The sequence below is a fragment of the Comamonas sp. 14P8.1.4 genome, assembly GCF_057799285.1.
The window spans coordinates 1-56704 of the sequence record NZ_JBYOKN010000014.1; the positions used below are offsets into that span (position 1 = coordinate 1).

49 protein-coding genes and 2 tRNA genes (1 of these 51 cut by a window edge) are annotated in these 56704 nt (G+C 61.2%); 25 read left to right on the forward strand and 26 right to left on the reverse strand.

Annotated features, from left to right (window positions below; translation table 11 throughout):
• Positions 1 to 174: 174 nt before the first annotated feature.
• Both AC27VO_RS14935 and AC27VO_RS14940 read right to left on the reverse strand, forming a co-directional pair.
• Complete coding sequence (locus AC27VO_RS14935) at positions 175 to 933, reverse strand: 3-hydroxyacyl-CoA dehydrogenase (protein ID WP_488667509.1); 759 nt, start codon at positions 931 to 933, stop codon at positions 175 to 177.
• A gap of 250 nt (positions 934 to 1183) precedes the next feature.
• A complete protein-coding gene (locus AC27VO_RS14940) occupies positions 1184 to 1735 on the reverse strand; it encodes a phasin family protein (protein ID WP_488667510.1) in 552 nt (183 codons plus the stop codon).
• A gap of 265 nt (positions 1736 to 2000) precedes the next feature.
• Here AC27VO_RS14940 and AC27VO_RS14945 point away from each other — a divergent pair, with 265 nt between their 5' ends.
• The 6 genes from AC27VO_RS14945 (at position 2001) to AC27VO_RS14970 (ending at position 8951) form a co-directional block, all read left to right on the forward strand.
• Positions 2001 to 2462 (forward strand): acyl-CoA thioesterase, encoded by a 462-nt coding sequence (locus AC27VO_RS14945; protein ID WP_488667511.1) that lies wholly within the window; start codon positions 2001 to 2003, stop codon positions 2460 to 2462.
• A 130-nt stretch (positions 2463 to 2592) separates the two neighbouring features.
• Entirely contained in the window at positions 2593 to 3807 is a 1215-nt protein-coding gene (gene pncB / locus AC27VO_RS14950) for a nicotinate phosphoribosyltransferase (protein WP_488667512.1), read from the forward strand.
• Complete coding sequence (locus AC27VO_RS14955) at positions 3804 to 5213, forward strand: sodium:proton antiporter (protein ID WP_488667513.1); 1410 nt, start codon at positions 3804 to 3806, stop codon at positions 5211 to 5213. Before pncB ends, AC27VO_RS14955 begins: the two co-directional genes overlap by 4 nt.
• Before the next feature lie 4 nt (positions 5214 to 5217).
• Complete coding sequence (locus AC27VO_RS14960) at positions 5218 to 6222, forward strand: 2-hydroxyacid dehydrogenase (protein WP_488667514.1); 1005 nt, start codon at positions 5218 to 5220, stop codon at positions 6220 to 6222.
• A 111-nt stretch (positions 6223 to 6333) separates the two neighbouring features.
• Entirely contained in the window at positions 6334 to 7734 is a 1401-nt protein-coding gene (locus AC27VO_RS14965; protein ID WP_488667569.1) for a DNA recombination protein RmuC, read from the forward strand.
• A 5-nt stretch (positions 7735 to 7739) separates the two neighbouring features.
• The gene (locus AC27VO_RS14970; protein ID WP_488667515.1) at positions 7740 to 8951 is read left to right on the forward strand and encodes an MFS transporter; all 1212 of its coding nucleotides are present in this window, start codon (positions 7740 to 7742) and stop codon (positions 8949 to 8951) included.
• 77 nt (positions 8952 to 9028) lie between these two features.
• On the opposite strand, the gene AC27VO_RS14975 is transcribed toward AC27VO_RS14970, so the two are convergent.
• The 10 genes from AC27VO_RS14975 to AC27VO_RS15020 all read right to left on the reverse strand — a co-directional run bounded on the left by AC27VO_RS14975 (position 9029) and on the right by AC27VO_RS15020 (position 18260).
• Positions 9029 to 9913 (reverse strand): LOG family protein, encoded by an 885-nt coding sequence (locus AC27VO_RS14975; protein WP_488667516.1) that lies wholly within the window; start codon positions 9911 to 9913, stop codon positions 9029 to 9031.
• A 91-nt stretch (positions 9914 to 10004) separates the two neighbouring features.
• A complete protein-coding gene (gene crcB, locus AC27VO_RS14980; protein WP_488667517.1) occupies positions 10005 to 10376 on the reverse strand; it encodes a fluoride efflux transporter CrcB in 372 nt (123 codons plus the stop codon).
• 52 nt (positions 10377 to 10428) lie between these two features.
• Complete coding sequence (locus AC27VO_RS14985) at positions 10429 to 10839, reverse strand: monovalent cation/H(+) antiporter subunit G (protein WP_488667518.1); 411 nt, start codon at positions 10837 to 10839, stop codon at positions 10429 to 10431.
• Positions 10836 to 11114: a K+/H+ antiporter subunit F gene (locus AC27VO_RS14990; RefSeq protein WP_488667519.1), complete on the reverse strand. Its 279-nt coding sequence runs from the start codon at positions 11112 to 11114 to the stop codon at positions 10836 to 10838. Before AC27VO_RS14990 ends, AC27VO_RS14985 begins: the two co-directional genes overlap by 4 nt.
• Positions 11111 to 11602: a Na+/H+ antiporter subunit E gene (locus AC27VO_RS14995; RefSeq protein ID WP_488667520.1), complete on the reverse strand. Its 492-nt coding sequence runs from the start codon at positions 11600 to 11602 to the stop codon at positions 11111 to 11113. The genes AC27VO_RS14990 and AC27VO_RS14995 overlap by 4 nt, the downstream gene beginning before the upstream one ends.
• On the reverse strand, positions 11599 to 13314 hold the full coding sequence (locus AC27VO_RS15000; RefSeq protein WP_488667521.1) for a monovalent cation/H+ antiporter subunit D: 1716 nt from the start codon (positions 13312 to 13314) through the stop codon (positions 11599 to 11601). The genes AC27VO_RS14995 and AC27VO_RS15000 overlap by 4 nt, the downstream gene beginning before the upstream one ends.
• A complete protein-coding gene (locus AC27VO_RS15005; protein ID WP_488667522.1) occupies positions 13311 to 13676 on the reverse strand; it encodes a Na+/H+ antiporter subunit C in 366 nt (121 codons plus the stop codon). The genes AC27VO_RS15000 and AC27VO_RS15005 overlap by 4 nt, the downstream gene beginning before the upstream one ends.
• Positions 13676 to 16633 (reverse strand): monovalent cation/H+ antiporter subunit A, encoded by a 2958-nt coding sequence (locus AC27VO_RS15010; RefSeq protein ID WP_488667523.1) that lies wholly within the window; start codon positions 16631 to 16633, stop codon positions 13676 to 13678. Before AC27VO_RS15010 ends, AC27VO_RS15005 begins: the two co-directional genes overlap by 1 nt.
• Before the next feature lie 130 nt (positions 16634 to 16763).
• A complete protein-coding gene (locus tag AC27VO_RS15015; protein WP_488667524.1) occupies positions 16764 to 17120 on the reverse strand; it encodes a ComEA family DNA-binding protein in 357 nt (118 codons plus the stop codon).
• A gap of 159 nt (positions 17121 to 17279) precedes the next feature.
• Positions 17280 to 18260: a bile acid:sodium symporter family protein gene (locus AC27VO_RS15020; RefSeq protein ID WP_488667525.1), complete on the reverse strand. Its 981-nt coding sequence runs from the start codon at positions 18258 to 18260 to the stop codon at positions 17280 to 17282.
• 175 nt (positions 18261 to 18435) lie between these two features.
• On the opposite strand from AC27VO_RS15020, the gene AC27VO_RS15025 reads away from it, so the two are divergent.
• Complete coding sequence (locus AC27VO_RS15025; protein ID WP_488667526.1) at positions 18436 to 18642, forward strand: hypothetical protein; 207 nt, start codon at positions 18436 to 18438, stop codon at positions 18640 to 18642.
• A gap of 34 nt (positions 18643 to 18676) precedes the next feature.
• Here the strand turns inward: AC27VO_RS15025 and asd are convergent, their stop codons facing one another.
• On the reverse strand, positions 18677 to 19528 hold the full coding sequence (gene asd / locus AC27VO_RS15030) for an archaetidylserine decarboxylase (RefSeq protein WP_488667527.1): 852 nt from the start codon (positions 19526 to 19528) through the stop codon (positions 18677 to 18679).
• A gap of 160 nt (positions 19529 to 19688) precedes the next feature.
• On the opposite strand from asd, the gene AC27VO_RS15035 reads away from it, so the two are divergent.
• From AC27VO_RS15035 to AC27VO_RS15045, 3 genes are all read left to right on the forward strand, one after another.
• Positions 19689 to 20870 carry an HPP family protein gene (locus AC27VO_RS15035; RefSeq protein ID WP_488667528.1) on the forward strand — a complete coding sequence of 394 codons (1182 nt, stop codon included), beginning with the start codon at positions 19689 to 19691 and terminating at the stop codon, positions 20868 to 20870.
• A gap of 298 nt (positions 20871 to 21168) precedes the next feature.
• Positions 21169 to 21417, forward strand: coding sequence for a translation initiation factor IF-1 (gene infA / locus AC27VO_RS15040; protein WP_488667529.1), 249 nt, complete (start codon positions 21169 to 21171; stop codon positions 21415 to 21417).
• 68 nt (positions 21418 to 21485) lie between these two features.
• Positions 21486 to 21562: transfer RNA gene (locus AC27VO_RS15045), tRNA-Pro, on the forward strand.
• A 189-nt stretch (positions 21563 to 21751) separates the two neighbouring features.
• On the opposite strand, the gene AC27VO_RS15050 is transcribed toward AC27VO_RS15045, so the two are convergent.
• The gene (locus tag AC27VO_RS15050; protein WP_488667530.1) at positions 21752 to 22147 is read right to left on the reverse strand and encodes a COG4315 family predicted lipoprotein; all 396 of its coding nucleotides are present in this window, start codon (positions 22145 to 22147) and stop codon (positions 21752 to 21754) included.
• A gap of 580 nt (positions 22148 to 22727) precedes the next feature.
• Between AC27VO_RS15050 and AC27VO_RS15055 the strand changes: the two genes are divergently transcribed.
• Positions 22728 to 22804 (forward strand) — tRNA-Pro (locus AC27VO_RS15055).
• A 301-nt stretch (positions 22805 to 23105) separates the two neighbouring features.
• On the opposite strand, the gene AC27VO_RS15060 is transcribed toward AC27VO_RS15055, so the two are convergent.
• The 3 genes from AC27VO_RS15060 to AC27VO_RS15070 form a co-directional block, all read right to left on the reverse strand.
• Positions 23106 to 25478 (reverse strand): adenosylcobalamin-dependent ribonucleoside-diphosphate reductase, encoded by a 2373-nt coding sequence (locus AC27VO_RS15060; RefSeq protein WP_488667531.1) that lies wholly within the window; start codon positions 25476 to 25478, stop codon positions 23106 to 23108.
• A gap of 492 nt (positions 25479 to 25970) precedes the next feature.
• Positions 25971 to 27317, reverse strand: coding sequence for an amino-acid N-acetyltransferase (gene argA / locus AC27VO_RS15065; RefSeq protein WP_488667532.1), 1347 nt, complete (start codon positions 27315 to 27317; stop codon positions 25971 to 25973).
• Between the two features lie 162 nt (positions 27318 to 27479).
• Positions 27480 to 27605: a hypothetical protein gene (locus AC27VO_RS15070; RefSeq protein WP_488667533.1), complete on the reverse strand. Its 126-nt coding sequence runs from the start codon at positions 27603 to 27605 to the stop codon at positions 27480 to 27482.
• A gap of 449 nt (positions 27606 to 28054) precedes the next feature.
• Between AC27VO_RS15070 and AC27VO_RS15075 the strand changes: the two genes are divergently transcribed.
• From AC27VO_RS15075 to AC27VO_RS15085, 3 genes are all read left to right on the forward strand, one after another.
• Positions 28055 to 28936, forward strand: coding sequence for a putative selenate ABC transporter substrate-binding protein (locus AC27VO_RS15075; RefSeq protein WP_488667534.1), 882 nt, complete (start codon positions 28055 to 28057; stop codon positions 28934 to 28936).
• 155 nt (positions 28937 to 29091) lie between these two features.
• Positions 29092 to 29907, forward strand: coding sequence for a phosphonate ABC transporter ATP-binding protein (locus tag AC27VO_RS15080; protein WP_488667535.1), 816 nt, complete (start codon positions 29092 to 29094; stop codon positions 29905 to 29907).
• A complete protein-coding gene (locus tag AC27VO_RS15085; protein ID WP_488667536.1) occupies positions 29907 to 31481 on the forward strand; it encodes a PhnE/PtxC family ABC transporter permease in 1575 nt (524 codons plus the stop codon). Before AC27VO_RS15080 ends, AC27VO_RS15085 begins: the two co-directional genes overlap by 1 nt.
• Before the next feature lie 56 nt (positions 31482 to 31537).
• On the opposite strand, the gene AC27VO_RS15090 is transcribed toward AC27VO_RS15085, so the two are convergent.
• Positions 31538 to 32494 carry an alpha/beta fold hydrolase gene (locus tag AC27VO_RS15090; RefSeq protein ID WP_488667537.1) on the reverse strand — a complete coding sequence of 319 codons (957 nt, stop codon included), beginning with the start codon at positions 32492 to 32494 and terminating at the stop codon, positions 31538 to 31540.
• Between the two features lie 307 nt (positions 32495 to 32801).
• Here AC27VO_RS15090 and AC27VO_RS15095 point away from each other — a divergent pair, with 307 nt between their 5' ends.
• Entirely contained in the window at positions 32802 to 33302 is a 501-nt protein-coding gene (locus AC27VO_RS15095) for a MarR family winged helix-turn-helix transcriptional regulator (RefSeq protein WP_488667538.1), read from the forward strand.
• On the forward strand, positions 33299 to 35449 hold the full coding sequence (locus AC27VO_RS15100) for an FUSC family protein (protein ID WP_488667539.1): 2151 nt from the start codon (positions 33299 to 33301) through the stop codon (positions 35447 to 35449). Before AC27VO_RS15095 ends, AC27VO_RS15100 begins: the two co-directional genes overlap by 4 nt.
• A gap of 112 nt (positions 35450 to 35561) precedes the next feature.
• Here the strand turns inward: AC27VO_RS15100 and AC27VO_RS15105 are convergent, their stop codons facing one another.
• Positions 35562 to 36731 (reverse strand): metallophosphoesterase, encoded by a 1170-nt coding sequence (locus AC27VO_RS15105; RefSeq protein ID WP_488667540.1) that lies wholly within the window; start codon positions 36729 to 36731, stop codon positions 35562 to 35564.
• A gap of 231 nt (positions 36732 to 36962) precedes the next feature.
• Here AC27VO_RS15105 and AC27VO_RS15110 point away from each other — a divergent pair, with 231 nt between their 5' ends.
• From AC27VO_RS15110 to AC27VO_RS15125, 4 genes are all read left to right on the forward strand, one after another.
• Positions 36963 to 37319, forward strand: a complete 357-nt coding sequence (locus AC27VO_RS15110) for a hypothetical protein (protein ID WP_488667541.1) — start codon at positions 36963 to 36965, stop codon at positions 37317 to 37319.
• Between the two features lie 122 nt (positions 37320 to 37441).
• Positions 37442 to 41494, forward strand: coding sequence for an ATP-dependent RNA helicase HrpA (hrpA, locus tag AC27VO_RS15115; protein WP_488667542.1), 4053 nt, complete (start codon positions 37442 to 37444; stop codon positions 41492 to 41494).
• A 74-nt stretch (positions 41495 to 41568) separates the two neighbouring features.
• Entirely contained in the window at positions 41569 to 41961 is a 393-nt protein-coding gene (locus AC27VO_RS15120; protein WP_488667543.1) for a BLUF domain-containing protein, read from the forward strand.
• A 144-nt stretch (positions 41962 to 42105) separates the two neighbouring features.
• Positions 42106 to 42609 (forward strand): hypothetical protein, encoded by a 504-nt coding sequence (locus AC27VO_RS15125; RefSeq protein WP_488667544.1) that lies wholly within the window; start codon positions 42106 to 42108, stop codon positions 42607 to 42609.
• 83 nt (positions 42610 to 42692) lie between these two features.
• On the opposite strand, the gene AC27VO_RS15130 is transcribed toward AC27VO_RS15125, so the two are convergent.
• The 7 genes from AC27VO_RS15130 to AC27VO_RS15160 all read right to left on the reverse strand — a co-directional run bounded on the left by AC27VO_RS15130 (position 42693) and on the right by AC27VO_RS15160 (position 52744).
• Complete coding sequence (locus AC27VO_RS15130) at positions 42693 to 43268, reverse strand: carboxymuconolactone decarboxylase family protein (RefSeq protein WP_488667545.1); 576 nt, start codon at positions 43266 to 43268, stop codon at positions 42693 to 42695.
• 14 nt (positions 43269 to 43282) lie between these two features.
• Positions 43283 to 44614: an aspartate aminotransferase family protein gene (locus AC27VO_RS15135; protein WP_488667546.1), complete on the reverse strand. Its 1332-nt coding sequence runs from the start codon at positions 44612 to 44614 to the stop codon at positions 43283 to 43285.
• Between the two features lie 53 nt (positions 44615 to 44667).
• Entirely contained in the window at positions 44668 to 47274 is a 2607-nt protein-coding gene (locus AC27VO_RS15140) for a TRAP transporter permease (protein ID WP_488667547.1), read from the reverse strand.
• Between the two features lie 144 nt (positions 47275 to 47418).
• Positions 47419 to 48393: a TAXI family TRAP transporter solute-binding subunit gene (locus AC27VO_RS15145; RefSeq protein ID WP_488667548.1), complete on the reverse strand. Its 975-nt coding sequence runs from the start codon at positions 48391 to 48393 to the stop codon at positions 47419 to 47421.
• Positions 48394 to 48859: 466 nt separating this feature from the next.
• Positions 48860 to 49741 (reverse strand): MurR/RpiR family transcriptional regulator, encoded by an 882-nt coding sequence (locus AC27VO_RS15150; protein ID WP_488667549.1) that lies wholly within the window; start codon positions 49739 to 49741, stop codon positions 48860 to 48862.
• Between the two features lie 223 nt (positions 49742 to 49964).
• Positions 49965 to 51638 carry a methyl-accepting chemotaxis protein gene (locus AC27VO_RS15155; RefSeq protein ID WP_488667550.1) on the reverse strand — a complete coding sequence of 558 codons (1674 nt, stop codon included), beginning with the start codon at positions 51636 to 51638 and terminating at the stop codon, positions 49965 to 49967.
• Positions 51639 to 51649: 11 nt separating this feature from the next.
• Entirely contained in the window at positions 51650 to 52744 is a 1095-nt protein-coding gene (locus AC27VO_RS15160) for an HD-GYP domain-containing protein (protein WP_488667551.1), read from the reverse strand.
• A 362-nt stretch (positions 52745 to 53106) separates the two neighbouring features.
• On the opposite strand from AC27VO_RS15160, the gene AC27VO_RS15165 reads away from it, so the two are divergent.
• The 5 genes from AC27VO_RS15165 to AC27VO_RS15185 all read left to right on the forward strand — a co-directional run.
• The gene (locus AC27VO_RS15165; protein ID WP_488667552.1) at positions 53107 to 53277 is read left to right on the forward strand and encodes an MBL fold metallo-hydrolase RNA specificity domain-containing protein; all 171 of its coding nucleotides are present in this window, start codon (positions 53107 to 53109) and stop codon (positions 53275 to 53277) included.
• A gap of 60 nt (positions 53278 to 53337) precedes the next feature.
• Complete coding sequence (locus tag AC27VO_RS15170) at positions 53338 to 53538, forward strand: hypothetical protein (RefSeq protein WP_488667553.1); 201 nt, start codon at positions 53338 to 53340, stop codon at positions 53536 to 53538.
• 126 nt (positions 53539 to 53664) lie between these two features.
• Positions 53665 to 54273 (forward strand): hypothetical protein, encoded by a 609-nt coding sequence (locus tag AC27VO_RS15175; RefSeq protein WP_488667554.1) that lies wholly within the window; start codon positions 53665 to 53667, stop codon positions 54271 to 54273.
• A gap of 274 nt (positions 54274 to 54547) precedes the next feature.
• Positions 54548 to 56239 (forward strand): long-chain fatty acid--CoA ligase, encoded by a 1692-nt coding sequence (locus tag AC27VO_RS15180; protein ID WP_488667555.1) that lies wholly within the window; start codon positions 54548 to 54550, stop codon positions 56237 to 56239.
• 246 nt (positions 56240 to 56485) lie between these two features.
• Positions 56486 to 56704, forward strand: partial view of a 2OG-Fe dioxygenase family protein gene (locus AC27VO_RS15185; RefSeq protein ID WP_488667556.1) — the beginning only. It continues 546 nt past the right edge of the window; the window shows 219 of its 765 coding nt (coding positions 1-219); its start codon is at positions 56486 to 56488; its stop codon lies off the right edge, out of view.

The window sequence follows — 56704 nt, forward strand, 5'->3', positions numbered from 1 at the left end:
GTTGGTTAGAATACCGGCCTGTCACGCCGGGGGTCGCGGGTTCGAGTCCCGTCCACTCCGCCAGATAATCAAAAACCGCATTAACGAAAGTTAATGCGGTTTTTTTATTGCCGTTTTGCCGTTTCGGGGATTAAAAAACCTCCCGAAGGAGGCTGGTTAATGGCGTTTCAGTGATTATTTGGGTGCCAGGCGAATGGCGCCATCCAAGCGAATCACTTCACCGTTGAGCATATCGTTTTCAATAATGTGCTTGGCTAGCTTTGCATAATCTTGCGGAGTCCCCAGGCGGCTGGGGAAGGGGACGCCTGCAGCCAAGGCATCTTGCACTTCCTGTGGCATGCCAAACAGCATGGGGGTGCCAAAAATACCTGGTGCAATCGTCATGTTGCGGATGCCGTTGCGCGCCAGATCGCGGGCAATCGGGAGGGTCATGCCGACAATGCCGCCTTTGGATGCTGCGTAGGCAGCTTGCCCCATCTGGCCGTCGTAGGCCGCAACGCTGGCGGTGGAGATCAGCACGCCGCGCTCGCCCGTGGCTTCTGGCTCATTCTTGCTCATGGCTTCCGCAGCCAGGCGAATCATGTTGAAGCTGCCAATCAGATTCACTTGAATGACTTTTTGGTACAGCGCCAGGTTGTGTGCGCCGTTCTTGCCCACGGTTTTCTCGGCCGGGGCAATGCCTGCGCAGTTGACCAGGCCCATGAGCTTGCCCAGTGCGGTGGCACGCTGGACCACGGCTTGGCCCTCGGCCTCGTTGCTGACATCGCATTTCACATAGACGCCGCCGATGTCTGCTGCTACAGCTTGGCCTTTGTCTTCCTGCATATCGGCAATGACAACCTGGGCGCCGTTGGCAGCCAGCATGCGCGCAGTGCCCTCGCCAAGCCCCGAGGCACCGCCCGTCACAATGAACACCTTGCCTTGAATTTCCATGTCTTGCTCCTTGATTTTTTCGTTGACGTAAACGTCAATTATGAAAGCAGGTGCTGCGGAATGCCAGCCATCTGGGTGACGCAGGGGCGAAAAAAAACCCGGCTATAAAACCGGGTTTAAAAGGATCCAAGAAACGGGGGTTTCAAGAGGATCCAAGGAGACAACTGGGGACCAGATAACTGGTCGATGAAGGCATTCTAGGGTAAACCCTTGAGATTGTCTAGTACAAGTGCAAAAAATGCGAAGTGCTTCAGGCTTTGCTGCGGCCAGCAGGGGCCTGGGTGGCTGCTGCTGCAGTGGCAGTCACGGCTTTGAGGTTGGCTTCAGCCATGTCAGAGGCTTGCTTGACGGCCTTTTGAACGCTTTCGAAGGCGTTGTTGGCTACAGACACGGCGCTCTTCATGACTGCGACGGCAGTTTCAGAGCCGGCAGGTGCATTCTTGGCGGTGGACTCCACCAGATTGTTGAAGCCTTGTTGCAGCTCGCAAGCCTTGGATTCAAAGGCCTTGCTCACTTCGGAAGAAGTGCTGGTGGCAATGTTGTAGAGGTGGCGGTTGTAGGCCGCTGTTTTTTCGGCCAGTGGCTGGAAAAAGCTGCTTTGCAGTGCCAGCAGTTCCTGGGCGTCTTTCACATTCAGCAGGGCCTGGCTGTGGTTGGCCGCTTCTGCCAGCGCTGCGCGCGATGCGGCAACGTTGAGTTCCACGATTTTTTCCACGCCTTCGAAGGCTTTGGTGGTCAGGCCAAACAGTGTTTCGATGTTGGCTTTGTGTGCAGCGGTGATTTGTTCAGGGGTCAGTGCCATGGTGTGCTCCAGTCATAAAAAGGGAGGGTCGAAATAGCAGCTGCATCCTGTTCAACGATCTATGTTGCAGCGCAGCATGAAGCTATTCTTCAGCAAGCCAGCACGGGGAGCAAGCGTTTTTTGTGCGCTGCAACAAAAAATGTGGCTGAGCCGGACAAGCGGTCGCTATGGGGTGCGTGGACTGGGCGCTGCAGCATGCTGACAGTGGGCTGGCGCTGTCACGTGGATGCATGCGCAATGCGCTGGCTCACCGCACAATCAGCGCATGACATCGAACGCATCTTCTTCTGTGCGGCCTGCGCCGCAGCCGCGCAGCGCTTTTCGCGTCTGGCGTGACATTCCCACGCGCTGGTCTGACAACGATGTCTACGGCCATGTGAACAACGTCGTCTACTACAGCTGGTTTGATACGGCGGTGAATGCTTACCTGATTGAGCAGGGGGCTTTGGACATTCACCATGGCGAGACGATTGGCCTGGTGATTGAAACCCAGTGCAACTACTTTGCGTCATTGGCGTTCCCGCAGACCGTACAGGCGGGTATTCGTGTGACCAAGCTGGGCCATAGCAGCGTGCGCTACGAGATCGGTCTGTTTGCGCAGGGCGAGCCGCTGTGCGCGGCCGTGGGGCATTTCGTGCATGTCTATGTGGACAAGGCCAACCGCCGCCCTTGCGCCTTGCCTGCGGCTTTGCGCGCCGCGCTGGAGCCTTTGCTAGTCAGTGTCTGATCAAGGCGTTTTTTATAGCGCCTGGCGCTTTTGTACCAAGGGAAGTTGCGGGTTTTAATGCTTAAAACTTGCGCAACAGTGCAGACGGTTTGGCCTACACTGTGACTTTCGCCTCCCCCGTCTGCCGCCCATGATCATTACCAGTTTGTTGGATACCGACCTGTATAAGTTCACCATGATGCAGGCGGTGCTGCACCAGTTTCCTGGCGCGCAGGTGGAATACAAGTTCAAGTGCCGCAATCCAGGTGTGCAACTGGCGCCACTGGTGCAGGAGATCCGCGAAGAAATTCGCGCACTGTGTCAGCTGCAGTTTCAGCCAGCAGAGCTGGAATACCTGCGCTCGCTGCGCTTTATCAAAAGTGATTTTGTGGATTTTCTGAGCCTGTTCAAGCTCCACGAAAAGTACATCACGATCACCCCGCTGGCCAACGGCGAGATTGACATCACCATCCAGGGCCCCTGGCTGCACGTGATCCCGTTTGAGATTCCCGTGCTGGCCATCGTCAACGAGGTGTATTTCCGCAATACACAGCCGGTGCCGGACTTCATGGAAGGCCGCCGCCGCCTGGACGCCAAGATCGAATTGCTGCGCGGCGATACGCTGGAGGGGCTGAAGATTGCGGACTACGGCACGCGCCGGCGTTTTAGCCGTGCGTGGCACGAAGAGGTGCTGCGCGTGCTGTGCGCCCGCCTGGGCACGGGCCGCAAACGCCCAGCCCCGGGACATGGTCCGGGCCAATTTGCCGGCACCAGCAATGTGCTGTACGCCATGCGCCTGGGCATTACACCGCTGGGCACGATGGCGCACGAGTTCTTGCAGGCCTGCCAGGCACTGGGGCCACGCCTGCGCGACAGCCAGGTGTTTGGCCTGGAGACCTGGGCCAAGGAATACCGTGGTGATCTGGGGATTGCCTTGTCCGATGTGTATGGCATGGATGCCTTCTTGCGCGACTTCGACCTGTATTTCTGCAAGCTCTTCGATGGTGCACGCCATGACAGCGGGGACCCGTTTGTCTGGGGGGAGCGTCTGCTGGAGCATTACCGCACCAACCGGGTGGATCCGCTGAACAAGACACTGATCTTCAGTGACGCCTTGACCATTCCGCGCACGATTGAGCTGTACCAGCGCTTTCACGGCCGCTGCCAGCTGGCCTTCGGTATTGGTACCAATTTGACCAATGACCTGGGCTATGAACCCTTGCAAGTTGTCATCAAAATGACACGCTGCAATGGCCAGCCCGTGGCCAAGCTCTCGGATGCCCCCGGCAAAAGCATGTGTGACGATAAAAAGTACCTGGCCTATCTGCGCCAGGTGTTCGAGATTCCTGAGGAGACCACGGCATGAAGATGGTGCGATCTATAGCGCTGGCCAGCTTGCTGGCTGCGCCTGTCCTGGCGCAAGCTGCAGAGCTGAATGGGGCCAGCCTGGCGCTGGCATGGGCCATTCCTTTTGCGGGCTTGCTGCTGTCGATTGCACTCATGCCCTTGCTGCTGCCCAATGTCTGGCACCACCATTTCGGCAAGGTGACAGCGGCCTGGGCCCTGGCCTTTGTGATTCCGCTGCTGTTGACCCATGGCGTGGACGTAACCACCGCGAATTTGGTGCACGCCTTGCTGGCCGAGTACGTACCGTTTGTGATTTTGCTCACCGCGCTGTACGTGGTGGCCGGTGGCATCTACATCCGGGGCAGCCTGACGGGCACACCGGTGCTGAATACCGCCATTCTCGCCATAGGCGCGGTGCTGGCCAGCTTCATGGGCACCACGGGCGCATCCATGTTGCTGATTCGCCCGCTGATCCGCGCCAATGCGCACCGCACGCGCGTGGTCCACATCGTGGTGTTTTTCATCTTCATTGTCTCGAACGCAGGGGGCTCGCTCACGCCGCTGGGTGATCCACCGTTGTTCCTGGGCTTTTTGAAGGGGGTGGATTTCAGCTGGACGCTGCTGCACATCTGGCCCCAGGCGCTGTTCCTGATTGGCGCGCTGTTGGTGATCTTCTTTGTGCTGGACAGCTGGATGCACAAGCACGACAACAGCGCTTTGCCTGCCACCACCGGTGATATGGCACGTGAGCGCCTGGGTTTTGATGGTCAGCTCAACTTTGTGCTGCTGGGGGCTGTCGTAGGGCTGGTGCTGCTCAGCGGTCTGTGGAAATCGGATGTCGTTTTCACGCTGGCGGGCACCGATGTGGGCTTGCCCGGTTTGGTACGCGATGCGGGCTTGATTGCTGTGGCACTGCTGTCGCTGGCGCTGACCCCCAAGGCCGTGCACGCCAACAACCAGTTTGGCTGGGGCCCGATGCAAGAGGTGGCCAAGCTGTTTGCGGGCATTTTCCTGACCATCATTCCCGTGATTGCCATGCTCAAGGCCGGTGTTGATGGCCCGTTTGCTGCGGTGGTGCGCGCGGTCACCAACCCTGATGGCACACCCAACACGGCGATGTATTTCTGGGCCACCGGGGCTTTGTCGTCGTTCTTGGATAACGCACCCACTTACCTGGTGTTCTTCAACACAGCGGGCGGGGCCCCGGCCGTGCTGATGACGGCACTGGCGCCCACGCTGGTGGCCATCTCGGCCGGTGCGGTGTTCATGGGGGCGAACTCCTACATCGGCAATGCGCCCAACTTGATGGTCAAGGCGATTGCCGAAGACCGTGGTGTGCGCATGCCCAGCTTCTTTGGCTACATGCTGTGGTCCGTCGGCATCTTGGTGCCGTTGTTTGTGGTGATGACATTCATTTGGTTCTAAAGCTATGCGTAAACCGAGCATCCTGATTGCACGTGCCATTCCTGCGGAAGTGGTGGATTTTTTGCAGCAGCACTTTGAGGTGCAGGCCAACCCCGACGACATCGTCTGGTCGCCCCAGGAGCTGGCGCAGCAACTGCAGGGCAAAGACGGTGTGCTGACCACCGGCAGCCAGCGTATCGATGGCGCTTTGCTGGCTGCGTGCCCGCAGCTCAAAGTGGTGGCCAATATGGCGGTGGGCTACAACAACTTTGATGTGCCCGCCATTACGGCCGCGGGCGTACAAGCCACCAATGCCCCCGATGTACTGACCGAAACCACGGCCGACTTTGGTTTTGCCCTGCTGATGGCCACGGCCCGCCGCGTGACGGAGAGCGAACACTACCTGCGCGCAGGTCTGTGGAAAGAATGGCGCTACGACTTGTTTGCCGGTGCCGAAGTGCACGGCAGCACGCTGGGCATCATTGGCATGGGCCGCATTGGCCAGGGCATTGCCAAGCGTGGTGCACACGGCTTTGGCATGAAGGTGGTCTATCACAACCGCTCGCGCCTGTCGCCCGCGCTGGAGGCCGAATGCAAAGCCAGCTACGTCAGCAAAGAAGCGCTGCTGCAGACGGCAGACCATGTGGTGCTGGTGCTGCCTTACACCGCAGACAACCACCACACCATCGGCGCCGCAGAGTTGGCGCAGATGAAGCCCACGGCCACGCTCATCAATATTGCACGCGGCGGCATTGTGGACGATGCGGCGCTGGCCCAAGCCTTGAAAGCGCAGCGCATTGCAGCGGCGGGCCTGGATGTGTTTGAGGGCGAGCCCAGCGTCCACCCCGATTTGCTGACCGTGCCCAATGTGGTGTTGACCCCGCACATTGCCAGCGCCACGATGGCGACGCGCCGGGCGATGGCGCAGCTGGCGGCCGACAACCTGGTTGCGGTGCTGGGCGGGCAGCAGGCACTTACCCCTGTGAATACGCCGGATGGTGCAGCCAAAGCCCAGCGCTGGTCTGTGTAAACCATAGCTGCTTGCGCATGTTTTTAAAGGCTTTCAAATAGAAAACTATTTGAAAGCCAGGTTTTACTTGCGCTAGCAGCTATTTATTTTGAAGGAGTCTGTGTGGACTGGATGCCTTGGCTACTGCTGGGTGCACTGCTGCTGGTGTTTGTGGTGCAAGTGCTGCACTGGCTCAAGCCGCGGCCAGCGCCTGCCGACCTCGATATGCTCGAGCGCCTGGAGCACCTGGAGCGCGCCCTGCAGCTGACGCAGATGGCGGTGTCCAAAAGCGACGGTGCCATGCGGGGAATGGGCCAGCAGGTACAGGGGCTGGTGCATAGCCTGGGGCACAACCAGACCACGGCTGCCGACAGCTTGCGCCAGCTGGTGGACAGCCACATGCAGCGCCAGCTGCACGAAGCGCGCCACAGCCGCCAGGAGCTGCAGCAACACTTCACCCAACTGCAGCAGGCCCTGGCCCAACAGCTGCAGCGCCTGAACCAAGACAGCCACCAGACGGCCGAACAGTTGCGCGGCACGCTCAATGAACGGCTGGCCACCATCCAGGCCGACAACGCTACCAAGCTCGAAGAAATGCGCCGCACGGTGGACGAAAAACTGCACGCCACGCTGGAGCAGCGACTGGGCGAATCGTTCAAGCTGGTTAGCGACCGCTTGGAGCAGGTGCACAAAGGCCTCGGTGAGATGCAGTCGCTGGCCAGCAGCGTGGGCGATCTCAAGCGCGTGATGACGAATGTGAAGACGCGCGGCACCTGGGGCGAGGTGCAGCTGGGCGCCATCATCGACAACGTTCTGACCCCCGAGCAGTACGCGCGCAACGTCAAGACTGTGCCGGGCAGCGATGAGCTGGTGGAGTTCGCCATTCGCCTGCCCGGGCGCGACGATGAACACCCGGTGTGGCTGCCCATCGACGCCAAATACCCGGTCGAACATTACCAGCGCCTGCAGGACGCGCTGGATGCGGCAGACAAGATGGGCGTCATCGCCGCTGGCAATGCCCTGGAAAGCTCCATCCGCAATGAAGCGAAAAAGATAGCGGCCAAGTATGTGTCACCGCCATTTACCACCGACTTTGCCGTGATGTATCTGCCCTCGGAGGGCTTGTTTGCGGAAGTGATGCGCCGACCAGGGTTGGTGGAAGCCGTGCAAAATGACAGCCGCGTTGTCATCACCGGCCCGGCCAATCTGGCCGCCATGCTCAACAGCCTGCAAATGGGCTTCAAGACATTGGCTATCGAGAAACGTTCTTCCGAAGTGTGGGGCGTGTTGGGGCAGGTGAAAACCGAGTTCGCCAAATTTGGCGATGTGGTCGAAGCAACGCGCAAATCCATTGATGCAGCGGCCAAGAAGTTTGAGCAAGTCGATGTGCGTACGCGTGCCATTCAGCGCCGCCTGCGTACGGTGCAAGAGCTTCCCAGCCCTGCATCGGCTGCGCCACTGCAGCACCCTCTGCCCCCAGGAAGTGCCAGCGCACCGTCCTTCGTGACAGCGGCTGACCCTGAGGACGATTGAAGCTTGTGACTTGGTCTTTGATGCGCCTGATTCTGGCGCAAATCTCTATCCACGCCTGCATGACCGGCATGCGCATGGCCACCCCCTTGCTGGCTTTGCGCGAGGGCTACAGCCCAGCAGCGGTCGGTTTTTTGCTGGCGCTCTTTGCGCTGACGCAGGTCTTTTTGTCGCTGCCAGCAGGGCGCTATGCCGACCGCCATGGTCTCAAGCGACCCTTGGCGCTGAGCGTCATCGTGGCCAGCGTGGGTGCCGCTGCGGCCGTGGTGTTCCCGATCTACCCGGTGCTGTGCCTGGCAGCGCTGTGCAGCGGCGGCGCCTCGGGCGCGGCCATCATTGCCTTGCAGCGCCACGTGGGGCGTGAGGCGCACGACAAGGTCACGCTGCGTAAAGTGTTCAGCTGGCTGGCGATTGGCCCGGCCATCTCCAACTTTCTGGGCCCTTTTTGCGCTGGCTTGCTGATTGACTATGCCGGTGGCGAAGCCGCGAGCACCACAGGTTTTCGCGCCGCCTTCTTGCTGCTGGCTCTGCTGCCGCTGGGCGCCTGGTTCTGGGTGCGCACGGTGCAGGAGCAGCCTGCCGTGCAGCAGCCCGCAGCCGCCAAGAAAACCACGGCCTGGGACATGCTGCAAAACCAGGGCTTTCGCCGCTTGCTGCTGATGAACTGGGCGCTGTCCAGCTGCTGGGATGTGCACACGTTTGTGGTGCCTATCCTGGGGCACGAACGGGGCATGTCGGCCTCGGTGATCGGCACCATCTTGGGCGCATTTGCCATTGCTGCCGCTGCCATTCGCTTGCTGATCCCACTGGTGTCCGAGCGCATCAGTGAATGGAAGGTGGTGATGACGGCCATGGTTGGCGCTTGCGTGCTGTTTGCGGCTTACCCGCTGATGCCCAATGCCTGGGCGATGATGGTCTGCTCCATCTTGCTGGGTCTGGTGCTGGGGTCGGTGCAGCCGATGGTGATGAGCATGATTCACCAGATCACGCCGCCGCACCGCCAGGGTGAGGCACTGGGCCTGCGCATGATGGCCATCAATGGCTCCAGCGTGGTGATGCCCATGCTGTTTGGCTCCCTTGGCACGGTGGTCGGGGTGTCTGCCTTGTTTTGGGCAGTCAGCGCCATCGTGGGCGGCTCGGCACGTTTGCCCTGGTTGCTGGGCAAGCAAGACCTGCAGGCGGAAGCCGCCGTGCCAGCGATCGGCACGGACCGGCATTGAACCGGGCCGCAGCTGCGGCATGGCATAAAAAAAGCAGCCTCAGGCTGCTTTTTTTATGGGCGTGGCTGTGAGTGGGCTCACTCGGGCAACTGGTAGAAGTCGGTGATGATTTTCCAGGCTGCTTGCGGCGTGTCCACAAAGTGGAAGAGGCCGGCATCCTGCGGGGAAATCATGCCTTCTTCGATCAGCAGATCGAAGTTGAACAGCTGCTTCCAGAACTGGCTGTCAAACAAGATGATGGGTACGGGCTTGACCTTGGTGGTCTGCACCAGTGTCAGCACTTCAAACAGCTCATCCATGGTGCCAAAGCCGCCAGGGAAGGCGACCAGTGCCTTGGCGCGCATCATGAAGTGCATTTTGCGCAGCGCAAAGTAGTGGAACTTGAAGCTCAGCTCTGGGGTGATGTAGCGGTTGCCCTGCTGCTCATGGGGCAGCAAGATGTTCAGACCCACATTGGCGGCGCCTGCTTCAAAAGCGCCGCGGTTGGCCGCTTCCATGATGCCGGGGCCACCACCGGTGCAGATGTAGATGCGCTGATCTTGCGGCTGGCGCTGGCTGTGCGTGGCCACCAAGTGGGCGAATGCGCGCGCATTCTCGTAGCGTGCGGCATTGCGCACATCGCGCTCGGCAGCGCGGATCTGGGCGGCGTCGCCATTGGCCTGCGCCGTGGCCAGGCGGGTTTGCGCCGTGGCAGCGTCAACAAAGCGGGCGCTGCCATAGACGACGACCGTGTGCTCAATGCCATGGGCTTGCTGGCCCAGGTCGGGCTTGAGCATTTCCAGCTGAAAGCGAATGCCGCGCGCTTCACGGCGGGCCATGAATTCCGGGTCTGCAAATGCCAGGCGGTAGGCGTCCGGCAGCATGGGGTCAGCACTGGCGGCATCGCGGGCCGTGGTGGGCACATCCAGGGGGGCCAAATCTTCTGCCAGCGAGCGCTCGTGCAGGGATGTCTTTGCGTCCATAAATCTCCAATTGCACTATCACGGGAAAGTCGCCATCTTCGCAGATTGCCAGCGGCTTGGGCGCGAAAGATGGGTGCTGTGGAGAAGGGGGTTAACGCAAGGCGTGCACGGTGTAAATGCCGGCCATGGTGAGGCTCAGGGAGGTGCACAGATGCACCGCGGTCCAGGCCAGCGCCATGCCCCAGCGCTGGGTTTGAAGCAGGGCGATCACTTCGGCCGAAAAGCTGGAGAAGGTGGTGAGTGCCCCCAGAAAGCCGGTGATGATGGCCAGGCGCCAGATGGGGTCGAGCTGGGGCGAGGCATCCAGCCAGGCAATGGCCAGACCAATGCCATAGCCTCCGATCGCATTGGCTGCCAAGGTGCCCCAGGCCAGGTGGCTTTGTGCGCTGAGCCACAGACCCAGTTGCCAGCGCAGCAATGCCCCCAGGCTGGCTCCGGTGCAAATCGCAAGGACGTGGTGCATAGGTCTTATAGTGAAATAGGCATCTAGCCCTTATGGAGCAAGCGCTAGGTGCTTAACTTTTGGAAGCGTCAGCCTCGGCGGGCACGGCTGCTTCTTCAGGTTGCGGCTCGTTGGGCACGATGCGGCTGATGCTGGGTGGCACATCACGCCCGGCCCGGCGCGCGCGGAACAGGGCAGCGCGCATGAGAAAGATGGTGGTGATGGGCACCGTCACCGCAATGAAGACCGCAATCAGCAGCGCGTGCAAGGCCAGGCCTTTGCCCGTGGCGCTGAAGAACACAAAGGTGGCCCACATGATCAACCAGCAGCCCATGGTTGCAATGATGGAGGGGGCGTGCACCCGCTCGAAATAGCTCTTGAGGCGCATGAGGCCCAAAGAGCCCAGCAGCGCAATGATGGAGCCACCGAGCACCAGCACGGCAATCAGGACTTCGGCCCACAGCGGCAGAGGAATCTCATTCATTCAATCACCTCGCCGCGCAGCAAAAACTTGGCCATGGCGGTGGAGCCCACGCAGCCAAACAAGGCAATCAGCAGGGCCGCTTCAAAATACATGGAAGAGCTGTACAAAATGCCCAGCACCAGCATGGCCAGCATGCCGTTAAGGTACATGCAGTCCAGGGCCAGCACGCGGTCTTGGGCAGATGGGCCCTTGAGCAGTCGTGTGAGTGTGCAGGCCATGGCCAGCACCAGCAGGAACAGGGCCAACGACAGCACCCAGATCAGCCATGGGCTCATTCGAAAATCTCCATCAGTGGGCGTTCGTACTTGGTTTTGACATGCTCGATGACGCTCTGCGGGTCGTCGACTTCCAGCACGTGCATGAGCAGTACGGAACGGTCACGCGACATCTCTGCCCAGGCTGTGCCCGGGGTGATGCAGGTGATCATGGCCAGCACGGCCAGGCCATTGGGGTCTTGAAGTTGCAGCGGAATGTGCACAAAAGCTGCGGGGTGCCTTCGCAGCTTGGGAAACAGCAAAAAGCGCACAACCTGGAAGTTGGAGACAGAGGTGTCGACCACCACGGTGCAAAACAGCTTGAAGATAGTCCAGGGGTGACGCACGCGCACGGGCAGCGGGCGCAGGCCGCGTGTCAGCACGGGAATCAACAGGCCCAAGATAGCACCCAGCACAATGTGCCCCTTGCTGACGGAATGGTTCAGCAGCAGCCACAACACAAACAGCGCGACGGACAGCAGCGGTGCAGGAAAGAGCAGCTTCATCATGGCTGGGCCTCCGGTGCGCTGACAGGTGCTGCAGGCAGCGGGATGGGGTTGGGAATGGGCTGGGTATCCATCACGGCTTGCACATAGGTGCCTGGCGCGTGCAGGGCATTGGCCGCATTTTGGGTGTACTGCATCACAGAGTCTGCTTTGACGGTCAGCACAATGCACAGCGCCATCAGGGCGGCAATGGGCAGCCCCTCGGAGATGCGCAGCTCTGGCGTGCCGCGCTCGTGCGTGGCCCAGAAGTGGCGAATGCCCGCGCGGGTCAGTGCAATCAAAGCGAGCAGACCGGTGCTGATCATCAAGCCCATCAGCACCCAGCCCCATTGACCGGCCTGGTAGCCGGCCGATTGGCCCAGCCCCACGGGATTGATCAAATTGCTGAGCATGGCGAACTTGCCAATAAAGCCGGACAGCGGGGGCAGCCCTGCCACCACCAGCGTGCACATGAGGAAGGCCAAGCCCAGGAAAGCAGCAGACGCTGGAATGGCGCGACCAATCAGCACTTGCTCGTTTTCATCGAGATTCAGGCTCTGGGTGGGCACCAGTTCGGAGTTGAGGAACGGCGCCTCTTCGTCATCGATGTCCACATTTCCTTCATTGCGCCAGCGGTCCATGATGTCGGCCAGCATGAACAAAATGGCCACTGCCAGCGTTGAGCTGGGCAGGTAATAGAGCAGACCTGCGGTGAGCATGTTCTGGCCAAAGCCAATTGCCGCCAGCAAGGTGCCCGAAGACAGAATGGCGGCGTAGCCCGCAAGGTGGGTCAGGCGCGTGGCGGCCAAGATACCGATTCCACCAAACACCATGGTGGCCATGCCGCCGGCGATCAGCCACATTGAGCCAAAGAGCGCAGAGTCACCGGCTTCGCTGGAGAACATGAGCGTCCACAGGCGCAAGATGGTGTAGATGCCCACTTTGGTCATCAAGGCGAACAAAGCACCCACGGGGGCGGTGGCGGCACTGTAGGCCGGCACCAGCCAGAAGTTCAGCGGCCAGACGGCAGCCTTGATCAAGAAGGCCGTCGCCAGAACCCCGGCGGCGGTGTGTAGCAGGCCACGGTCGGCGGCTGAAACCTCTGGGATGGCCAGTGCCAGGTCGGCCATGTTCAGCGTGCCGGTGAGGCCGTAGAGCATGGACACGCCAATCAAAAACAGCGAAGACGCGGCCAGATTGATGGCGATGTAGTGCATGCCCGATTGCACACGCATGCGGCCAGAGCCGTGCAGCAGCAAGCCGTAGGAGGCGGCCAGCATGATTTCAAAGAACACAAACAGGTTGAACAGGTCTGCGGTCAAGAAGGCGCCGGACAGCCCCATCAGCTGCAGCTGGAACAGGGGGTGAAAGTGCACCCCGGCTTTGTGCCAGCGCGCGGTGGAAAACAGGCCGCTGGCCAGCGCAATGCTGTAGGTCAGCACCAGCATCAGGGCGGTCAGGCGGTCTACGGCCAGAGCAATGCCAAAAGGTGCTTGCCAGTTACCTGGCAGGTACACCCCCATGGTGGTGCTGGAGCCAGCCTGATCGGCCCACAGCAGCAGGGCAATGGAGGCCAGCAGACCGAGTGCGGTAGAGCCTACGTTCATCACCATCTTGGCCTGCTGCTGCTCTTCCTTGAGAAGCAGCATCAGGGCGGCTGTCAGCATGGGCAGCACGATGGGAATGAGCATGAGGTGCGGCATCAGCGATGCCAGCCATGCAAGAACCAGGCTCATGGCATCTCCTGCACGTCACGACTTTTGACACCATCCACATGGTCGGTGCCGGACATGCCGCGCGAAGCCAGCAGCACGACAAGGAAGAGGGCTGTCATGGCGAAGCCAATCACGATGGCCGTGAGTACCAACGCTTGGGGCATGGGGTCTGCATAGTGCGCCAGCGTTTCAGGGATGCCGGGGCGCAGCACGGGTTCTTTATCGATAGCCAGGCCCTCGCGCCCCATGCTGAAGATGAACAGGTTGACGGCATAGGACAGCAAAGACAATCCCACGATGACCTGGAAGGTACGCGGGCGCAGCAGCAGCCACACGCCGGAGCCAGCGAGCACGCCAATGGCAATGGCCAATACGGTTTCCATCAGCGGTCTCCTTCCTGAGCAGCTTGCTCTTCTTGAATACGGGCGTGGTAGCGGTGGCCGCGTACCGATTGGTGGGCAATAGCCGTCAAGATCAGCAGGGTGGAACCCACAACCAAGGTGAAAACTCCTATGTCAAAGAAGGTGGCGCTGGCCAGGTGAATCTGACCGATCCATGGCACGCTGAAATGGAAGGTGTGGCTGGTCATGAAGGGATAGCCCGCCAAGATGGAACCCAGTCCTGTGAGGATGGCAAACAGCAGGCCAAAGCCGATCCAGCGGCGCGGGAACAGAGGCATGTGGGCCTCGACCCAATGCGTGCCGGAAATGATGTATTGCAGCAGCAGCGCCACAGAAAACACCAGGCCTGCCACAAAGCCGCCACCGGGTTCGTTGTGGCCACGCATGAACAGGTAGATCGACACCAGGGTGGCAAACGGCAACAGCAAGCGCACCAGCACAGCGGGCACCATCAGGTAGCCCACCGCCGTATCTGCGGCATGGCGTGGGTTGATCAAATCCGTCTGCAAGTCGCCTGGGATGTAGCGTTGCTGCTCTGGAATATCCATGGTTTCACGGGCCGGGCGGAAGCGCCGCAGCAGCGCATACACCGTCAGTGCCACAACGCCCAGCACAACGATTTCACCGAAGGTGTCAAAGCCCCGGAAGTCCACCAGCATGACGTTGACCACATTGGTGCCACCGCCCTGGGTGAGTGCGCGCTCCAGGAAGAACGTCGAAGTGCTTTCCGGGAAGGGGCGGCTCATCATGGCAAAGGCCAACCAGCCCACGCCACCACCTGCAGCCAGCGCAATCACCAGATCGCGCGCGCGGCGTGCACGTGCCGACAGCTCGGTGGACAGCGCTGGAATGCGCAGATTCTTGTCGCGCTTGGGTAGCCAGCGCAGTCCCAACATGATGAGGACGGTGGTGACGACTTCCACCACGAGCTGGGTCAGGGCCAGATCAGGGGCGGAGAACCACAAGAAAGTGATGCAGGTGCACAGACCTGCGCCGCCCAGCATGATCAGTGCGGCCATACGGTGGTACTTGGCTTTCCAGGCGGCGCCCAGGGCGCACAGTCCGCCGAGTGTCCAGAGCAGCACAAACGCAGGTGACAGCGGCAGGTTGGCGCGGTTGCCCAACTCCAGGCCGCGTATCCACAGCGGGAGTACACCGGCACCAAGTGCGACCAGCACCAACCACAGCATTTGCCACTGCAGATGCTGGGTGCTGAGCAGCTGACGGGTGTTGCGCGCCAGCAGGCTCAGCCGCGCAATGACATTTTCGAAAATGCGTTTGCCGTTGAGCGCAAACAGCACAGGTGCTGCATCGCCCAGCACGCCCAGCACGCCCAGCACGCCCAGCACGCCCAGTTTGCGCAGCCAGCGCAGGGTGATGTACAGGGCAATACCACCGAGCAGCGCAACCACACTCATGATCAGTGGTGTGTTGATGCCGTGCCAGATAGCCAAGCTGAAGTGGGGCAGGTTGCCCCCGACCACCGGCAGGGCTGCGGCATTGAGGAAGTCGCCCACCGCCCAGGCGGGAAGAACGCCAACGAGCAAGCAAATCAGCACCAGCAATTCGACGGGCACGCGCATCCAGTGCGGTGGCTCATGGGGTTTGCGGGGCAGGTCGGTGGCTTTCGGGCCGAAGTACACATCCGCGGTGAAGCACAGCGAATAAGCCACGCTGAACATGCCCGCAATCGTCGCTGCCAGCGGCAGCACGATGCTGACCCAGGGGCTGGCATCGATAAACACCGTCTCGGCAAAGAACATTTCTTTGGACAAGAAACCATTGAGCAGAGGCACGCCTGCCATGGCCGCGCTGGCAACACAGGCCAGCGTCGCCGTCACTGGCATCATCTTGCGCAGCCCCGAGAGGCGGTCCATGTCCCGCGTACCGCTTTCATGGTCGACAATGCCAGCGGCCATGAACAGCGAGGCTTTGAACGTTGCGTGGTTCATGATGTGAAACACGGCGGCCACAGCGGCCAGCGGGCTGTTCAAGCCCAGCAACAAGGTGATCAAGCCCAAGTGGGAGATGGTGGAGTACGCCAGCAAGCCCTTGAGGTCGCGCTGGAACATGGCCAGAAAGCCACCAAGCAGCAAGGTCGTGATACCTGCACCGCCCACCAGCCAGAACCATTGGTCGGTTCCTGAGAGCACAGGCCACAGGCGCGCCATCAGAAACACCCCCGCCTTGACCATCGTGGCGGAGTGCAGATAGGCCGATACCGGCGTCGGGGCTGCCATGGCATGGGGCAGCCAGAAGTGGAAAGGAAATTGCGCGCTTTTGGTCAGAGTGCCTAGCAAGATCAGCACCAGCATGGGGGTGTACAGATCGTGCGTGCGTACCTGGGCTCCGGCCGCCAAGACATTTTCCAGGTCGTAGCTGCCAACGATATGGCCCAGGATCAGCATGCCGGCAAACATGCACAGTCCGCCGGTGCCTGTGACGGTCAGCGCCATGCGCGCACCGCGGCGTGCGTCTTTGCGGTGGTGCCAATAACCAATGAGTAAGAAGGAGAAGAGGCTGGTCAGCTCCCAGAAGAACACCAGTTGAATGATGTTGCCGGAAAGTACCACCCCCGACATGGCACCCATGAATGCCAGCAAGAACGAGAAAAAGCGCGGCACAGGGTCGGCTGGCGACATGTAGTAGCGCGCATACAGCACCACGAGAGAACCGATGCCCAGCACCAACATGCTAAAGAGCCAGGCAAACCCATCCATGCGGACCACGAAATTCAAACCCAGTGCGGGCAGCCACACCAGCTCTTGGCGTATCACCCCGCCATCTGCAATCTCGGGGAAAAACAAGGCAGCTTGCACGGCACAGGCCAGCGCAATGATGCCTGCCAGCGTGGATTCCGTATTCCGCGCGTTGGCCGGTAGAACAGCAGCTAACAAGCTGCCAATGAACGGTAAAAGAATGAGAGAGATCAGGGGCATGAATGAGGATTCAATGGGGCAGTGGTCTCTTGGATGTGCTCTGGATGAGTGCGCACAAGGTGAAACTTTGTTGCGCTGAAATAAAAAAAGCCCGCCATAGGCGGGCGTTTTGTAAGCATAAAGGAGAAATTCAGCTCTTCTCTGGTTTTTTGCTTGCTGTTTGTGCGGGATTTGCAGGTTTTTCACTGCTGGTACTTGGCTTGGCAGCGGGCTTGCCTGCTGGTTTGTAGGCTTGGCCATTCACAGTCAGTCCTTGTGCAGATAGTTTGCTGGCCGAGTTGTCGCCAATGCCTTTGACGCGGCCGATCAAGTCATCCCAGTTTTTGAAGGGGCCTTGCTTGCGGGCATCCATGATGCGCGTTGCTGTTGCCGGCCCAATCCCTTTGACTTCCTGCAGGTCTGTGTGACTGGCTTTGTTGACGTCTACGGCGGCCATGGCAAGCGCGGCGTAGAAGGCAAGAAAAATTGCAATCCATTTCTTCAGCATATGCATATCTTCCCCAAAAGGTTTGAGTGGATGGTCTGTGCACCAGAGGTGTGCATGGACATGTTACGAATCACGGGGACGCGCAGAAACTAGGGTTGAGGTAATTCTGGTTATGCGGTACGAAGGGGACTGAAGGTCGCAATCCCCTCTTGGGGCACGTTAAATTGCCGGGTTGTCTGCTTGGCGTCCATAGCGTGCAGCCAGGACAGCGGACACCATCAGTTGCATCGGGTGAAACAGCATGACGGGCAGCACCATGGGGCCTACGGCGGCGGCGGTGAACAGCACTTTGGCCATGGGGATGCCGCTGACCAAGCTTTTCTGTGCGCCACAGAACAAGATGGTGGCTTCATCTGCGGTGCTGAAACCCAGGCGGCGGCTGATCCAGATGCACCAGCCCATGGAGCACGCCAAGATCAACGCGCAGACGACAAACAGCGTCAGCATGGCTGTCAGCGGCATCTGCTGCCACAAACCCGCGACCACGGCACCGCTGAAAGCAGCGTACACGACGAGCAAGATAGAGCCCTGATCAATGATTTTGATTTTGCTGCCCAGGCTTTGCAGTACCCCCCTGGTCCAGGGGCGCAGCAAATGGCCAATGGCGAATGGCAGCAGCAGTTGCATGGCAATTTTGCCCACGGCTTCCAGTGGGTTGCCGGCACTGGCGGTGTGGCTCAGCAGCACACCGACCAGCAAAGGGGTGAACACAATGCCCATCAGTGTTGAGCCTGATGCACTGCACACCGCTGCAGGAATGTTGCCGCGTGCAAGGCCGGTGAGGGCAATGGCGGATTGCACGGTGGCGGGCAGGGTGCACAGGAACAGTACGCCAAGCACCAGCTCATGCGGCAGCAGCTGCGACAGCAAAGGCTTGAGCAGCCAGCCCAGTAGCGGAAAGAACGCAAACGTTGTGACCGTCACCAGTATGTGCAGGCGCCAGTGGCCAATTCCCGCCAGGATGGCTGGGCGTGAGAGCTTGCTGCCATGCAGAAAAAATAGCAAAACAATCACTGCACTGGTGACTTTGTCGAGCACAAAAGCAAACGGACCGGAGGCCGGCAGGAGGCTGGCGAGCAAAACAGTGCCAGCCAAAGCAAGGGTGAAGTTGTCGGGGCGAAAACGTGCCAGGGAGCGCATGGTCGGTGGTGGAGTGGCGAAAAGAGAGAAAAAAAAGCGTGTGGTTGAAAAAAACTTAATTTTTCCGAAGTGTGGCCGATATGAGTGTTGTCCGTATTTTTGAAGGCGTGTTCTTATGTTGCTAGTCAGCCCCGGTTCCCCAGATTCTGCTCACGTGCACCATGAGCGATCCAACATGTTTCAAATGCCAGTCTTCAAGCCTGGCGTGCAAGTCATGGCTGGCAGCAGCCGAGAAACCGTGAGCCATGTTGTGCTGCGCCGCCGCGAAATGATGGTGTATTTGGTGGGTAAGGAAGAGCCTGTCAAACCCGATCGCCTGAGTCTGGTGCCGACATGGTTCACCACCAAGCGTCGTCCCGAAGTGTTGAATTGGTACCTGTGAATTGACATAAAAAAAGCTCCTTTCGGAGCTTTTTTTATGTGGCCGTTTGTTGTGCCATGGCCTCGCCCAAGCGCACGGGGGTCGCAGCTTCCCAGTGCGCAGCGAATGTCAGATCGCTGGCGGGGGTGAGTAGCACAATGGTGGAGCCCAGCAAGAAGCGCCCCATTTCCGCGCCTTGAGCGAGCTGGATGTTCTGGTCGGCGTAGTGCCACTCGCGAATTTTCCCAGGGCGTGGTGGGTTGACCACGCCATGCCAAACGGTGGCCATGCTGCCCACGATGGTTGCACCCACCAGTACCATCACAAACGGCCCCAGAGGGCCTTCGAAAACACACACCACACGTTCATTGCGCGCAAACAGGCCGGGCACGCCGCGCGCTGTGGTGGGGTTGACGGAGAACAACTCGCCTGGAACATGAATCATGCGCAGCAACTTGCCTGCACACGGCATGTGAATACGGTGGTAGTCGCGCGGGCTCAGGTACACCGTAGCAAAGTGACCATCCTGAAATTGTGCGGCCAGTTGCGCATCACCACCCAGCAGGGCTTGGGTGGAATAGTGGTGGCCCTTGGCTTGGAAAATCTGATCGCCCTGGATCGGGCCAATCTGGCTGACAGCACCATCTACCGGGCAGATCCAGTCTGCCTGTGCCAGCGGGCGCGCGTCAGGCTTGAGTTCACGCGTGAAAAAAGCATTGAAGCTGGCATATGCGGCAGGGTCGGGGTTCAGGGCCTCCGACATATTCACTTGATAGCGCTGGATGAACCACCGAATCACGGCAGTGGTGGCAGCGCCACCCTGCAAATTGGCCAGGCAACCCATGAGTCGCGTGAGCGCTTGCTTGGGCAGAAAGTATTGAGGCAGGACCGAGAGGCGATCAGACACGAGTAATGAGTGGGTGAGAGACAAAGGTGGGGATTCTATCGGTAGCGCCGAAGGCTATGCCTAGGTGTGACACCGACTTGATCTGATGAGCGGCAAAATGCCAAGCCATGTCTTCGTTGTAATCCGCGCATGGCCTGCGTGAATGCTCTAGGTACTTACGGTGGATCCTTTTAAACATTCTTCAACCAGCACGCTGGACGCCAGCCGGGCGCAGCTCAGTCGCTGGGGCTTGTGGTTGCGTAATTTTCTTCCTGCTTCGGTGCGCATTGGTTATGCGGAAGCCTTTCGCATGTCGCTGGGGATTGCCATCGGTTTGCTGATTACTGGCGTGCTATCGCGGTGGTGGGCTGGTGGTGCAGCCAGCATGTGGATGGTTTCTTCACTGGGGGCCAGTGCAGTCTTGCTGTTTGGTATGCCGGCCAGCCCCATGGCGCAGCCGTGGCCAGTGCTGGTGGGGACGGTGTTGTCGGCGCTGGTGGGTGCTGCGGTGCAGGCCCTGATTGCGGATACCGCTGTGGCTTGTGCGGTAGCCGTTGGGCTCTCGGTAATGCTGATGGTGCCGCTGCGCTGCATGCATCCGCCTGGTGCAGGCTTTGCTGCATATGTGGTGCTGGAGCACATCAATGGCGTGACCCTGGTGGCTTTCCCTGTGCTGTTTAATGTGGCGGTGCTGCTGCTGTGTGCTGTGGCCTACAACACCATCACCGGTGCGCGCTACCCCCATCCCCAGCACAGTCTGCGGCGCGGCTTCAGCACCGAGGGGGGCGGGGCATTTGCGGCAGAGGATCTGGATGCGGCGCTGCAGCACTACAACCGGGTGCTGGACGTCAGCCGTGCCGATCTGGAGGGTTTGCTGCATATCGCTGGGCGCTCTGCCTTCAACCGCAATTTTGGCAATTTGCGGTGTGTCGACATCATGTCGCAGCCAGTGTTTGCTGTAGAGCCTGGGGTGCCGCAAAAAGAGGCTTGGGCGTTGATGCGGCAGGAGCGGGTGAAAGCGCTGCCGGTGGTGGATGCGCAAGGGGTGGTGCTGGGCATGGTGAGTATTGCGGACTTTGTGCGCCAGGCCACACTGGATGCGCCTGAAGGGGTGGTGCAGCGTTTGCGCCATCTGGTGACCGGGCGAGGGGCGCATAAAGCCAAGGTCGAAGCACTGATGGAGACGGATACCCAGGTGGTGCAGGCCAACTGCCTGCTGGTGGATTTGGTGCCACTGTTTTCGGCAGGGGGGTGCCACCACTTGCCGGTGGTGGATGCGCAGCGTAAGTTGGTGGGCATCGTGACGCAAACGGATTTGATCCGTGCACTCAGTGCGGCGATCAGTGTGCCGACACAGCGCTGAAAGCCTTGGGGCTTGTTGTGCCGAGGCGTCAAAACCAGAAGGCGGCCCTTTAATTTGGCGCCGCATGCCGGGCATGTTTCCTGGTTGCTGAAGGAAATTGGGCTTAGCGGCTACAATCAATGGTTATTTTTGTAGCTGACTGCGCTGCATTTTTCCGTTGAGGCCCTCTGTTCGGTTTGCGCCGTGCGCAACCTTTCTCCGTCGTGCACTACGACACATGTCTTGCCGTACAGGCCATGGCATGGGTTTGAAGCAAAGGCGCCGCAAACAGATACCTACCCTTGAGAGTTGATTGAACATGGCAAAAGAAGAACTGATTGAAATGCAAGGCTCCGTGACCGAAGTGTTGCCAGACTCGCGTTTTCGCGTGACGCTGGAAAACGGTCACCAGCTGATTGCATACACCGGCGGCAAGATGCGCAAGCACCACATCCGTATCTTGGCGGGTGACAAGGTGTCTTTGGAAATGTCGCCTTACGACTTGACCAAGGGCCGTATCACCTTCCGTCACCTGCCTAACCGCGGCCCTGCACCCAGCTCGCGTTAAAACAAATTGCAGTTTTTTTTGAGTTTTGCAAAGTAGCTTGAAATTTCTGCTTATAATTTGAGTCTTGTCGGAGCGTAGCGCAGCCTGGTAGCGCATCTGCTTTGGGAGCAGAGGGTCGCGAGTTCGAATCCCGCCGCTCCGACCAAAAGATTGAAGGACTAGATCGAAAGATCTAGTCCTTTTCTCGTTGTGCGCTTCCAATTTTTGCTGGTGCGAGATGCTGTCTCATTGGCGCAAAAAAATGCAGTTAGCCCTTGGGGGGGGGGAGGGTGCTGATTGCTCACAAAAATAATAATTGAGTCGAGCGCTGCTGAGTGTTGGGTATTTTTGCGGCTTACGGTTTGGCTACATGCCATGCGTTGCCCATGCCGTCGCCGGTAGCATCACCCGGTTTGCCATCCTTGGCCCAGTAATACAGCGGTTTGCCCTGATAGGCCCATTGCTTGGCGCCATCGTCGCGCATCACCACGCTCCAGTGCCCGATGGGGCGTGCGCTGGCAGGGGCCGTCAGAGGTGGCCAGTTGGTGGCGCAACTTCCGTGGCACATGCTCTTGCCGCTGCCGCTCATATCGCGGTCAAATACATACAACGTCATCTGGTTGGGGCCCACCAGCCTGCCATTGAGCACAGTCCCCGGTGATGTGGTGCTGGGGTTGCTTGGTGCGGTGTGGCAGGCGGTGAGTGCTGCCGCCGCCGCGACGGCCAGTGTGAGGGATGTGTAATGTCTCATGCGGTTCTCCTGGGGCGTCCGCTCCGCATGCCCTGTTGCATGCAGGCAAAAACGTGTGCAAAGGAAAGTGCACAACAGCTTGTGCGGGGGAGATGGATTGTTCCTGGGCTGCGCTTGGATTGGCGTAAGGGGGATCTGCTTTGGGTGTCAGCCGTGGTGCTCTGCGTGGGCGCTGTAGTGGGTGGTTGGCGTGAGTGCTACGATGGACTGGCACTTGAAGGAGGTGTTTCCATGAGCCGGACAATGACCATCCTCGCTGTGATTGGCATGCTTGCTGCCTTGTATGTTTTAAATAAATACGGCCTGTACTGATGTGGCCATTGAAGGCCGCTTCAAGTGGCAGATGCATCGCAACCGTTGACCCTGGGCATTGGGGTGTTGACGGTCAAATGTGGTGCAAGCCCTTTGCAGGTAAGCGCAGCCTGCTCTCAAAAAAGTATTTTTCTGCTGCAGTGTGGCTGGTACGTGCAATGGTGGTGCTGCGCGGCACTCGCGGGTGAGTGCGCATGGTGCATGCGAGAGTGCTTAAGCTGCGACTATCAATTTTTGATAGCAAAAATCGGTTATACTACGTCCTGTTCGGAGCGTAGCGCAGCCTGGTAGCGCATCTGCTTTGGGAGCAGAGGGTCGCGAGTTCGAATCCCGCCGCTCCGACCAAAAGATTGAAGGACTAGATCGAAAGATCTAGTCCTTTTGTCGTTGGTGCTCCGCTAATTCTTGTGGAAGCATATTGAGTTAGTGGTGTGAGGGCTGTGGCCAGCAACAGTCTGTTGCTGGCTGCGCTGAAAGCCAGAGCGGGCGATGGCCGGCGCGAATGCATGACTCGGTCGCCCAGCATGCATTGAGGACAGCACGCACCATCAGCATGGCGCAGATCCCATAAAAAAAGCCAGCGGCTTATGGCGCGCTGGCTTTTTTATGGCTGCTCAGCTTTTGATAGCTGTCAGCGTAGGCAGGATCAGCCGCAAGCGCCGATATGGCCGCAAGAGGTGCAGAAGGAGCAACCGTCTTTCTTGATCACGGCATGGGCGCCGCAGTCAGGGCACTTTTTGCCGCTCATGGTCTGGCTGCTTACGGGTGCAGGTGCTGGGGCTGCCGATGTGGCGGGGGCAGGTTGTGCTTCGCCACGGTTGGCGATGATGGCCTGGATGGCGTAGGCCAGCAGGGCCACTTCGCTGTCGTGCCACAGGGGGATGCGAGTGCCGTCTTCCTTGTCCATCCAGCCGTAGCGGATGGGGCCGCGGTCCCACGCAACTTTGCGCAGGTCTTCCAGGGCTTTTTCCAGGAAGCCGCCGCGCGCTGCCAATGACAGCGAACGCATAGTGGCGGTGATCCATTGCTGGCTTTCGCCGGTCTGGCCCACGGGCATGAAGAACTCGATGGGGCGCTCCACACCGTCCACGTTCATGAAGCTCACCACCAGGTACAGGCGGCGTGCACCGTCGTGCGTGAAGTACTCAATCTTGTCGACCACAGCGTTCAGCGGGCCTTCAGGGCGGCGCTCCACTGCGGTGGCAATGCTGCTGTTGTGGCTGGTGGTGGGCTTGGGTGCTTCGGCCGGCTTGGGGGCATCTACCGACAGCACGGCACCCAGGGTGTCGTTGGGGCGGTAGGTGGCGCAGCCCTTGAGGCCAGCTTTCCAGCTTTCCATGTAGAGGTTCTTGAAGTCCTCAAATGGATAGTCGGCAGGGATGTTCACCGTCTTGGAGATGGCGGTGTCGATGTAAGGCTGCACCACACGCATCATGGCCACGTGCTCGGCGGCGGTCATCTCCAGGGCGCTGACGAAGTAGTCAGGCAGCGCGGCATCTTCACCGTGCATGGCCTTGAACAGGCGGTAGGCGTGGTCTTCCACCGTGTAGTAGGCGTTGCCACCGTCGGCGGTGCGCTTTTTGCGGTTGTAGGTCCACGAGAAAGGTGGCTCGATGCCGTTGGAGGCGTTGTCCGCGAAAGCCAGCGACACGGTGCCTGTGGGGGCAATCGACAGCAGGTGGCTGTTGCGAATGCCGTGCTTGCGGATTTCAGCGCGCACCGACTCGGGCAGGCGCTGGGTGAAGCCGCTTTGCAGGTACTTGTCTGCATCAAACAGCGGGAAGGCACCCTTTTCCTTGGCCAGCTCGACCGAGGCCAGGTAGGCGGCGTCGCGCATGTGGCGGGCAATTTCTTCGCCCTGTGCCACTCCGGCTTCGCTGCTGTACTTCAGACCCAGCATGATCAGGGCGTCGCCCAGGCCGGTAAAGCCCACGCCAATGCGGCGCTTTTGCTGCGATTCCTTGTGCTGCTCGGGCAGGGGCCAGACGGTGGCGTCCAGCACGTTGTCCAGCATGCGCACTTGGATGGCCACGGCGGCACGGAAGGCATCCGCATCAAAGTGGGCATCGGCCGCAAAGGGGTTGCGCACAAACTTGGTCAGGATGATGGGGCCCAGGTCGCAGCAACCGTAGGGAGGTAGAGGCTGCTCGCCGCAGGGGTTGGTGGCGGCAATGGTTTCTGCGTAGTACAGGTTGTTGTCGGTATTGATGTTGTCAATGAACAAGATACCGGGTTCTGCGAAGTCGTAGGCCGACTTCATGATGGCATTCCACAGCTCACGCGCGGTGGTGGTGCGGTACACCCATTTGCCATCAGCGCGCTGGAAGGCGCCGCCGTCCAGTTGCACATCGGAAGGGGTAGCTACGTGCACCAACTCCCAGCTGCCATCGGCTTCCACGGCTTGCATGAAGTCGCTGGTCACGCCCACGGAGACGTTGAAGTTGTTCCAGCGGCCTTTTTGGCGCTTGGCGGTGATGAAGTCAAGCACATCGGGGTGGTCGATGCGCATGACGCCCATCTGTGCACCACGACGGGCGCCCGCTGACTCCACGGTGGTGCACGATGCATCAAACACGTCGATGAACGAGCAGGGGCCGGAAGCGTAGGAGTTGGTGCCCTTGACCTTGGCGCCCTTGGGGCGCAGGTTGGAGAAGTCATAGCCCACACCACCGCCGCGGCGCATGGTTTCAGCGGCTTGCGACAGGGCGGTATAGATGCCAGGGTTGCCGTTTTCATCAAACCCGTTGGTGGCGTCGGCCACGGGTTGCACAAAGCAGTTGATCAGCGTGGCCTTGGTGTCCAGGCCAGCGGCTGCCATGATGCGGCCCGCGCCAATGGCGCCGGCTTGCATGTTCTGGAAAAACTTCTCTGCCCACTCGGCGCGCAGCTCTGGCTTTTCCTGGTCGGCCAGAGCGCTGGAGACGCGGCGGAACAGATCTTCAGCGGTTTGTTCGCCGGCGGCCAGGTATTTTTCAGCCAAGACATCCTGGCTGATCGGTTGAGTGTTCAAAGAAGTCATTGCGTCTTTGTGAGATGAAGTGTGAGAAAAAATGGTCGTGCAAGTACAAGCAAGACGCATGCACAAGCACGTTACAAATATCGGGAGCCGGGTGTTCGTGTGAGCGCCCGGAAAATGCAGTTTGATTGCCCTGTGGATCCCTCCAATGCGCCAGGGCGAAGGCCCTAGTGTCCCCTAAATTTAGCCTTTTTTGTGGCTCTAAACACAATAGGTAGTGTTTATCACAAGGTCATAGCGCTACAGTGGACAGTCTAGTGTAGGAGGGGGTGGCGCAGCCTCAGGGCTTGCGCGAGGTCTGCATTTTAACCTTGCAAAACCATCAAAAAGGATAGCGATAGCCTTTTTGCGGGCTGTCCAATCCATTGAATTCATTCGTGAAAAACGGGTCAAAAAAAATGACCCGTCTGTGTGATGAATTGCAACGCAGTGGGGCAAAGGTTTGCAGTGGCAGCCTGCATGCGTTAGAAGCAGCGCGCCGCAGACCTGGCCGAATCAGAGGTGCTTGACCAGCACCTGGCTCTTGCGGTCCCAGTTGTATTTGGCTTTGCGGGCCTCGGGCAGCCATTCGGGGCTGACGGGCTGGAAACCGCGCTTGATGAACCAGTGCATGGTGCGCGTGGTTAGCACGAACAGGCTGCTCAAGCCCTGGTCGCGCGCGCGCTGCTCAATGCGTTTGAGCAGTTTTTCACCATCGCCTGTGCCCTGTGCTTTGGGCGAGACGGTCACGGCAGCCATTTCGCCGGTTCGGGCTTCAGGGTAGGGGTGCAGGGCGGCGCAGCCGAAAATCACCCCATCGTGCTCAATCACGGTGTAGCTGTGAATGTCGCGTTCGATTTCGGTGCGGTCGCGCTTGACTAGGGTGCCGTCGTTTTCAAACGGCTCAATCAGCTGGATGATGCCGCCGACATCGTCAATCGTGGCCTCGCGCAGCTCTTCGAGCTTTTCGTCGATCACCATGGTGCCAATGCCGTCGTGCACATAAATTTCCAGCAGCAGTGCGCCATCGACGGCAAACGGCAGGATGTGGCTGCGCTCCACGCCATGCTCGCAGGCACGCACGCAGTGCTGCAGGTAAAAGCCGGTGTCGGTGGGCTCTTGCGGCGGTGGCAGCTGGGCCAGCAGCTTGCGCGCCTGGGCCAGGGGCAGCTCGGTGTCGATGGGATTGTCTTCGCCTTCGGGCTCTTGCGGGCGGGTGCGCACGCCGGGCACTTCGGTCAGGAAGATGAGCTTGTCGGCCTTCAGTTCGCTGGCCACGCGGGTGGCTACTTCTTCCATGCTCAGGTTGAAGGCCTCGCCGGTGGGCGAGAAGCCAAACGGCGACAGCAGCACCATGGCCTCGGAGTTCAGGGCGCGCTGAATGCCATCGACATCAACCTTGCGCACCAGGCCGGAGTGCATGAAATCCACGCCGTTGACGATGCCCACGGGGCGGGCTGTCAAAAAGTTGCCTGACATCACGCGCACACGTGCACCGGCCATGGGAGTGTTGGGCAGGCCTTGGCTGAAGGCGGCTTCAATTTCATAACGCAGCTGGCCTGCAGCTTCCTGGGCGCAGTCCAGGGCCACGCTGTCGGTGATGCGCACGCCGTTGTAGTACGCGGGCTCTTGGCCTTTGAGGCGCAGTTGCTCGTTCACTTGGGGGCGAAAACCGTGCACCAGCACAATCTTCACGCCCATGGCTTGAATCAGTGCCAGGTCCTGCACGATGCCTTGCAGCTTGCCGGCGGCGATGGCCTCGCCCGTGATGCCCACCACAAAGGTTTGGTGTCGGAACTTGTGGATGTAAGGGGCCACGGACCGGAACCAGGGAACAAAGGTGAAGTTGAAAACAGTGGACATGGACGTGCTGGCTGCAAAGGGACAAAAGGCTTGCCATTCCTTCGGGAATGCAAGCCAGTGCGAAGTGTAGCGGCGCGCATGGCGGCTGCGGTGCTTTTTGTGCCAATGCACAACTCGCCAACAGCGAAGGCGTGGCGGCGGCGTGTGTGGGGAGGGCGCTGCCTAGCGGCGGATGACCCACATGGCCATGCTGGTGGCAAAGCCTGCAATGCCGGCCAGCAGCAGCAAGGGGCTGCCGTAGTACAGCACCGCGTGCAGTACGTCGTGGAGGGTGGCGTTGTCGAACATCGCGTGCTCCTTTCTGGCAAATGGGGTAGCCCCATGCATTCAAGCTACGCGGCTTGCACGCCGGGGTACGTAGGCCAAAGGCGCAATCGGTGTGCGGGGCTTCCCCAGGCGGCGCGGTGGCAAGGTGCAGGAACGTATGCACAGTGCTTTAAAAATAAGAGCTAATTGCGAAGGTATGGTAAGCGTTCATTGTTGATTTGCGTGTGCGTGCAAGGCTTGCTGCGCGCCATCAGCTTCTTAATACATAGCGCGCAATGTGCCAGAGAAGTGGCGCATTGCAGGGCATGCCCCTGTGGTTAATGGCCCGCAGGCTGCGCTGGCGGGTGGCGCGAGTGCGAGAATGCCAGCCCAGCGGTCAGTCGTACCGCCCTTATCCCATGCCCCGTGGGGGCTGTTAATTAAGCTGCCGAGTGCTCCGTCCGGCGGTGGATTTTTGAATCGGAAACTTCATGACTACATCTTTTGCACGCCGCTTGGCGATCAAGCAGGCGTTGCTCGCCGTGGCCGCCACTTCCACACTGGCAGCGTTCCCCGCTTCGGCAGCTGACAAGGTGCTGCGCGTTTCGGCCATTCCGGACGAAGCCCCCACCGAGCTGCAGCGCAAGTTCAAGCCCCTGGGCGAGTACCTGTCCAAAGAAACCGGCATGAAAGTCGTGTTCACCCCCGTGAGCGACTACGCCGCCGTGGTCGAATCGCTGGCCACCGGCAAGCTGGACATGGCCTGGCTGGGCGGCTTTACCTATGTGCAAGCCAAGATTCGCACCAAGGGCACAGCCAACCCCATCGTGCAGCGCGCAGAAGATGCGGTGTTCACCTCGCGCTTTGTCACGGCCGATCCAGCCATCAAGTCGCTGGAAGACCTGAAGGGCAAGACGTTTGCCTTTGGCGCTCCCTCGTCCACCTCGGGTTCGCTGATGCCCCGCTACTTCATCCAGCAAGCCGGCATCAACCCAGAAAAAGACTTCAAGAACGTGGCGTACTCTGGCGCGCACGACGCCACCGTGGCCTTTGTGGCCGCTGGTAAGGCCGATGCCGGTGTGCTGAACACCTCCGTGTGGGACAAGCTGGTCGAGACCAAGAAGGTCGACCCTGCCAAGGTGCGTGTGTTCTACACCACGCCTGAGTACTTCGACTACAACTGGACAGTGCGCGGCGACCTGGACCCCGCCATCACACAAAAGCTGACCGATGCTTTCCTGAAGCTCGATGCCTCCAAGCCTGAGCACAAGGCCATCATGGACTTGCAGCGCGCCTCCAAGTTCATCGCTTCCAAGCCCGAGAACTACGTGGGCATTGAAGAAGCCGCCAAGGCTGCGGGCCTGCTGAAGTAAGCCCGGCTGCTGCTGCGCTGCCCCGTGCAGCGCGGCGGTACTGCGCCCGCCCGCCGTGCAAGCGGCGGTGGGGTGCAGTTTTGATATTCGGTGCCAAATTGCCTTTTTGCGCAATGGCATCAAGCGCTAACAGCTATGGTTAGCGGAGCATCTTTATGAGCTTTTCTCTGCAAGGCCTGGGCCTGACCCATGCCAACGGTTTCGTGGCGCTGTCGGGCATCACGCTGCAGGCGCAGCAAGGCGAGAGCATTGCCTTGATCGGCCCCTCGGGCGCGGGCAAAACCACGCTGCTCAACACCATTGGCACGGCCTACACCCCGACATCGGGCAGCCTGACCGTGCTGGGCCAACAGCCCGGCAGCCGCGCACAGGCCTTGCGCCAGCTGCGCGCGCGCATTGGCACCGTGCACCAGGCGGCGCCCATTCCGGCGCGCCAGCGCGTGGTGACCGCCGTACTGGCAGGCAAGCTGGGGCAGTGGCCTGCATGGAAGGCGCTGGCTTCGCTGGTCTACCCGCAAGACATGGCGGGTGCACGCCAGGCCCTGGAGCGAGTGCACCTGGCCGACAAACTGTTTGTGCGCTGCGACCAGCTCTCTGGCGGCCAGCTGCAGCGTGTTGGCATTGCCCGCGTGCTCTACCAGGAAGCACAACTGATTTTGGCGGACGAGCCAGTTTCTGCCCTTGACCCCACCTTGGCGCTGGAGACGGTGCAACTGCTGGTGCGTGAAGCCAAGGCGCGCAACGCCACGCTGGTGGCCAGCCTGCACGCGGTAGAGCTGGCACGCAGCTGCTTTGACCGCCTGATTGGTATTCGCGATGGACGCATCGCTTTTGATGCACCTTCCAGCGCCGTGACCGATGCCCAGTTGCAAGCGCTGTACGCCTCGGCTGCAACAGGCAGTGCTGCGCAGCAAGCGCTGAGCGGTGCGCCTGCCGATGCGCAGGCGCTACCAACCCACGGGTGCTGCTGATGGCCAGCGCCGTGACGGATATCGAACACCGCACCTTGCGTGACCCGGCAGGGCCGCGCCGTTTGTGGGCGCTGGTGATTGCCCTGGTGGTGCTGTGGCCGCTGTGGCAAGGTGCGGGCGTGCAGCCCGGGGCCTTGTGGGATGCCGAGAACCTGCATGTGATCGGTGGCTTTCTGGCCGGTTTTCTGCCGCCCGAGACCAGCGCCGAGTTTGGCGGCTACCTCTGGCAAGCCACGCTGGAGACGCTGGCCATCGCCACCATGGGCCTGCTGCTGGCCTTTGTGCTGGCCGTGCCTTTGTCGTACCTGGCCACCAGCGCGGTGCGCGAACGCGCCAGCCAAAACCCTGTCGCACGGGTGGTGCTGACCATTTTGCGGGGTGTGCCTGAGCTGGTCTGGGCCCTGGTGTTTGTGCGCGTGTTTGGCCTGGGGCCTGCCGCCGGGGTGTTGGCCCTGGGGCTGACCTATGGCGGCATGCTGGGCAAGGTCTACGCCGAAATTCTGGAAAGCGAGGACGGTGCGCCTGCACGCGCCTTGCTGCGCACGGGCAGCCCACGGGCCATTGCCATGCTCTATGGCTTGCTGCCGCTGGCTTCGAAGGAGCTGGTGTCCTATACCGTCTATCGCTGGGAGTGCGCTATTCGCGCCTCGGTGGTGATGGGGTTTGTGGGTGCGGGTGGGCTGGGCCAGTTGATGGACCAGGCCATGAAAATGCTCAACGGCGGTGAAGCTTGCTCCATCTTGTTGGTGTTCATGGTGCTGGTGCTGCTGGCCGATGCGCTGTCCAACTGGCTGCGCCGCGCGCTGGATGTGCCGCCCGCCGCGCGCACCAGCGCATGGGGCTGGCGCAGCGCACTCGTGTGTGTCGCCCTGCTGGCGGGCGTGGTGGCCAGCTGGCAGTTGCTGGACATGGACCTGTGGGCGCTGTTCACGGGTGAAGCGGCCTCGGCCATGGGCGACTTCATCACCGGCTTTTTCCCGCCCGATACCAGCGCTGCATGGCTGTGGACGGTGCTGGTGGGCATTGGTGAGACGCTGGCGATTTCGGTGATCGGCACCCTGCTGGCTGCGGTGGCAGGCATGGTCTTGGCCTTGCCGAGCTTTCGCGCCCCCTGGAATGTGCTGCTGAACGTGTTGCGCTCGGTGCCAGAGCTGGTATGGGCCACCATCACCGCGCTGGCCGTGGGCTTGGGGCCGTTTGCCGGTGCGCTGGCGCTGGCACTGCACACGGCAGGCGTGCTGGGCCGTCTGTATGCTGAGGCGCTGGAGAACGCGCCCAAAGCCCCCGCCCAGGCGCTGCGCCGCGCGGGCAGCTCCCGCATGCTGGCTTTTTGCTACGGAACCTTGCCTGGCGCGGCCCCGCAGCTGCTGGCCTATACGCTGTACCGCTGGGAGATGAATATCCGCATGGCGGCCATTCTGGGCTTTGTGGGTGCGGGCGGGCTGGGGCAGTTGCTGTACTTCAAGCTCTCACTGTTTCACTATGCCGAGGCCAGTACGGTGATCATCGCCATGCTGCTGCTGTCCATTGCCGTGGACCAAGCCAGCGCCTGGGTGCGCCGCGCCATGCGCTAGGCCCCGCACTCGCCACTTCTCACTCGTTGTGGCCCCCCTGCGCAGCAGGGGCTGCGTTAAGCCGGGGCGCTGCCGGCAGTCTGTGCGCGGGCCAACTCGGCCTGGCGCAGGTGCGGCACGATCAGCCGCAGCAACTCGGGCGTGACCAAGGTGTCGATCTGGTGGCGCATGCCCACCACAGTGCGCAGCTGGGCTCCTGCGATGGAGCGCGCTGTGGTGGCACCACCGCTGGGGTGCACGATGCGGTCTTTGTCCCCGTGGATCACCAGCGTAGGCGTTTGGATCTGGTAGAGGTCTGCACTGCGGTCGCCCGAGCGCACGATGGCGGTGATCTGTCGCTCATAGCCTTGCCGGGCCTGCTCGGGCGTGGTGCGCTGCCAGGCTTGGACCATGTACTGGCGCCACACCGCTTCAATACCCGGCACCTTGGGGTTGCCGATGTGGCGCATCATGCGCACATAGTTGTCCTGTGCGGCCTCCACGGTGGTCGCCGGGCGGCTGAGCAGCATGCGCAGCAAGGTAGAGCCCGCAGCTTGCCCCACGCGCGGATTGCCGGTGGTGGAAAAAATGGAGGTGAGCGAGCGCACCTTGTCCGGCCACTGCGCCGCCAGGTTCTGCGCAATCATGCCGCCCATGGACATACCCAGCACGTGCGCCTGTGCAATGCCCAGGGCATCCAGCAACTGGGCCACGTCGTCAGCCATGTCTTCGATGCCGTAGTGCCCAGGCGGCACCCAGCGCAGCAGCAAACGCCAACGCGGCGGCGGCAACTGCGTCATATGGCTGGAGCGGCCTATGTCACGGTTGTCCGGGGTAATGACATAAAAACCTGCCTGCACCAGCCCTTCAATCAACACCATGGGCCAGGACACCAGTTGCAGCCCCAGTCCGGCAATCAGCACGATGGCCGGGTGCTCAGGCTGGCCATAGCTGCGGTAGCACATGCGCAAGCCATTGGGCAGATCGGCAAACTGGTCTTCGGCCAAAGTGGCCTGCGAGAGAGGGTGAAGCATGGCGGGGTGCAATCGCTGACGAAGGAGACCCGATTGTGCAGGCTGGTGCGTGACTGGCGGTGACTGTGAAGGCAGTAGTCAAAAAACGGGCGGTTTGCGGCAGGGGCTGGGGTGTGAAGTGTTTAGGTGAAAATAGGGTATTAGCCCAATGTTTGCAAGCGCTGTGCGCTATGAAAAACTACAAGCCGTGCATGCGTGCATCTGCCTTGTGGGCATTGGCAGGGCCGCAGGTGCGAATAGCGGTGCTGGTTTTAAAATGATTTGAATTACAAACTATTTGAATCATCAAAGAATAATGAATGCTCCCATGCCCCCGACGGCTGCCTCTGCGCAGCCTTTTTTGAGCGCTCCCGGTGCGGCGCCAACCCCTTTCTTTGGCCATCTGCTGATGGGGGTGAGCCGCAGCTGGCGCCAGGTGCTGGAGCTGCAGCTGGCCGGGCTGGGCCTGACGGATGCCACCTGGGTGCCGCTGTTTCACCTGCATGCTGCAGCTGGGCCATTGACGCTCAAGCAGTTAGCGCAGCGCGTGGGGCTGGACAGCTCCACCCTCGTGCGGGTGGTAGATCTGCTCGAGCAGCGCGGCTGGGCGGTGCGTGCCACCGATGTGCACGATCGCCGCAGCAAATCGCTGAGCTTGACCGACGAAGGCCTACATGTGGTGGCCGATGTGCGCGCCAAACTGCACCAGGTGGAGAGTCAGTTGCTCGAAGGCATGGATGCGTCCACCGTGGAGGCGCTGCGCCAGGGCATGCAGCAGCTGCATGAGCGACTGATTTCGATCCAGGCACAAGACAAGGCCAGCGCATGAATTCCGCAGTTTCCTCATCCGTTGTCTGGTGGCAGCGTGCTGGCAAGGCACTGGGTTTTCACGTGCCCATGCTGGCCTTTGCCCTGCGCACGGCGCTGGCCGCTTTTGCGGCGCTGGCCATCGCCAAGGCCATTGGCTTGGAGCACCCGCACTGGGCGGCCATGTCGGCCTGGGCCTGCAGCCAGCCCATGCGTGAGCATTTGCTCTCACGCAGTATTTACCGCTTCGGCGGCTCAGTGGTTGGTGTGATCTATGCCGTGGCCCTGGTGCTGGTGGTGCAGGATTCGCTGTGGGTGCTGGCCATTGGCCTGGCGCTGTGGGGCGCCATTTGCGCCTTTCTGGGTAATTTGCAGCGGGGCTATATGGTCTATGGTTGCATGTTGGCCGGTTACTCGGCGGCCATGGTGGTGCTGTTGCACCACGGCCCGGCTGCCACCATCTGGCCCTTTGCTTGGGACCGCATGTTCACCGTGATTACCGGGGTGCTGGCTGCGCTGTGCATTTCCTGGTGTTTTGCGCCACGGCGCAAGACGGCCGTGCTGGTGGCACAAAGCCGCAATGCGCTGGCGGGCGTGCTGCAGGCCACTTCGGCCCAGCTGCGCAAGCAGCCGATGCCCCAGGGGCCAGACTACGCGCAGCTGCTGAGCCGACTGGCGGAGGTGGAGGAACTGCTGGAGCTGTACCCCGAGGGTTCACGCACCGCCCGCAACACCTCCAAGGCCATGCATTGGCAGCAGCACTATGCGCTGGAGCTGGTCTACCACCTGGGCCAGATCCAGCTGCAGTCCCAGGCAGCGGCCCACAGTGCCGAGCCCATCTGGACCTTTGCCGCCCTGGACGAAACCCAGCCCTGGGCGCAACAGGCCGCGTTGGCCGATGCGCTGGATGCACTGATTCAAGCCCTGCAAGCCGCAGAGCCCTCAGCGCACCACAGCCCGGTGGCGCTGCACCAAGCGCTGCGTCTGGCCATCACCGCTTGTGAAAATACGGTGGCCCACATTCAGGCCGCAGGCAAACAGGTGCAGCCGGGCTTGAACGCCTTGTACCTGCTGCTGCAGGAAATGCGCCGCGGCCTGCGTGCCGAAGAGCTGGACCTGAACCGAGGCCGCCACGCAGGCATGACCGATCGCCGCCTGGACCCCTTGCCGCTGCACCGAGACTGGGTGGGCGCCAAAGAGGCCGCAGTGCGCGCTGGCGGCACACTGCTGGTGGTGGGCGTGGTCTGGGCCTGGACCGAGGCCAGCATCGTCGGCTTTGCCATGCTGGGCCTGGCCACCATGCTGCTGGTGTTCTCAGCCTTCGAGAGCCCCAGCCGCACCATGGGCTTTGTGCTGCGCGGCCAGATCATCGGCGCCTGTTTGGCGTTGCTGTGCCAGACGCTGGTGTGGCCGTGGGCCCAGTCCAGCTGGCAGATGGTGTGGATGGTGCTGCCATTTGCCATGATTGCGGGCCTGGTGTTTGCCCACAAACGCACGGCCGCAGGTGCGATGGACACCAACATGGCCATGTTCATCTTGTTGGCCCCCGTCTTTCCCAATACCGCCGATTTTGGTCAGCACCTGAGCTATGCACTGGCTGTGGTGTGTGGCCCCGCACTGGCCTGGTTGATGTACCGCAGCATTTACCCCACCAATGCCCAGCGCCGCATGCAGACGCTGGCCCGCATGATGACCGAGGAGGTGCCCGCGCTGGCGCACCGCCTGCTGGACGAAGGCAAGCCCTCTCTGTGGTCGGTGCTGCCGGGCAACACCGGCAACCAATGGCAGGCACAGCTGCACCACCGTCTGTTACGCCTGGTGCGCTGGGCCGATAAAACCCAGCTGCCCGAGCGTGACAAGCTGCCGCGCATGGGCCTGTCGCTGCGGGTCATGCAAACGGCCATGCTGCAGTTGCAGCAGTGGCGCCGCGACACCATCTTGGCAACACCCGCACTGCGCCGCACCGAGCGGCTGGCCGAAGTGGCCTTGCACCGTACGGCGCAGTGGGGCGAAGCCTTGCCGCACAGCGCTGCCAGCGACAAGGCACAGGCCGCGTGGCAGGCATTGGCCCAGCAGGCCAGCTTGCCCGCGGTGCTGGCCGCCCAGGCGCAGCGCATCGCGCAGCGTGACATTGGCGTGCTGGATGGGGTGCGCCAGGCACTGCGCTAGGCCGTCATGTGCGCTCGTCAAAAAGCCCAGTGGTGGTGCCACTGGGCTTTTTGTTTTTACAGAAGGCAATCCACCCGGCAGCAGCCAGGGCGGTCTGAGCAGGGCAGGTGCGTCAGGGCTGGCTGCGCAGCACCAGAATGTCAATAGACGAGGGCACGCCCAGGCGCACGGCAAAACCGGGCCACAGGCCGGCCCCGTTGCTGACAAACAGGCGCATAGCGCCCACGTCGTACAGCCCGCTCACAAAGCCATCGTTGGCTGGGGCCACGATCCAGCGGTCCATGCCGATGATGTGCCCGCCGTGGGTGTGGCCTGCAATCTGCAGGTCAATGCCGTGCGGTGCATAGCTGCGTGCCATTTTGGGTTGGTGCCCCAGCAGAATGTGCAGCTGCGCGCCGCCAGCTTGTGCCTGTGCAGCCACGGCCTGCACGTCGGGCGGCACCCCTTCGGGGACGTTGGGGTCGGTGTTCTGTTCGGACAGGCGGCCATAGGCCGGGTCGCCCACGCCCGAGATGGCCAGCCTGTGACCACGCACCTCCAGCACACGGGCTTCGTTGGCCAGGTAATTCAAGTTCAGGCGCTGAAACACCTTGGCCCAGGCGTCATAGCCGCTGTAGTACTCATGGTTGCCCGGTGCGGACCACACGCCCAGGGGCGCATGCAGCTGGGCCAGCGGGGCAATATTGCCCGCTTGCGTCGGGGCGTCGCCATCGATCAGGTCACCGGGCAGCACCACCATGTCGGGTTGTGCGGCATTGGTGCGCGCCACCAGTCCTTGCACATAGGCCGCATTGTTGACCGGAGTGGCGTGGATGTCGGCCAGTACCGCTACGCGCAGGCCATCCAGCGCAGCAGGCAGCTTGGGCAGAACCACGGTGTGTTCACGCACCTCGGGTAGCTTGGCGCCTTGGGTCAGGCCATAGACATTCAGCAGCACGCACAAAGCCGCAGCGCATACCGTCCACACGGGGGCGGTAATTCGGGCGGCGGCTGCGCGCCCGCGCGTGGCGCGCAGTACCAGCCAGCTGCCGTCACGCACGATGGCCCAGACCAGTGCCATGCCCAGCGCAGCAAACAAACCACCTGAGACGAACTGCAGATGGGCGATCAGGCCGTAGTTTCCAATTTCATGGCGCATGGCCAGGATCAGCAGAGCCGGTGCAAGCCCTGACAGTGTGGTCAGGCAGAACGTCCACCAGAAAGCGTGGCGGTGGGTGCGCCACAGGGGATACCACAGCCACAGCGAAAGAAGAGGCGCCAGCAGCGCGAGCAAGGAAACCATAGGGAGGAGGTTAGTCAGATACCGAGAAAGCCAAAACGCGGCAGAGCGCCATGTGACCGGCGAGCATAGCAATGCAGCCAAAGGGCCCGGAAAGGTATGCCCATTTACGTAAACAAATGCATGCGCGGTCATGTCCGACAAACGGTAGGCGCAGCGCGCCAGACAGTGTGCGATGCGCTACCGGCCCTTGCTGGGGCGTTGTAATGGACTTTGCAAGATTTGGAGGCCTGGATGAAATCTCGATGGGTTGCCGTGGCATGCGGTACGTTGGTGGCGGCGGCGATGTCCACATCTGCGTGGGCAGGGGCTGCCGTGGGTGCCGGTTTGACGTGGACTTTTGGTGGTCCCAAGCCGGTGGCTGGCCCTGCTGTGGGTATCAAGGTGTTCTCGAACGACCGTGAAAAGAGGGCCGCAGGCTATCTGGGGCTGGACTATTCCTTCAGTGATCGGGGCTTTCGCCCGAATGTGGGCGTGGCCTACCTGGGTGAAAAGAACATCTACCTGGGGGCGGACGTGGGTTATTCGTTCGCCCAGGAAGGCGTGAACTTTGGCGCCGGTCTGGGTTATGTAGACACCGACAAACGCTGAGCGTGCCACCTGGTGCGTTTTGCCATCCCTGTGGCGCAGGCCACAGGGATTTTTTATGCCAGCCACAGCGCTAAACCTGCTGGCAACGCGGCCGGGCCGCAGCGGGGATAATTACGCCCCTTATGCCTTTGAAGATCACGTTCCCCGAGTCCCTGCCCGTATCCGCCCGCCGTGAAGAAATCATGGAGGCGATGGACAAGAACCAAGTCATCATCGTCTGTGGCGAAACCGGCTCGGGCAAAACCACCCAGCTGCCTAAAATTGCCTTGGCGCTGGGGCGTGGCAAGGTCAATCAAGTGCCGGATGCCAATGGCAACGTGCGTGGCCACCTGATTGGCCATACCCAGCCGCGCCGGATTGCGGCGTCGTCGGTGGCCAAGCGCATTGCCGAAGAGCTGCACACCCCATTGGGCGAGGTGGTGGGCTACAAGGTGCGCTTCCAAGACACGCTGCAAAAGAATGCCTCGGTCAAGCTGATGACCGACGGTATCTTGCTGGCCGAAACGCAGACCGACCCGCTGCTCAAAGCCTACGACACGTTGATCATTGACGAGGCGCACGAGCGCAGCCTGAACATTGACTTCTTGCTGGGCTACATCCGCCAGATTCTGCCCAAGCGCCCGGACTTGAAAGTGGTGGTCACCTCGGCCACGATTGATGCGGAGCGCTTTGCCCAGCACTTTGAAGGCCCCAAAGGCCCAGCGCCGGTCATCATGGTCTCGGGTCGTACCTACCCGGTGGAGATGCGCTACCGCCCGTTTGAGGAAAAGAAAGACTACGACCTCAACGACGCGATGGCCGATGGCGTGGATGAACTCTGGAACGGCGGTGCCAAGGGCGGCGACATTCTGATCTTCTTGCCCGGCGAGCGCGAAATCCGTGAAGCCGCCGACCACTTGCGCAAGCACCTGCAAAACCAGCCTGCGCTGCGCAGTGCGGAGGTGTTGCCGCTGTTCTCGCGCCTGTCGCAGGCCGAGCAAGACCGCATTTTTGACGGCCACACGGGCCGCCGCATTGTGCTGGCGACCAACGTGGCCGAGACCTCGCTCACCGTGCCAGGCATTCGATACGTCATTGACGCAGGCACAGCGCGCGTGAAGCGCTACTCCTTCCGTAGCAAGGTGGAGCAGTTGCTGGTGGAACCCATCAGCCAAGCCGCTGCCAACCAGCGCGCAGGCCGTTGTGGCCGTGTGGCCAACGGTATCTGTATTCGTCTGTATGACGAGGCGGATTTCACCAGCCGCACGCCGTTTACTGACCCGGAAATTTTGCGCAGCTCGTTGGCGGGCGTGATCTTGCGGATGAAGTCGCTCGGCTTGGGCGATGTGGTGAACTTCCCGTTCTTGGAAGCCCCCTCGGGCCGCGCGATTGCCGACGGTTACCAGTTGTTGGCCGAGCTGGGCGCGGTGGACGAGCGTGGCAACCTGCTGCAAATGGGTAAGGAGCTGTCGCGCTTGCCGCTGGACCCACGTGTGGGCCGCATGATTGTGGAGGCACGTGAGCGCGGGGCGCTGGCCGAGGTGTTGATCATCGCCTCAGCGCTGAGCGTGCAAGACGTGCGCGACCGACCTTTGGAAGCGCAGCAGCAAGCCGACCAGCAGCACGCCAAGTTTGATGATGAAAAGAGCGAGTTCAGCGGTTATCTGCGCCTGTGGAAGTGGCTGATGGATGCGCGTGGCGGCAAGGTTGTCGCCAAAACGCGTGCTGAGATGGCTGCGCAGAACAAGCCCGCGGCCAAGCCCACGGCACGCAACCAGGCGTTCTTGCCCGTGAGCCAGCGCAGCAGTGGTGCGCAGGTTGAAGGCACGGTGCAAGAGCGCTTGGCGCTGTTCAGCCCTTCGGAAGTCACCGAAGAAGCCACCCACAAGCTCAGCAACCGCCAGTGGGAGCAGTTGCTGCGGCAGAACTTCATCAACATTCGCCGTGTGCGCGAGTGGCGTGACATTCACAGCCAGTTGATGACGGTGATCAAAGAGCACAAATGGCTCATCAACAACGAGGCTGCAGGCTATGACGCGGTGCACCTGTCCATGCTGTCCGGCTTGCTGGGCAATATTGGCTACAAGGGCGAAGAAAGCGACGCCTACTTGGGCGCGCGCGGCATCAAATTCCACCCCCACCCCGGCGCGCATTTGAACAAAAAGCCCGGTCGCTGGATCGTGGCCGCGGAGCTGGTGGAAACCTCGCGCCTGTACGGCCGTGGCCTTGCGGCGATTGAGCCGCAGTGGCTGGAAGAGGTGGGCGCGCACCTGCTCAAAAAACAATTGCTCGACCCGCACTGGAGCAAAAAACAAGCCGATGTGGTGGCGCAGGAGCGCGCGACGCTGTATGGGCTGGTGGTCTACAACGGCCGCAGCGTCAGCTATGGCCGGGTCGACCCCGACGAAGCGCGCCGCATGTTCATTCGCCAGGCGCTGGTGGAAGGGCAGTGGGACACGCAGTGGCACTTCTTGCCCAGCAACCAGAAGATGGTGCGCAAGATTGAGGACCTGGAGCACAAATCCCGCCGGCAAGACGTGCTGGTGGACGATGAGTTGATTTACGCCTTCTACGACCAGCACATCCCCAAGGGCATCTACAGTGGCGCGACGTTTGACAAGTGGTTCCGCGTGGCGGGCAAGGGGCAGGCCGAGTTGCTGCGCCTGTCCAAAGACGAGCTGATGCGCCACGAGGCCGCAGGTATCACGACCGACAATTTCCCCAAGGTCATCAAGCTGGGCGGTGTGGACTGCAGCGCCGCCTACTTGCACAGCCCCGGCGACGCACGCGATGGCGTGACGGTGACGGTGCCTCTGTTTGTGCTCAACCAAGTGAGTGATGAACGTGCTGAGTGGTTGGTGCCCGGCATGCTCAAGGACAAGATTCAGGCATTGCTCAAAAGCCTGCCGCAGCGCCCGCGCAGCCGTTTTGTGCCGCTGCCGGAAAGCGCTACGCGCTTGGCGGAGCTGTTTACGCAGAGCGAGCGCTGGGCCAAGGGCGGACTGATTGACGTACTGCTCAAGCAGGTGCGTGACGAAACCTCGCTGGACGTCAAGCGTGCCGACTTCAAGCTGGACATGCTCAGCCCGCACCTGTTCATGAACTATCGCGTGATTGACGAGCATGGCCGCCAACTGGGGCAGGGCCGCAATCTGGCCGCACTCAAAGCCGAGTGGGGCGTGAAGGCACGCGGTGCGTTCCAGGCATTGGCTTCGCTCAAGCTCGATGAAGCCACCCAGCCTGCGGCAGATTTGCAGTCAAATCAGGCTACAGCCCATACTGGCAAAGCGCAAGCAGCTCCTAAAAACGATAAACCTGCCGCCAAGGCAGCGCCCGCGCAAAAGGCCGAGCAGCGTTACACGGCCTGGAGTTTTGGCGAGTTGCCAGAGCTGATGGAAATCAGCAAGGGCAGCACCACGCTGATTGGTTTTCCCGCGCTGATCGATCACGGCAGCGATGTGGGCATTGAGGTGTTTGACGAGCCCGAAGTGGCGGCCGCCCGCCACCGCGTGGGTCTGCGCCGCCTGTTTGCGCTGCAGATCAAAGATGCGCTCAAGTATCTGGAAAAGAACATTCCCGATCTGCAAAAAATGGCCGTGGCCTATATGCCGCTGGGCACGCAGGAAGAGCTGCGTAGCCAGATCATTGATGTGGCCATTGACCGTGCCTTCTTGCAAGAGCCGTTGCCCGCCAATGAGGCCGACTTCAAGCAGCGCGTGCAAGATGGCCGGGGCCGCCTGACCCTGATTGCCAACGAAGTAGCGCGTATGTCGGGCGTGATTCTGACCGAGTACGCCGCAGCGGCGCGCAAGATCAAGGACACCAAAAATGCGCCCGATGCCACGAAGGACGCGGGTGAGCAGCTACAAAAGCTGATGCCCAAGAACTTCATTGCGATTGCGCCGTGGAGCCAGCTGGGCCATTACGCCCGTTACCTGAAGGCCATCACCAGCCGTTTGGATAAATACCGGGCCGACCCCGCGCGCGATGCCGCCAAGTACAAAGAGCTGCAACCGCTGGAGCAGCGCTACTGGCGCTTGGTGGCCGAGCGCAAAGGCCAGGTCGATGCGCGCATGCAGGAGTACCGCTGGATGCTGGAAGAGCTGCGCGTGAGCTTCTTTGCGCAAGAGCTGCGCACGCCGTACCCGGTCAGTGCCAAGCGTTTGGACAAGGTGTGGGCGCAGCTGCAGCAGTAAGTGCCCGCTGTATGACCGCGCACGTGGAATGCCGGAGAATTTTCAGCAGCCAATGAACAAGCCTGTGAACTGATATGCCTTTGCTTCAGCGATTTTTCTACTTCAGCCGCATGACCTCTCAAGCCCACTTGAGAGGGGTGGCGGATATTGCACAAGTCGGGCGTGCGTTCACGCAAGCGCACGGCATCAGTGGCTTGCTCGTGCTGGATGGCGAGTATTTCTGTGAATACCTGGAGGGCCCCCAGCCCGCTATGGAGCAACTGATTGCACGGCTGCGCTCAGATCCGCGCCACACGGGGATGAAGGTGTGGATCGATGCACCTTTGACGGATGCGCGTTGCTTCACCGCGTGGAATATGGCTTTTATGCTGGGTGAGCCGCAATTGCTGCAGACCCTTCAACAACTGGATGGGGACGCTGCGTTGGCGCAATTTATGACCATCGTGCCTCAGCTAGAGACGGTATAGCGGCGGTGTTTGTGGAGGGGTTGGTGTTGCCACCCCGAACGTCCCGCCTTGGTGTGGGTGGCCCTGCGCTGGCGCGCAGCCCAGCGCGCCAATTTGAATGATGTCTGCTTGGCATGAGCAGACTGGTTTTTTTGAGAGTCCGCAATGAATGATTTGACCCAAGACCTGCGTATGGTCGCCATCGATAACGACAGCTATGCCCAAGCCGTGGCTGCTGCCAAGGCCTACCGCGTGGGCGATGACCCAGCGGGCTTTGCCTTTACCGGCAATGCCACACTGATGTTCCAGCGTGAACAAGAAGGCTGGTCGCCCGATGCGTTCAGCAGCTCGCCGCTGATTCGCTATGTCAACCCCGTGCAAGGTGCGGCCGATGCGGATGCCCAGCAAGATGAGAGCTTTCTGCAGGCGGTGGCCAACCAGGTGACCTATCTGCACATCCCCGCAGAATGCCAGGCGATGCAGATCGATGATGTTTGGGGCATTGACTGCGAGTTTTTGATGTTCGCCATGCCCCATCCTGAAGAAGAGGGTGCCACCGCCTGGTTGCTGATCCCCGGCCCCGAAGGGCGTGCCATTTCCTCCAAGCACACCGTGCAGGAATACCAGTTTGCGGAGCTCAAGAACGCGGCCCAGGATCTGGGCCTGTAAACCAGCGGTGGTGTGGGGTGGCGGTTTTCCCAGCGCAGATGCGCGCTGTGTGGCCGCCCCAGTCTGCGCGAGTTGTCCGTCGCTTAGCCTACCAGCGCGGGCAGCGGTTGGGCGCTGGATGCAGGGACGGTGGTGCGGGCGCTGTTCATGACCATGGACAAGAAGGTGTAGTAGCCGTTGACGCCGACCAGATCCATCACCCCTTGCTCACCCCACAACGCCTTGGCGGCGTTCCAGGTGGCGTCGCTCACGCCTTGGTTGCGGTGCAGCTCGGTGCAAAAGTCATAGAGCACGGCCTCATCCGCTTGCAAGGCACGCGGGATGCGGCCTTGGGCAATGTCGGCCAGCGCTTCGGGCGCAATCCCTTCGCGCTCTGCAATGGGGGCGTGGATGGCCCATTCCACCTGCTGCGACCACTGGCGCGCGGTGATGCAAATGGCCAGCTCCGACAAGCGCAGGCCAATGCTGCTGCGGTAGCGCAGGTACTCGCCCATGCGCTGGGCGTGGTCCATCAGCTCAGGGCTGCGCAGCAGTGGCACAAACGGTGAAATCAGCGCGCCGCGTGGCCCGTCAATGATGGGCTGAGCCATGGCGCGTTGTGCGGGCGTCCATTGACTCGGGGCAATGGGGGGCAGGCGGTCGTCTTCTTCGGTATACATAGCGCGGCTCCTGCTCAGGCTGTGGCTTGCAGGGCTGCATCAATCGACAGCGCCAGGCGCTCTACGATCTGATCCAGATCGTTTTCTGTGGCGATGAATGGTGGGGCCAGCAGGATGTGGTCACCGTGCTTGCCATCGATGGTGCCGCCTGCGGGGTAGCACATCAGGCCATGTTCCATCGCCTGGGCTTTGACGGCAGCATGCAGCTTGCGCTGCGGGTCAAACGTGGCTTTGCTGGCGCGGTCTTGCACCAGCTCCACGCCCCTGAACAGGCCACGGCCACGGATATCACCCACATGCGGGTGGCGCTCCAGCCGGTGCTGCAGGGCAGCGTGCAGATAATCGCCACGCGCTTGCACCTGCGGCATGAGCTGGTCACGCTGGATGACTTTTTGCACCGCCAGCGCCGCAGCGGCGGCCATGGGGTGGCCCAGGTAGGTATGGCCGTGCTGGAACAGGCCACTGCCCCGGCGCATGCTCTCCACCACTTTGCGGGTGGCCAGCACCGCGCCAATGGGTTGGTAGCCGCCGCCCAGGCCCTTGGCAATGGTCATCAAATCGGGCACCACGCCTTCTTGCTCCACGGCATGCAGGGTGCCGGTGCGGCCCATGCCGCACATCACTTCGTCGGCAATGTACAAGATGCCGTAGCGGTCACACAGTGCGCGCACACCGGCAAAGTAGCCCGGCGGCGCGGTGAGTGCACCTGCTGTGGCACCACCCACGGTTTCGGCCACAAAGGCGATCACGGTGTCAGGCCCCATGGCTTGGAACCTGTCATCGATTTCCTGCACCAGGCGCTGGCCGTATTGCTCGGGTGTTTCATCGGTGCGCTGGTCGCGGTAAGCGTAGGTGGCGGCCACGCGGCCCACGTCCATCAGCAGCGGGGCGAATTGCTTGCGTCGCAGCTCGTTGCCCCCCACGGCCAGCGCACCCAGCGTATTGCCGTGGTAGCTCTGGTTGCGCGCCACAAAACGGGTGCGCTGGGGCTGGCCGATTTCGACAAAGTACTGGCGTGCCATCTTCAGCGCGGCTTCCACGGCTTCGGAGCCCCCGGAGACAAAGTAGACGTTGTCCAGCCCTTGGGGGGCATGTGCAGCGAGGTGATCGGCCAGCTCCTCCGCCACGGCAGTGGTGAAAAAGCTGGTGTGTGCATAGGCCAGCTGGTCCATCTGCGCGCGCATTGCGGCCAGCACATCGGGGTGGGCATGGCCCAGGCAGGAGACGGCGGCACCGCCGCTGGCATCGATATAGCTTTTGCCTTGGATGTCAGTGATGGTGATGCCCTGCGAGCTGTGCGCGATGCGCGGGGTGTTGAGCAAAGAGCGGTGAATGACGTGTGTCATGGCAGTGTGTGAGAGGTTGAATGTGAGAAATTTAAAAAGAGAGCTGCTTGCACTTATGCGGCAAGGGCTGCATGGGTTTTTTGTGCTGATTGCTGTTGGTGCAGGCGACGGCCTTGCAGCCACCACACGGCGATCAGCAGCAGTGCACCCGGCAGGTAGAACCAGTAGGGCGATGGCCGGTCGTTGGGCAATTGGATCGAGGTGACATCAAAGCCTTCCTCCAACCCCGCCTTGCGTGCTGCACTGCCAAAGCGCACGGCAGCAATTTGCACGTTCTCGCCCAGTGCCATCAGTTGCAGCCCGCTGTCGGTCAGGCGCTTGCGGCCATCGCTGTTGGCGCTGCCCAGCGGCAGGGCTACGGTTTTGGTGCGCTCATCGCCTTCGAGCGTCATGCCGGAGATCACGGCCACCAGCGTGGCGCCTTCAGGCGCTTGACCGGCCAGTGTGTAGATCTGGCTGGCCGGGGCGCTGGTGTAAGCCGGTGCGACACGGTCCATGAAGAAGTCGGGGCGGAACAGCAAGAAGGTGGCCAGAGCCAGCATGGCCATTTCCCACGGTTTGCAGCGCAAGCGCATCCAGTTCATGGTGATGGCGGTAAAGGCCAGCATGGCAAACAGCGATGCGGTGGCGACCAGCGTAATCTCTGCCCAGCTGTCAACGCCAAACAGCAGCAGCGCGGGGTTGAAGATCCAGATAAAGGGCAGGATCACCGTGCGCAAACCGTACAGCGCACCTTGGATGCCGACCTGGATGGCGTTTTCCTGTGCAATCGCGGCGCCTGCAAAAGTGGCCAGCCCCACAGGTGGGGTGACATCGCCCAGCAGCCCGTAATAAAAGACAAACAGGTGTACGGCAATCAAGGGAATGATCAAGCCGTTTTGCGCACCCAGCTCGACAATCACCGGCGCCATCAAGGTAGCGACCAGCACGTAGTTGGCGGTGGTCGGCACGCCCAGGCCCAGCACCAGGCAGACAAAGGCGGTGAACAGCAGCATCAGCATCACATTGCCTTGCGCCACAAATTCAACAAACTCTGTCATGCGCAGGCCCAGCCCTGTGAGCGAGATGGCGCCCACAATGATACCGGCCGTGCCCGTGGCAATGGCCACGCCAATCATGTTGCGGCTGCCGGCATTGAGGCCTTGCACCACATCCATACAGCCTGCGCGCAGCTTGGCCGCGCACTGGCCTGTGCCGCGGAAAGTGGCAATCAGCGCGTGTTGCGTGGCCATCAACACCATCAGTACCACAATGGCCCAGAACGCTGCCAGAGCGGGGGAGAGTTCCTCCACCATCAGTGCCCAGATCAGGGTGCCAATGGGCATCATGAAATGCAGGCCCGCCTTGACGGTGGACCATGTGTCCAGGCGCTGGGGGTTGTCCACATCGATGTCGTCGGGCAGATCCGGTTCGCGCGCAGCCATGTAGACCGATGCCAGGTACAGCACCAGCATGACGGCAGCCACAGCCCAGGCTGCGTAGTCGCCCATCAGGGATTTGGCCGCTTCCAGCACAAAGTACAGCGCGCACACCAGCACCAGTGTGCCGCTGCAGCCTAGCGCGGTGCGCAGTGTTTTCTCCCGCAGCGTGCGTTGCAAGGGCTGCACCATGGGCTCAATCTGGAGCTTGAGTGCCTCCAGGTGCACGATGTAGAACAGGCCGATGTACGACAGGATGGCAGGCAAGAAAGCGTGCTTGCAGACCTCGGAGTAAGGAATGCCCACGTACTCCACCATCAAAAAAGCGGCAGCGCCCATCACGGGCGGCATGATCTGCCCGTTGGTGGAACTCATGGTTTCAATGGCTGCCGCTTTGACGCCGCCGTAACCGGCTTTCTTCATCAATGGAATGGTGAAGATGCCGCCCGAGACCACGTTGGAGACGGAAGAACCCGAGATCAAACCGTTCAGGCCTGAAGACACCACAGCCACTTTGGCGGGGCCACCGCGCAGGTGGCCCAGTGCGGCAAAGCTCACTTGCATCATGTAGTTGCCGCCGCCCGCACGGTCCAGCAGCGCGCCAAACAGCACGTACACAAAGATGGCGCTGGAGGACACGCCCAGGGCCACGCCAAACACGCCTTCGGTGCCCAGCCACATTTGCGAGAGCATGCGGTTAACGGATGCGCCCTTGTGCGCCAGCACATCGGGCATCCACGGGCCCAGCAGGCAGTAGCCGATAAACACCATGGCCAGCACGCCCATGGGCCAGCCCACAGCGCGGCGCGTGGCTTCCAGCAGCAAGATCAGGCCGGTGATGCCGGTGACGATGTCCAGCGTGCTGGGTTGGCCGGGGCGGGTGGCCAGCTCGTTATAGAAGGTAAACAAATAGCTGCCCGCAAACGCAGCAGCAGCGGCCAGCACCCAATCCCACAGCGGCACCTGGCGGCGTTGGCTGGCACTGCGCCAGGCGGGAAAGGCCATAAAGCCCAAAAATAGCGCCAGCCCCAAGTGGATGGAGCGCGCCTGGGTGTCGTTCAAAATGCCCCATCCCAGCGCAAACGGCAAAGGAGAGGCTTGCCACAGCTGGAACAAGGCCCAGCCAATGGAGAGTGCAAATACCACTGCGGCGGCAAGGCCGCGTGCGCTGCGCCCACCGGTGTCGTTGTCGGCGACCAGTGTCTGCAGAGCTTCGGGGGCTTTTTCGAGATCAGTTGCCATAGGGTGACCATGCGGGGTGCGCATGTCCCGTGTGAATCAAACGCAAAGTGGGCTGCGCAGGCGCAGGGCTGTACCCGCGCAGCCAGTGGGTCAGCAATGCCGCAGGCCAAGGCCGGTCTGCGCACGCTGGAGCCAGTGGGTGGCTTATTTGACCCAGCCTTTTTCCTTGAAGTAGCGCGCTGCGCCTTCGTGCAGCGGCGCTGTCAGGCCGTTGGCGACCATTTCTTCGGGCTTGAGGTGGGCCAGCGCGGGGTGCAGCTTTTTGAAGTCTTCCAAGTTGTCAAACACCTGCTTGACCACGGCGTAGACGGTGTCGGGCGATGTTTGGGCGCTGGTCACAAAGGTGGCGGAAACGCCGTAGGTCTCTGTGGGCTGCGGGTTGTTGGGGTAGGTGTTGGGCGCAATCGTGACCTTGCTCAGGTAGCTGTGTGCACCGACCAACTTGTCCACGCCGGGGCCTTTGAGCGGCAGCAGCTGCGCAGCGCACGAGGTGGTGGGGTCCTGGATATTGGCCGAGGGGTGGCCGATGGCAAACACAAAGCCGTCGATCTTGCCGTCACACAGCGCGGGGCCATGCTCATCGGCTTTGAGCTCAGAGGCCAGGCTCAAATCGCTGATCTTCATGCCTGCAGTGGCCAGCAGGTCGTCTGCACCGGAGCGGTGACCCGAACCAGGGTTGCCGATGTTAAAGCGCTTGCCTTTCAGATCCTCCATGGACTTGGCGTTCAGTGCCTTGCTCACCACCACGGTCATCGGCTCGGGGTGCATGGCAAACATGGCGCGCAAATCTTTGGCAGGGCCTGCATCCTTGAAGTTGCCTTCGCCCTTGACTGCGTTGTATTGCACATCGGACTGCACGATGCCCATGTCCAGCTCACCAGCGCGGATAGCGTTGGAGTTGAAGACAGACCCTCCGGTGGATTCCACCGAGCAGCGCAGGCCGTGTTTGGCACGGTCCTTGTTGACCAGGCGGCAAATGGCGCCACCAGCGGCGTAATACACACCGGTGACACCACCGGTGCCAATGGTCACAAACTTGGCTTGCTGGGCCATGGCAGCAGGTGCTGCCAGCGAGGCGGCTGCCAAGGCCAGGGCGGCGGGAATGAATGCAGTACGCATAGAAGTCTCCTGGTTGCGGGCGGTGCAGTTGGGATGAACCCAAAAAGGCGGTAGGCCCTGTGAATGAAACAAACGATCCGTTTTTTATTTGTTTGCAACATTTGTGCCAATCGGGGAAAGCCCACCTGTGGTGGAAGCGAAGGCGCTCCCGCAAGGGTGCTTGCACGGCGAAGTGGTGTGGAGAAATGCGCAGTGCTGAACGGCTGGTGTCCCTGGGCTACGCTGGGCGGAAATGGAAAAAATAGTGACACCGATGCTGGGTGTGGGCGTTCAGGCTCGCACACGCAATGCTGCAGTGCTGTGCATGCTTTGCACCAAGACAGGGCGCGTTGCCGGCATGTGTTGCATGGCGTGCGCTGTCCAACAGAAAATAGGAATAAAAATAGCTGCTTGCGCTTATGGGGTAAGCGCAAGCAGCTATGAAAAATGAAGATGAGGTGGAAGGTTGGCCGCTGGCTACCGCCACTCAGCGGTGGCGAAAAGCTTTGAGGGCTTGTTTGCCCTGCACATAGACGCCACTGTCCACCAAGGCCGACTCGGCTTTCTGGATGCGCTGAGGCAGTTGAGCATCGCCGAGGGCTACGAGCTGTTCGAGCAGTGCTTCTACCAGAGCCATGCCAGCGGCGACGGAAGGGAAGAAGGAGGGGCTGTCGACCGCAAACAGGGCGGTATGGTCGGCCAGGCGTGCCAGGGGGGATGTATCGCTGTCCGTCAGCGCCACCACACGTGCCCCCCGGTCTTTGGCGGTTTGGGCCAATTCCAGGCATTCTCTGGAGTAAGGCGCAAAACTGATGGCCACAAGGACATCGTTGGCCGCCAAGGGGCGCAGCTGCATCTCGAGATTGTGTGCATGTGCATCCAGTGACTGCACGCTGTCGCGAAAGAGGCGGTAGCCATACAGCAGCGCAAACGCCAGCGGATAGCTGGCACGAAAGCCAGCAATATAGACTTGCCGTGCAGATTGCAGGCACTGGGCCAGCGGCACCAGCTTGGCGATGGACTGCTGGCGCGTGTGCTCAAGATTGGCAACGTGCGCATCAAAAAGCTCGTCGGCCAGCGTGGGTTTGTGCGCATGGCCTGCCAGGCGCTGTGCACGACCGGCATAGCCATGGGTCTGCTCAAGCCCCCATGCCTGGGCGAAGGCATCCTTGAGCGCAGGCCAGCCCTCATAGCCCAGTTGCTGCGCCAAGCGCACAAGGGTAGAGGGAGGCACGGCTGCGCGGTCAGCCAGACCGCGCATGGAACGTATCAACACCTCTTGAGGGTGATCGACAACAAAACGTGCGGCGGCTTGCAACTGGGGGCTGAGGCCATCGAATTGCAGAAGGATTTTTTCACGGATGCTCACGGTCACAGTCCGAACTTTCTATAAAAGCGCATTCTTTATTTTTCGCATTATCTGGGCGGCATGGCTTTGCCAGCACAGACCGGGTGTGCCAAGGCGTGGACAAAGCCACGGCCACGGTAGTTGCCACAGCCCGCTGGCGAAGCAGTCACCAGGTTGGGGCCGTTGCCACCATTGCGCTACGCATGAATGCTGGCCTAGATCGTGAAGGTGAGAGAGTGCCGGTTTAACGTGTGCCTTCTGCCGTACTTTTTGGGGGCTCAAAAAAGGCCACCAGATTGTTCAGCTCGCGCGCGGTGTGCATCAGCTCTTCCGAGGCGCGCCAGGCCTGCTGGGCTTCACCACGGTTTTCCACAATCAGCTCTGCCACCTGCCGCATGGCGCCGGCTACCTCTTCGGCGCCAAACGCCGTGAGGCGGGTGGCCGTAGCCAGCTCCTGGGTTTCTTGTGCCAGGACCTGGTGCTCGCCATTGGCCAGCTCCAGCAAGCGCTCAGCGCGCGTGCTGAGGTCGCTGGTCTCGGAGACCGCTGCGTCGAGGGCGCGCATGGCGGAATACACCTGGTCGTGCTGGGCTTCGGAATGTTCCGTGACTTCATAGAGCGCTTCGTTCAGCACGCGGCAGTGGCGGTGAATCCGCCGTGCCGCCAGCGCGATTTCGTCGAGCATGACTTTCAGGCGCTGTTGCATGACGGTGGCGGCATGGTTGAGTTGGGCGGTCTCTCCGGTGCCAGAGATACGGATGTCACCTTGCAAATCGCCCTCGGCAATCCGGTTCAGGCGCCGGATGGCTGCGTTGAGCGGATTGACAATGCCGCGGATGAAGCAGTGGCCCACCACCACCACGATCAGCAAGCCCAGCACGATGCCGAGGATGGCGAAATGGCGAATGCGGGCGTTGCGCTCCAGGGTTTCGCTGAAGCCTTGCTGCGCTTCGTCGGCCAGTGTCTGGCGCAATGCCTGCGCGGTCAGGCTGGCCTGGTGTTCCAGTGTCAGCAGCTGTTGCAGCACCAGGGGGGGCAGTGGTGCGGACCGCTCGTGTGTCTGGCGGGCCTGGTCAATCAACACCTGGCTTTGCGCGGTGTACTGCTGCAGCGACTGGATCAGTGCGCTGGCAGCGCTGGAGCTGGATGGCAGCGTGCTGGCAAGTTGGCTGAACAGGTCTTCGATATCGTCGTAGTCACTTTGCAGCTGCTGCACATGGGCGTTGGCCGGTGCAGGGTGTGCGTTGTGGTCGCTGCCGCTGGATAGAGGCCATTGCGCTTCCAGGACATGGGCGCGAATGGCGCTCAGGCGTGCCTCCATCTGGCCGACGGCCAGTGCGGGCTCAAACTGGCGGTGGTACATGCGCTCGAATGCGGTATCGGCCAGCTGCAGCCCCCCTACACCGAGTGCACCGCCAGCGAGCATCAACAGTGCGACGAAGACCGTTCCGGCCCGCATGCCAAAGCGGATGCCCAGCCAGGCAGGCAGCTTCCACACTTTGGGCATGCCGTGGGTCATGATGCGGGCATAGGCCGCCTCAGCTGTCGCCACCGCCTCAGGCGCAGCGCGCTTGCGCACCGACATGAAGCCAATGGTCTGCCCATTGCGGCGGATGGGCACCACGCATGCATCCACCCAGTAAAAGTCGCCGTTTTTGCAGCGGTTTTTCACCAGGCCTTGCCAGGGTTTGCCCCGGTGCAGCACTTTCCACATGTCTTCAAACACGGCGGCAGGCATGTCCGGGTGGCGCACGACGTTGTGGCTGTGCCCTTGCAGCTCGTCCAGAGTGAAGCCGCTGATGTCAATGAAGGTCTCGTTGGCATAGGTGATGATGCCCTTGAGATCGGTCTTGGAGACCAGGCTGGAGCCTGGTGCAATCTCTACCTGGTGCGTGGTAACGGGAAGGTTGTGCTTCATGCGTGCATCTCTCAGGAATGGGTCCAGAACCGTTTCATCACCAGCGTGGCAGAGCGGCATTCTTCAATGCGCAGGATGTCGGTGATGGCGTGTGCGGGCAGGGCGGCATCGCGCCGCTGCGGGGTCATGATGGGCATGCCGTTGCAGTTGTAGATGGCCCATAAATCGGTTGTGCCGCCTATTTTTTGGCGGCTGCGCACCACGGCCAGCTCGCCATTGGCCAGGCGCACCATGGTGCCCGGCGGCAGCGTGGTCAGTGCGCCCACGGACAGGCGCAGCAACGCTTCGTCGTACAAGCTGGTGCGCTGCAGGTACAGCGCTTTGAGCGCATCTTTGGGGAACTGTCCCGCGCGGTTGGGACGCGGGGTGACCATGGCGGCGTAGGAGTCTGCAATGGCCAGCAGGCGTGCACCGGGCAAGATAGCATCGCCGCGCAGCGCGCTCGGATAGCCAGAGCCGTCGACGCGCTCGTGGTGCTGACGTACAAACTCCAGCCACAAGGGGTCATCCACACCTTGCGCAGCCAGCAGCTCTGCCGAGCGAATGGGGTGTGCACGCACCAGTGCGTTTTGCTGTGCATCCAGCCCGTGGGTTTGCATATCGAGCTGGGCCTGCCAGGGCAGCAGCGCGATGTCGCGCGTCAGGCTGGCGCAGGCCAGGGACAGCCGCGTGGGTTCATCCAGGCCCATGTCGCGGGCGGCGATTTCGGTGAGGGCACAGCCCAGCAACTGCTGGATGACCAGGTAGGGTGACTGGCGGTCCAGGTGAAAGGCAGCCAGCAGGGCGTCGACATCGTCGGCGCAGGCCTGCATGACGGCATTGGCCAGACTGCGCACGATGGTGCGCAGCTCTGCCTGCAGCAACTGGGACTGCAGGTGGGCGTGCAGGCGTTTGAGTGTTTGGGTCAGTGCCTCTGCCCGGGAGAAAACGGGTTGCACGGAGGGTAGGGTGGAGGCGCGAAAAGCAAAGGGCACCTCTGGCGCGGGGGCTTGCAGCGCGGGCGCTGCCACAGGCTTCTTGAATTGGGTCTGCACGTACGCACCCCGTTTGAGCAGGGCGCTCAAGTGGCGGGGGATGCTGATGACATAGCCTTCTCGCAGGAGCAAGTTGCCATGCTCATCGTAGATGGGCCAGGGCAATGGCTTATCGAGGATTAACTCACTTTGCTGAACGCGGCGCATTACGGGGGTGCCAGGGCTGGGTGAAAATTCGAAGCCCGATTTGTAAGCTAATTGTTTAAATTCTTAACAAATTGTTAATGAATTGAGTGATACGGATCAAACTCAGCGACGGTGCAGGTGTTTGCGCGTATTGCGCGCGGGCCGGCATTGCGGCGGGGGGGGGGTGGAATTGATGTGCGTTAAGGAATGCCAAAGCGCGGCGTGTATGCACGGGCTGGTTGCTGATAGATCGCGCGCATGACGGGAGGCGTTGGGGTCAAGCGCAAAAGGGCAGCTATGCCTATCACGTGGATCAGCAAGCGCTGCTGGACTGGGCTGCAGCTTTTCATCCTGCACCGCAGCAGACTTATGTGGTGCATGGCAAGGCCCATGCCGCGCAGACGTTCGCGCAGGCCCTGACGACGCAGCGCGGGCTCAGGGCCACCATCCCTGCGCAGAGTGAGCGTTTCGCACTGTAAATACAGCTCACATCCTGCTTGCGTGGTGCGCGCACAATGGCGGTGCAGAAAGGAGGGGCCATGCTTGCTCTGAATGAACCAGCAGTTGCGGCGGCGAATGAGTCGGTGCCCATTGCACCGGTGCCCGGTATGCCCAAACCACCCCCAGCGCGCAAGCGGCCACCCGCGCCGCAGCCGCCACCTGTCCCCATTCAGGAGCCACCCAGCGGCACCCCGCCGATCCAGCTGCCTCCAGAGCCGGCGCCGCAGACCCAGCAGTAAGTGCGTGGCGGGCGGTATGTACGCGGGAGGCGCACGTCAGTGTGGGGTGCTCCGCGTGACTCAGCTTTTGAGGGTTTCTGAGCGAGGCAGCGGCGTCGGCCGTGCGTTGTGCGGTGCAATGTGTGCATGGTGATGTGGCTTACAACGTGGTGGAATTCGGCGCGCCAGGCCCTGGCACAGCGCTGGCTGGCGCCGTGGTGGCGCCCCATGCTCCCTGCGGAGCAGGTCTTTGTGGAACATTTTTTTGGCGCAGCGCAGGGCGCATGGCTGATGGCGCGTGTGCGCCTGGGGCAGCGCCGCGTTGGCGACACCCAGCGGGCGTTGTGCATGCAGGGCAGCTGGGTCTCGGTGCCCCGCAGCTTCTTTACCGCGGGCAACTTTCACCAGCCTTTGCGGCTGAGCCACCCCGCCGTGGCGGGCATCTGGGCGCATGAGCTGCTGCATGCCCTGCAGCGCCAGCAGGGGCTGCCGGTGACGCGCGAAGCCCTGGTGCTGCACTGCCGCTGGTGGCTGCAGCGGCGCGATCCCTATAGTTATAGCTGTCAGCGTAGTCCCCGTGCGATTTTGCGCCAGTTTTTGCTAGCTAATGTGGAGCAGCAGGGGCAGATGTGGCAAGACTGCGTACAGGCCCAGGTGGCAGGCCAGCCTTTGGCTTCGCACGCGCTGCTGCCATTGGCGGTGCAGCGGGGGCGTTTGCGGCGGCGCAGGCATGAGGTGGGAGATGTGCAGCAGTGAAGCCATCCAGAAATGCTGGGCCTGCGCGCGGTCTGTCACCATGGTGTGCTCCGTGCTTGAACTTCGATAGCACATGCTGCTGGCGCACTGTGTCGATTTGACGAAAAGCCAGCAATTGCGCCCTTGTCTGACATGATTTTTATTTGGCGGTTCTGCAGTGCGAAACACGCAAAACCGTCACGGAAGTGACCGCTTGTGGGGACCTTCCCGAATGCGATACCTGGTTGAAGGCGATAGTTTTGCGGTATTCGCAACCCGAGATGGAACTGCTTTTATGCGCTCGCACTTCAACCACTGGCCACGTCGTGTTCCCCATAGCCTGACAGTCCCCGCCACATCGCTGTGGGACAACCTGGCGACCAGCGCACGCCGTTATCCAGGCAAAGCGGCCCTGCAGTTCTTTGGCCATACCACTACCTACCGCGAGCTGGCCGAAGGGGCCGAGCGCATGGCCGCGCACCTGCATGCTGCCGGTGTGCGCAAGGGGGACCGGGTGATCTTGCTGATGCAGAACCTGCCGCAGCTGGTGCTGGCGCACTTTGCCATCCTGCGTGCCAATGCGGTGGTGGTGCCCGTCAACCCGATGAATCTGGCTGAAGAGCTCAAGCACTACATCACCGACGGCGATGTGAAGGTGGCAATCACCACCGCAGACCTGGGCGCCGAGCTGGTCAAGGCCAGCAATGCCTTGCCAGCAGGCCAGGGCTTGCAGCAGGTGGTGGTCACCCAGATGGGGGAATACCTGCCACCGCAAGGCCAGCGCGAGCCCATTCCCGATGCGTGGCAAGCCTGGCTGACGATGGAGCGCCCCGCCTTGACCTTGCAGGGCGGCGAAGTTGTGGCGTGGAAGCAGGCCCTGGCCAGCACGGCGCCCGCGCCAGCGCTGGAAGTGGGGGCGCAGGATTTGAGTGTGCTGCCTTACACCAGCGGTACCACCGGTCTGCCCAAAGGGTGCATGCATACGCATGCCAGCATCATGTTCAACGCCATCGCTTCGGCCACGTGGGGCAATGCAACCAGTGAGAACGTGACGCTGGCCGTCATCCCCATGTTCCACATCACGGGCATGGTGTCCATGATGCATTCCAGCATCTATACGGGTGCCACCATGGTGCTGATGCCGCGTTGGGACCGCGAGCTGGCTGGCCGCCTGATCTCGCAGTACAAGGTGACCAACTGGACGAATATTCCGACCATGGTCATCGACCTGTTTGGCAGCCCCAACTTCCAGCAGTTTGACCTCAGCAGCCTGACCTATATCGGCGGTGGTGGGGCGGCCATGCCGCAGGCTGTGGCGCAGCGTCTGTTCGAGGCATATGGCCTGCGCTACCAAGAAGGCTATGGCCTGACAGAAACGGCCGCCCCTTCGCACAACAACCCGCCAGAAAACGCCAAGCAGCAATGCCTGGGCATTCCCTTCATCAGCACCGATGCGCGGGTGGTGGACCCGGACACCCTGCAAGAGATGCCCGTGGGTGAGCAGGGTGAGATTCTGGTGTGCGGCCCGCAGGTGTTCCAGGGTTACTGGCGCAATGAGGCGGCAACCCGCTCCGTGTTTGTCGAGCTGGATGGCAAGCGCTTTTTCCGCACCGGAGATTTGGGCCGCACGGATGAGGATGGCTACTTCTTCATCACCGACCGCCTCAAGCGCATGATCAACGCCAGCGGCTTCAAGGTCTGGCCTGCCGAGGTGGAAGCGCTGATGTTCCGCCACCCGGCCATCCAAGAGGCCTGCGTGATCTCGGCCAAAGACGCGTACCGGGGCGAGACCGTCAAGGCCGTGGTGGTGCTGCGCCAGGAGCACAAGGGCAAGGTCACAGAAGAAGACATCAGCGCCTGGTGCCGCGACAACATGGCCGCCTACAAGGTGCCGCGCTTGGTGTCTTTTGTGGATGCGCTGCCCAAAAGCGGCAGTGGCAAGGTGATGTGGCGGCTGCTGCAGGAAGCGGAAGCCACGCCAGCCTGAGCGCGCTGAGGGCCCGTCGCCTTGACCCCAAAGCCAATACCCGTCAGGGATTGGCTTTTTGTTATGCCGGGCCACGCGATGCATGTGACGTGCGCGGTGGGGTGCTGGGTTCTTTTAGAGTGTTTTTAGGCGCTAGCCCTTATGCATCCAGCGCTTTTAGCTCACTATTTATAAAAAGTGTGCTGCGACCCACAGAGGGCTGCGTTCACCCTGACTGGCCTGCGCAGGAGTAAGCTTGCAGGCCTTATGGCCTCTGTGACTTTTACCCCCCCGTACCACGCTCCCAACCGCGTGGTTGAGCAACTGCGTGACCATGGCTACGCCGTGTTGCAGCCTGCGGATGTGGCGGCTTGGCTGGGCTGCCCGCTGGATGCTTTGTTGGCCCTGAACCCAGACTGGGAGGCGCTGCCCGCAGACGAGTTTTTGAAAGACGGTGGTCGCTACCGCTTTCGCCGCCATGGCAGC

What these genes read in the sequence shown, in the direction of transcription:
- AC27VO_RS14935 (WP_488667509.1), bottom strand. Translation starts at nt 933, where the DNA reads ATGGAAATTCAAGGCAAGGTGTTCATTGTGACGGGCGGTGCCTCGGGG.
- AC27VO_RS14940 (WP_488667510.1), bottom strand. Translation starts at nt 1,735, where the DNA reads ATGGCACTGACCCCTGAACAAATCACCGCTGCACACAAAGCCAACATC.
- AC27VO_RS14945 (WP_488667511.1), top strand. Translation starts at nt 2,001, where the DNA reads ATGACATCGAACGCATCTTCTTCTGTGCGGCCTGCGCCGCAGCCGCGC.
- pncB (WP_488667512.1), top strand. Translation starts at nt 2,593, where the DNA reads ATGATCATTACCAGTTTGTTGGATACCGACCTGTATAAGTTCACCATG.
- AC27VO_RS14955 (WP_488667513.1), top strand. Translation starts at nt 3,804, where the DNA reads ATGAAGATGGTGCGATCTATAGCGCTGGCCAGCTTGCTGGCTGCGCCT.
- AC27VO_RS14960 (WP_488667514.1), top strand. Translation starts at nt 5,218, where the DNA reads ATGCGTAAACCGAGCATCCTGATTGCACGTGCCATTCCTGCGGAAGTG.
- AC27VO_RS14965 (WP_488667569.1), top strand. Translation starts at nt 6,334, where the DNA reads ATGCCTTGGCTACTGCTGGGTGCACTGCTGCTGGTGTTTGTGGTGCAA.
- AC27VO_RS14975 (WP_488667516.1), bottom strand. Translation starts at nt 9,913, where the DNA reads ATGGACGCAAAGACATCCCTGCACGAGCGCTCGCTGGCAGAAGATTTG.
- crcB (WP_488667517.1), bottom strand. Translation starts at nt 10,376, where the DNA reads ATGCACCACGTCCTTGCGATTTGCACCGGAGCCAGCCTGGGGGCATTG.
- AC27VO_RS14985 (WP_488667518.1), bottom strand. Translation starts at nt 10,839, where the DNA reads ATGAATGAGATTCCTCTGCCGCTGTGGGCCGAAGTCCTGATTGCCGTG.
- AC27VO_RS14990 (WP_488667519.1), bottom strand. Translation starts at nt 11,114, where the DNA reads ATGAGCCCATGGCTGATCTGGGTGCTGTCGTTGGCCCTGTTCCTGCTG.
- AC27VO_RS14995 (WP_488667520.1), bottom strand. Translation starts at nt 11,602, where the DNA reads ATGATGAAGCTGCTCTTTCCTGCACCGCTGCTGTCCGTCGCGCTGTTT.
- AC27VO_RS15000 (WP_488667521.1), bottom strand. Translation starts at nt 13,314, where the DNA reads ATGAGCCTGGTTCTTGCATGGCTGGCATCGCTGATGCCGCACCTCATG.
- AC27VO_RS15005 (WP_488667522.1), bottom strand. Translation starts at nt 13,676, where the DNA reads ATGGAAACCGTATTGGCCATTGCCATTGGCGTGCTCGCTGGCTCCGGC.
- AC27VO_RS15010 (WP_488667523.1), bottom strand. Translation starts at nt 16,633, where the DNA reads ATGCCCCTGATCTCTCTCATTCTTTTACCGTTCATTGGCAGCTTGTTA.
- AC27VO_RS15015 (WP_488667524.1), bottom strand. Translation starts at nt 17,120, where the DNA reads ATGCTGAAGAAATGGATTGCAATTTTTCTTGCCTTCTACGCCGCGCTT.
- AC27VO_RS15020 (WP_488667525.1), bottom strand. Translation starts at nt 18,260, where the DNA reads ATGCGCTCCCTGGCACGTTTTCGCCCCGACAACTTCACCCTTGCTTTG.
- AC27VO_RS15025 (WP_488667526.1), top strand. Translation starts at nt 18,436, where the DNA reads ATGTTTCAAATGCCAGTCTTCAAGCCTGGCGTGCAAGTCATGGCTGGC.
- infA (WP_488667529.1), top strand. Translation starts at nt 21,169, where the DNA reads ATGGCAAAAGAAGAACTGATTGAAATGCAAGGCTCCGTGACCGAAGTG.
- AC27VO_RS15050 (WP_488667530.1), bottom strand. Translation starts at nt 22,147, where the DNA reads ATGAGACATTACACATCCCTCACACTGGCCGTCGCGGCGGCGGCAGCA.
- AC27VO_RS15060 (WP_488667531.1), bottom strand. Translation starts at nt 25,478, where the DNA reads ATGACTTCTTTGAACACTCAACCGATCAGCCAGGATGTCTTGGCTGAA.
- argA (WP_488667532.1), bottom strand. Translation starts at nt 27,317, where the DNA reads ATGTCCACTGTTTTCAACTTCACCTTTGTTCCCTGGTTCCGGTCCGTG.
- AC27VO_RS15070 (WP_488667533.1), bottom strand. Translation starts at nt 27,605, where the DNA reads ATGTTCGACAACGCCACCCTCCACGACGTACTGCACGCGGTGCTGTAC.
- AC27VO_RS15075 (WP_488667534.1), top strand. Translation starts at nt 28,055, where the DNA reads ATGACTACATCTTTTGCACGCCGCTTGGCGATCAAGCAGGCGTTGCTC.
- AC27VO_RS15080 (WP_488667535.1), top strand. Translation starts at nt 29,092, where the DNA reads ATGAGCTTTTCTCTGCAAGGCCTGGGCCTGACCCATGCCAACGGTTTC.
- AC27VO_RS15085 (WP_488667536.1), top strand. Translation starts at nt 29,907, where the DNA reads ATGGCCAGCGCCGTGACGGATATCGAACACCGCACCTTGCGTGACCCG.
- AC27VO_RS15090 (WP_488667537.1), bottom strand. Translation starts at nt 32,494, where the DNA reads ATGCTTCACCCTCTCTCGCAGGCCACTTTGGCCGAAGACCAGTTTGCC.
- AC27VO_RS15095 (WP_488667538.1), top strand. Translation starts at nt 32,802, where the DNA reads ATGCCCCCGACGGCTGCCTCTGCGCAGCCTTTTTTGAGCGCTCCCGGT.
- AC27VO_RS15100 (WP_488667539.1), top strand. Translation starts at nt 33,299, where the DNA reads ATGAATTCCGCAGTTTCCTCATCCGTTGTCTGGTGGCAGCGTGCTGGC.
- AC27VO_RS15105 (WP_488667540.1), bottom strand. Translation starts at nt 36,731, where the DNA reads ATGGTTTCCTTGCTCGCGCTGCTGGCGCCTCTTCTTTCGCTGTGGCTG.
- AC27VO_RS15110 (WP_488667541.1), top strand. Translation starts at nt 36,963, where the DNA reads ATGAAATCTCGATGGGTTGCCGTGGCATGCGGTACGTTGGTGGCGGCG.
- hrpA (WP_488667542.1), top strand. Translation starts at nt 37,442, where the DNA reads ATGCCTTTGAAGATCACGTTCCCCGAGTCCCTGCCCGTATCCGCCCGC.
- AC27VO_RS15120 (WP_488667543.1), top strand. Translation starts at nt 41,569, where the DNA reads ATGCCTTTGCTTCAGCGATTTTTCTACTTCAGCCGCATGACCTCTCAA.
- AC27VO_RS15125 (WP_488667544.1), top strand. Translation starts at nt 42,106, where the DNA reads ATGAATGATTTGACCCAAGACCTGCGTATGGTCGCCATCGATAACGAC.
- AC27VO_RS15130 (WP_488667545.1), bottom strand. Translation starts at nt 43,268, where the DNA reads ATGTATACCGAAGAAGACGACCGCCTGCCCCCCATTGCCCCGAGTCAA.
- AC27VO_RS15135 (WP_488667546.1), bottom strand. Translation starts at nt 44,614, where the DNA reads ATGACACACGTCATTCACCGCTCTTTGCTCAACACCCCGCGCATCGCG.
- AC27VO_RS15140 (WP_488667547.1), bottom strand. Translation starts at nt 47,274, where the DNA reads ATGGCAACTGATCTCGAAAAAGCCCCCGAAGCTCTGCAGACACTGGTC.
- AC27VO_RS15145 (WP_488667548.1), bottom strand. Translation starts at nt 48,393, where the DNA reads ATGCGTACTGCATTCATTCCCGCCGCCCTGGCCTTGGCAGCCGCCTCG.
- AC27VO_RS15155 (WP_488667550.1), bottom strand. Translation starts at nt 51,638, where the DNA reads ATGAAGCACAACCTTCCCGTTACCACGCACCAGGTAGAGATTGCACCA.
- AC27VO_RS15170 (WP_488667553.1), top strand. Translation starts at nt 53,338, where the DNA reads ATGCTTGCTCTGAATGAACCAGCAGTTGCGGCGGCGAATGAGTCGGTG.
- AC27VO_RS15175 (WP_488667554.1), top strand. Translation starts at nt 53,665, where the DNA reads ATGGTGATGTGGCTTACAACGTGGTGGAATTCGGCGCGCCAGGCCCTG.
- AC27VO_RS15180 (WP_488667555.1), top strand. Translation starts at nt 54,548, where the DNA reads ATGCGCTCGCACTTCAACCACTGGCCACGTCGTGTTCCCCATAGCCTG.